36 protein-coding genes and 2 riboswitches are annotated in these 49,488 nt (G+C 68.4%); of the genes, 26 read left to right on the forward strand and 10 right to left on the reverse strand.

All coding sequences use genetic code 11. From position 1 onward, the window contains the following. Positions 1-174: 174 nt before the first annotated feature. The 9 genes from O7R11_RS14300 to O7R11_RS14340 all read right to left on the reverse strand — a co-directional run bounded on the left by O7R11_RS14300 (position 175) and on the right by O7R11_RS14340 (position 11,257). Positions 175-1,779, reverse strand: coding sequence for a gamma-glutamyltransferase family protein (locus tag O7R11_RS14300; RefSeq protein ID WP_337998215.1), 1,605 nt, complete (start codon positions 1,777-1,779; stop codon positions 175-177). Positions 1,780-1,836: 57 nt separating this feature from the next. After that, positions 1,837-3,102 (reverse strand): ArgE/DapE family deacylase, encoded by a 1,266-nt coding sequence (locus O7R11_RS14305; RefSeq protein ID WP_337998216.1) that lies wholly within the window; start codon positions 3,100-3,102, stop codon positions 1,837-1,839. A gap of 39 nt (positions 3,103-3,141) precedes the next feature. Continuing rightward, positions 3,142-4,110 carry an ABC transporter ATP-binding protein gene (locus O7R11_RS14310; protein WP_337998217.1) on the reverse strand — a complete coding sequence of 323 codons (969 nt, stop codon included), beginning with the start codon at positions 4,108-4,110 and terminating at the stop codon, positions 3,142-3,144. A gap of 3 nt (positions 4,111-4,113) precedes the next feature. Next, on the reverse strand, positions 4,114-5,103 hold the full coding sequence (locus O7R11_RS14315; protein ID WP_337998218.1) for an ABC transporter ATP-binding protein: 990 nt from the start codon (positions 5,101-5,103) through the stop codon (positions 4,114-4,116). Between the two features lie 5 nt (positions 5,104-5,108). Next, positions 5,109-5,924 carry an ABC transporter permease gene (locus O7R11_RS14320; protein WP_337998219.1) on the reverse strand — a complete coding sequence of 272 codons (816 nt, stop codon included), beginning with the start codon at positions 5,922-5,924 and terminating at the stop codon, positions 5,109-5,111. Between the two features lie 13 nt (positions 5,925-5,937). Beyond that, positions 5,938-6,879 (reverse strand): ABC transporter permease, encoded by a 942-nt coding sequence (locus O7R11_RS14325; protein ID WP_337998220.1) that lies wholly within the window; start codon positions 6,877-6,879, stop codon positions 5,938-5,940. 68 nt (positions 6,880-6,947) lie between these two features. Further along, on the reverse strand, positions 6,948-8,507 hold the full coding sequence (locus O7R11_RS14330) for an ABC transporter substrate-binding protein (protein WP_337998221.1): 1,560 nt from the start codon (positions 8,505-8,507) through the stop codon (positions 6,948-6,950). A gap of 153 nt (positions 8,508-8,660) precedes the next feature. Further along, positions 8,661-9,812 (reverse strand): M20/M25/M40 family metallo-hydrolase, encoded by a 1,152-nt coding sequence (locus O7R11_RS14335; RefSeq protein WP_337998222.1) that lies wholly within the window; start codon positions 9,810-9,812, stop codon positions 8,661-8,663. Then, on the reverse strand, positions 9,809-11,257 hold the full coding sequence (locus O7R11_RS14340) for an amidase (protein ID WP_337998223.1): 1,449 nt from the start codon (positions 11,255-11,257) through the stop codon (positions 9,809-9,811). Before O7R11_RS14340 ends, O7R11_RS14335 begins: the two co-directional genes overlap by 4 nt. 105 nt (positions 11,258-11,362) lie before the next feature. On the opposite strand from O7R11_RS14340, the gene O7R11_RS14345 reads away from it, so the two are divergent. From O7R11_RS14345 to O7R11_RS14465, 25 genes are all read left to right on the forward strand, one after another. After that, entirely contained in the window at positions 11,363-12,145 is a 783-nt protein-coding gene (locus O7R11_RS14345) for an IclR family transcriptional regulator (RefSeq protein ID WP_337998224.1), read from the forward strand. 118 nt (positions 12,146-12,263) lie between these two features. Next, entirely contained in the window at positions 12,264-12,944 is a 681-nt protein-coding gene (locus O7R11_RS14350; RefSeq protein WP_337998225.1) for a GntR family transcriptional regulator, read from the forward strand. Between the two features lie 14 nt (positions 12,945-12,958). Next, a complete protein-coding gene (locus tag O7R11_RS14355) occupies positions 12,959-14,044 on the forward strand; it encodes a phosphotransferase (RefSeq protein ID WP_337998226.1) in 1,086 nt (361 codons plus the stop codon). Then, on the forward strand, positions 14,041-15,399 hold the full coding sequence (locus O7R11_RS14360; RefSeq protein ID WP_337998227.1) for an aspartate aminotransferase family protein: 1,359 nt from the start codon (positions 14,041-14,043) through the stop codon (positions 15,397-15,399). Before O7R11_RS14355 ends, O7R11_RS14360 begins: the two co-directional genes overlap by 4 nt. Next, a complete protein-coding gene (locus tag O7R11_RS14365) occupies positions 15,396-16,328 on the forward strand; it encodes a 2-hydroxyacid dehydrogenase (RefSeq protein ID WP_337998228.1) in 933 nt (310 codons plus the stop codon). Before O7R11_RS14360 ends, O7R11_RS14365 begins: the two co-directional genes overlap by 4 nt. A 215-nt stretch (positions 16,329-16,543) precedes the next feature. Beyond that, on the forward strand, positions 16,544-20,359 hold the full coding sequence (gene cobN, locus O7R11_RS14370; RefSeq protein ID WP_337998229.1) for a cobaltochelatase subunit CobN: 3,816 nt from the start codon (positions 16,544-16,546) through the stop codon (positions 20,357-20,359). A 27-nt stretch (positions 20,360-20,386) separates the two neighbouring features. Further along, positions 20,387-24,001: a cobaltochelatase subunit CobN gene (locus tag O7R11_RS14375; protein WP_337998230.1), complete on the forward strand. Its 3,615-nt coding sequence runs from the start codon at positions 20,387-20,389 to the stop codon at positions 23,999-24,001. Next, on the forward strand, positions 23,982-25,958 hold the full coding sequence (locus tag O7R11_RS14380) for a VWA domain-containing protein (protein WP_337998231.1): 1,977 nt from the start codon (positions 23,982-23,984) through the stop codon (positions 25,956-25,958). Before O7R11_RS14375 ends, O7R11_RS14380 begins: the two co-directional genes overlap by 20 nt. Beyond that, positions 25,955-26,968: a magnesium chelatase ATPase subunit I gene (locus O7R11_RS14385; protein ID WP_337998232.1), complete on the forward strand. Its 1,014-nt coding sequence runs from the start codon at positions 25,955-25,957 to the stop codon at positions 26,966-26,968. The genes O7R11_RS14380 and O7R11_RS14385 overlap by 4 nt, the downstream gene beginning before the upstream one ends. A 22-nt stretch (positions 26,969-26,990) precedes the next feature. Next, complete coding sequence (locus O7R11_RS14390) at positions 26,991-28,112, forward strand: efflux RND transporter periplasmic adaptor subunit (RefSeq protein ID WP_337998233.1); 1,122 nt, start codon at positions 26,991-26,993, stop codon at positions 28,110-28,112. Then, positions 28,109-30,043: a MacB family efflux pump subunit gene (locus O7R11_RS14395; protein ID WP_337998234.1), complete on the forward strand. Its 1,935-nt coding sequence runs from the start codon at positions 28,109-28,111 to the stop codon at positions 30,041-30,043. Before O7R11_RS14390 ends, O7R11_RS14395 begins: the two co-directional genes overlap by 4 nt. Positions 30,044-30,309: 266 nt before the next feature. Next, entirely contained in the window at positions 30,310-31,563 is a 1,254-nt protein-coding gene (locus O7R11_RS14400; protein ID WP_337998235.1) for a serine hydrolase domain-containing protein, read from the forward strand. Positions 31,564-31,832: 269 nt separating this feature from the next. Next, positions 31,833-32,031: riboswitch (cobalamin riboswitch) on the forward strand. Positions 32,032-32,268: 237 nt separating this feature from the next. After that, complete coding sequence (locus O7R11_RS14405; RefSeq protein ID WP_337998236.1) at positions 32,269-34,371, forward strand: methylmalonyl-CoA mutase family protein; 2,103 nt, start codon at positions 32,269-32,271, stop codon at positions 34,369-34,371. After that, positions 34,368-36,581, forward strand: coding sequence for a methylmalonyl-CoA mutase (gene scpA / locus O7R11_RS14410; RefSeq protein ID WP_337998237.1), 2,214 nt, complete (start codon positions 34,368-34,370; stop codon positions 36,579-36,581). The genes O7R11_RS14405 and scpA overlap by 4 nt, the downstream gene beginning before the upstream one ends. Further along, positions 36,578-37,651 (forward strand): methylmalonyl Co-A mutase-associated GTPase MeaB, encoded by a 1,074-nt coding sequence (gene meaB / locus O7R11_RS14415; RefSeq protein WP_337998238.1) that lies wholly within the window; start codon positions 36,578-36,580, stop codon positions 37,649-37,651. Before scpA ends, meaB begins: the two co-directional genes overlap by 4 nt. A 46-nt stretch (positions 37,652-37,697) precedes the next feature. Further along, a riboswitch (cobalamin riboswitch) is annotated at positions 37,698-37,890 on the forward strand. A 78-nt stretch (positions 37,891-37,968) separates the two neighbouring features. Continuing rightward, positions 37,969-38,106: a hypothetical protein gene (locus O7R11_RS14420; protein ID WP_337998239.1), complete on the forward strand. Its 138-nt coding sequence runs from the start codon at positions 37,969-37,971 to the stop codon at positions 38,104-38,106. A 228-nt stretch (positions 38,107-38,334) separates the two neighbouring features. Next, positions 38,335-39,339, forward strand: coding sequence for a radical SAM protein (locus tag O7R11_RS14425; RefSeq protein ID WP_337998240.1), 1,005 nt, complete (start codon positions 38,335-38,337; stop codon positions 39,337-39,339). Between the two features lie 186 nt (positions 39,340-39,525). Then, positions 39,526-40,221 (forward strand): FadR/GntR family transcriptional regulator, encoded by a 696-nt coding sequence (locus tag O7R11_RS14430; protein WP_337998241.1) that lies wholly within the window; start codon positions 39,526-39,528, stop codon positions 40,219-40,221. Between the two features lie 26 nt (positions 40,222-40,247). Next, positions 40,248-41,075 carry an MBL fold metallo-hydrolase gene (locus O7R11_RS14435; protein WP_337998242.1) on the forward strand — a complete coding sequence of 276 codons (828 nt, stop codon included), beginning with the start codon at positions 40,248-40,250 and terminating at the stop codon, positions 41,073-41,075. Between the two features lie 79 nt (positions 41,076-41,154). Continuing rightward, a complete protein-coding gene (locus tag O7R11_RS14440; protein ID WP_337998243.1) occupies positions 41,155-42,201 on the forward strand; it encodes a TRAP transporter substrate-binding protein in 1,047 nt (348 codons plus the stop codon). A gap of 111 nt (positions 42,202-42,312) precedes the next feature. Continuing rightward, positions 42,313-42,771: a TRAP transporter small permease subunit gene (locus tag O7R11_RS14445; protein ID WP_337998244.1), complete on the forward strand. Its 459-nt coding sequence runs from the start codon at positions 42,313-42,315 to the stop codon at positions 42,769-42,771. Further along, on the forward strand, positions 42,764-44,110 hold the full coding sequence (locus O7R11_RS14450; RefSeq protein ID WP_337998245.1) for a TRAP transporter large permease: 1,347 nt from the start codon (positions 42,764-42,766) through the stop codon (positions 44,108-44,110). Before O7R11_RS14445 ends, O7R11_RS14450 begins: the two co-directional genes overlap by 8 nt. Before the next feature lie 457 nt (positions 44,111-44,567). After that, positions 44,568-45,773, forward strand: a complete 1,206-nt coding sequence (gene pcaF / locus O7R11_RS14455) for a 3-oxoadipyl-CoA thiolase (RefSeq protein WP_337998246.1) — start codon at positions 44,568-44,570, stop codon at positions 45,771-45,773. A gap of 33 nt (positions 45,774-45,806) precedes the next feature. After that, positions 45,807-46,517 carry a 3-oxoacid CoA-transferase subunit A gene (locus O7R11_RS14460; RefSeq protein ID WP_337998247.1) on the forward strand — a complete coding sequence of 237 codons (711 nt, stop codon included), beginning with the start codon at positions 45,807-45,809 and terminating at the stop codon, positions 46,515-46,517. After that, positions 46,514-47,194 carry a 3-oxoacid CoA-transferase subunit B gene (locus O7R11_RS14465; protein ID WP_337998248.1) on the forward strand — a complete coding sequence of 227 codons (681 nt, stop codon included), beginning with the start codon at positions 46,514-46,516 and terminating at the stop codon, positions 47,192-47,194. Before O7R11_RS14460 ends, O7R11_RS14465 begins: the two co-directional genes overlap by 4 nt. A 35-nt stretch (positions 47,195-47,229) precedes the next feature. Here the strand turns inward: O7R11_RS14465 and O7R11_RS14470 are convergent, their stop codons facing one another. Beyond that, positions 47,230-48,003, reverse strand: coding sequence for an IclR family transcriptional regulator domain-containing protein (locus O7R11_RS14470; protein WP_337998249.1), 774 nt, complete (start codon positions 48,001-48,003; stop codon positions 47,230-47,232). A gap of 183 nt (positions 48,004-48,186) precedes the next feature. On the opposite strand from O7R11_RS14470, the gene O7R11_RS14475 reads away from it, so the two are divergent. After that, positions 48,187-49,326, forward strand: coding sequence for a maleylacetate reductase (locus O7R11_RS14475; protein ID WP_337998250.1), 1,140 nt, complete (start codon positions 48,187-48,189; stop codon positions 49,324-49,326). Positions 49,327-49,488 lie beyond the last annotated feature (162 nt).

Below are 49,488 nucleotides of genomic sequence, written 5' to 3' on the forward strand. Positions count from 1 at the left end.
ACAAGGCCCTCGCCAAGTTCGCAAACCGACGCCGAGGAAAGCTCAAGCCCAATCCGTAGCCGTCAGACGACGCTTACCATCCGGTGGAGACTGGAGCCCGATGATGGCCGCCTTCGTTTTTTCCGCGCGCGCCTGACCGGGCGGAGCTTTCAGCCTTCCGGGGAGCGCGGTTTCCTAGCGCACGCCGACCGCCTCCGCCCAGGGGTGGATGGGGTCGGCCTTGCCGATGCGCGCCGCGCCGTGCGCCAGGGTGGCGCCGAGAACGGCGAAGTTGATCGGATAGGCGGCATGGTCGGCGATGATCACGTCGGCGGTGCGGGCGAGTTTCTCCAGGGTTTCGACGCCGAAGGCGGGATCGGCGATCACCCACGGCGTGCCGCTGGCGTCGATGCGCGGCGCGTTCATCGCCTCTTCGAGCGGCAACCCGAAGTCCGCCATGCGTGAGATCACCTGAAGCACCGCAGGGACGATTCTGCGCCCGCCCGCGCCGCCGATCGCCAGGGTGCCGAGGCCGCCGCGCACCACCGCGGGGCAGATGTTGCACAGCGGCCGTTTGCCCGGCGCGATGCTGTTGACGTGGCCGGGGCGCGGGTCGAACCAATACATGCCGTTGTTGAGGAGAATGCCCGAACGCGGCAGGACGAGGCGGGAACCGAAACCCGAGAGCAGGGTGTGGGTGAGGGCCACCTGGTTGCCGTGACGGTCGATGACGCTGAGGTGGGTGGTGCAGCCGAGGTCGCGCCCGCCGCCGGCGTCGCCCATGCGGGAGAAGCGGTCCTGCCACGCGGCGTTGAGGCTGTTGACATAGGCGGTCAGCACGTCGCCGCCGTCGGCGGCGCGCCCCGGGTCGAAGCGCCGTTCGAGTTCCAGCAGCGCCCGCCCCAGGGTCAGCCCGCCGTTGAGTTCGGGCAGCAGGGAGACGGCGCAGCCGCGGTAGGAGATGCGCGCCGGGGCGACCGCTTGCGCCCGATAGGCGGACAGGTCGTCGCAATCGAGGCTGCCGCCGAGGTCGCGCACGTCATCGGCGATGGAGGCCGCGAGCTCCCCTTCGTAGAAGCTGCGCGGTCCGTTCTCGGCCAGGTGCGACAAGGTCTCGACGAGGCGGGGATTGGCGAGGGTGCGCGGCGTCGGCCCCGCCGCGGCGGGGGTCGGCGCGGGGACCAGCCCGCCGGGCAGAAAGACCTCGCGGCTGGAGGGAAAGCGGCCGAGGTCCGCCGCGGCGGAGGCGACGATGACGCTGGTGTACCAGTCGATGTTCATGCCGCGCGCGGCCAGCGCCAGGGCGGGCTCGACGACGCGCCTCCACGGCAGGGTGCCGAACCTTTCGAGGGCGAGGCCGAGCCCGGCGCAGTCGCCCGGAACGATCGCCGCGGCCGCGCCGATGCGGTTGCGGTCGCCCTCCACCGCGGGCCAGCCGAACAGGTCGCTGTCGCGGCCTTCGGCGAGAGGCGGAAACGTGCGCGGGTCGAGGGCGCGGGGGGCGCGGCCCATGAAGTCGATGCCGACCACGTCGCCGGTCTCGGCGCGGTGGATCAGCATGCCGCCGACGCCGCCGATGCCGCTCATCCAGGGTTCGGCCACGCCCACGGCGAACGCCGTGGCGACCGCCGCATCGACCGCGTTGCCGCCGTCTTCCAGAATGCGCGCGCCGATTTCCGAGGCGGCGCGGTTGTGGCTGACCACGACCCCTCCGGGGCAGCGCACCGCCGCCTTGTGCGGTGCCGCCGCGCGGCTGAGATTGGGGCTGCACAGCGAGGGAATTCCGGTTGATTGCGGCATTTTCGACCTCATGCGTTCCCCGTCTCATGGGGCGAGGGTGGAAAGAACGGGATGGATTCAGGCGGCCTCCAGACCGCACCATTCGGCGATGAACAGGGCCATCGACTGCGTGACGCGGCGCAGGGATTCGAGGTCCAGGCGTTCGTCGAAGCCGTGGATCGCCGCGCCCTTCGGGCCGTAGACGAGGGACGGCATGCCGCCGTAGAGGCCGTAGAAGCGGGCGTCGGTGCAGGCGGTGGTGGGCACGGAGGCGAGCGGCGCATCGTTGACGGCGCGGTGCGCCCTCTCCAGCGCCCCGAGCGCGTCGTCCGCGCCGGTGAGCTCGTAGCCCTCGGCCATGAAGCCGTGGTAGGCGATGTCGAGCCCGCCGAGCCCGGCCCCGGCCTCGCGCAGGCAGGCCTCGATTTCCGCTTGCGCCTCGGCGAGGGGTTGCCCCGGATAGACCGCGACGCGCACCTCGAAGGTGCACCACGCGGGCACGCTGGAAGGCCAGTCGCCGCCTTTGATCCGCCCGACGTTGAAGTTGACCGGATGCGGCAGCGCGGCGAACGCCGGGTGGCGGCGTTCCGGCGCGTTCCAGGCGTCCTCCAGGCGGTGCAGCGCCTGCAGCAGCGGAAACACCGCCTCGATCGCGTTGGCGCCGATCTCGGCCTCGCGGACGTGGGCGGGGCGGCCGCGCACGGTGATGCGCAGCCACATCACCCCGAGCTGCGCCGAGGTGACCGCCTCGCCGCGCGGTTCGGGAATCAGCACCGCATCGGCGCGGTAGCCGCGCGCGACGCAGGCCAGAGCGCCGTTGCCGGTGCACTCCTCCTCGATCACCGACTGCACGCAGACCTCGGCGGCGGGGCTTCCCCCGGCGCTGCGCAGGGCTTCGAGGGCGTAGATCATGGCGGAGACGCCGCCCTTCATGTCGGCGGCGCCGCGCCCGTACATCCAGCCGTCTTCGACCCGCGCCGAGAACGGCGGCGACGTCCATTTGTCGAGAGGACCGGCGGGCACCACATCGACATGGCCGTTGAGGATCAGGCTGCGGCCCTTGCGGCGCTGCGGGCGGTGAACCCCGGCGATGTTGACGGCCTCCGCATAGGGCGTCTCCACCGGCGAGAAGCCGGGAAGGGCGCGGAGCCGGTCGGCATCCATCTCCCACCTGTCGATGGCGAGGCCGAGGCCGCCCATCGCTTCGGCCATCAGGTCCTGCGCCGATTGCTCCCGGCCGCGCAGCGACGGGCAGGCGACGAGAGCGGAGAGAAACGCGATCTGACGGTCGAAGTTCGCATCGACCGCCTTCATGATCCGTGTGGAGAGTTCAGAATCCATCATGCGTCCTTGCACAAAACCGATTGCCGGGAGACTCCGGCCTCAATCTTCGAGGGGATGGTGACAGGCGATCCAATGCCCGTCCGAAAGCCGGCGGAACGGCGGCGTCTCGGTGCGGCAGCGTTCGCGCGCGAACGGGCAGCGCGGGTGGAAGTGGCACCCGGACGGCGGATCGAGGGGGCTGGGCACCTCTCCGGTGAGGGGGATGCGTTCGCGCTTCACGCCGAACCGCGGGATCGGGATCGCGGAAATCAGGGTCTTGGTGTAGGGGTGGCGGGGGTGGCGGAAGATCGCGCGGCAATCGGCGAATTCGACCACCCGGCCGAGGTACATCACGACGATGCGGTCGCTGATGTGTTCGACCACGCCGAGGTCGTGGGAGATGAACAGGTACGACAGGCCGAGGTCGGAGCGCAGGCGCTCCAGCAGGTTGATCACCTGCGCCTGGATCGACACGTCGAGGGCGGAGACCGGCTCGTCGGCGACCACCAGCTTCGGCGTCATCACGATGGCGCGGGCGATGCCGATGCGCTGGCGCTGTCCGCCGGAAAATTCGTGCGGGTAGCGGTCGGCATGCTCGGGGCGCAGGCCGACGCGCTCCATCGCTTCGGCGATCCGCCCGGCGCGCGCCGCCGCGTCGATTTCGGGGAACAGGCGCAAGCCCTCGCCGATCAGGTCGCCGACCTTCATCCGCGGATCGAGGGAGGAATGCGGGTCCTGGAAGATCATCTGCATCTGCGCGCGCAGGGTCTTCAGGGGCCGCCCTCCCAGGCGGGTGATGTCGGCGCCGGCGAAACGGATGCTGCCCGCCGTGGCGTCGATCAGGCGCATCGCCAGACGGCCGGTGGTCGATTTGCCGCACCCGGATTCGCCCACTAGGCCGATGGTTTCGCCCTCGCGCACGGAAAAGCTGACCCCATCGACGGCGCGCACCAGCCTCGGCTTGCGCAGCAGCCCGCCGCCGTACTCGAAGTGCTTTTGCAGGTTTTCGACGGCCAGGATATCCGCCATGTCTCAGCCCTCCGTCCGGCGCAGCCAGCAGGCCGCGGCATGGGTTTCGCCCAGGGGGAAGGCGGGCGGCTTCTGCGCCGCGCAGAGATCGATCGCGGCGGAGCAGCGCGGGCAGAAGGCGCATCCCGGCGGCAGGTCGGTCAGGCTCGGCACCAGGCCGCCCATCTCGTAGAGCGGTTGCCGCGGCGCGTCGTCTTCCGCTGCGGTGGAAAGCGTGGGAATGGCGCGCAGCAGGCCCTGCGTGTAGGGATGGGCCGGGCGGGTGAAGATTTCCTCGGTGGTGCCCTGTTCGACCACGCGCCCGGCATACATCACCACCACGCGGTCGGCGATTTCGCTCACCACCGCGAGGTTGTGGGTGATCATCATCACCGCGGTGCCGGATTCCCGGGCGGCGCGCACCATCACGTCGAGCACCTGCGCCTGGACCGTGACGTCGAGGGCGGTGGTGGGCTCGTCGGCGAGCAGCAGCACCGGGTCGAGGAGCAGCGCCTCGGCGATCATCACGCGCTGGCGCATGCCGCCGGAAAGCTCGTGGGGGTAGGCGTTCATCCGGGCCTCGGGGGAGGGCAGATCGACCCGGCGCAGCATCTCGACCGAGCGCTCCCACGCCTCGGCGCGGGACGCCTTGCGGTGGACGCGCACCGCCTCGATCAGCTGGTTGCCGATGGTGAACGCCGGATTGAGCGAGACCATCGGCTCCTGGAAGATCATCGAGACGCGGTCGCCGCGCACTTCGCGCATCTCGCGTTCCGAGAACGCCATCAGGTTCTGTCCGTCGAGCCAGATTTCGCCGCCGACGATGCGCCCCGGATGCGGCACCAGGCGCAGGACCGAGAGCGCCGTCATGCTCTTGCCGCACCCGGACTCGCCGACCACGCAGACGATCTCGCCCTTGTCGATGTGGAAGCCGACGCCGTCGATCGCCTTGGCGATGCCGGTGCGGGTGAAGAAGTGGGTCTGCAGGTCGTCGATTTTCAGGACGGGAAACATGGCTGTCACTTGAGTCGCGGGTCGAGGATGTCGCGGAGCGCATCGCCGAGCAGGTTGAACCCCAGGACGGCGAAGGTGATCGCAAGTCCCGGATAGACCGTCATCATCGGGTTATCGAGCATGAAGTCCTTGGACTCGCTCAGGATATTTCCCCACGACGGCGCCGGTGGCGGCGCCCCGAGGCCGAGGAAGCTGAGCGAGGATTCCGCCAGGATGGCGTAGGCGAAACCCGCCGTCGCCTGGACGATCAGGGGGGCGAGGCAGTTGGGCAGGATGTGGCGGAAGATGATCGCGACGTCGCTCGCGCCGAGCGAGATCGCCGCCTCGACGAATTCCCGCGTCTTCAGCGAGATCACCGCGCCGCGGATGATCCGGGCGAAGCGCGGCACGTAGACGATGCCCAGCGCGATCACCACGTTGAACATGTTGCTGCCCATCGCGGCGACGATGGCGATGGCGAGCAGGATCGCGGGAAACGCCATGGTCGCATCCATCACCCGCATGATCGCGTTGTCGATGCCGCGGCCGTAGAACCCCGCCACCGCCCCGAGGACCACCCCGAGGCCGAGGGAGAAGATCACCGAGAACAGGCTGATGCCGAGCGAGATGCGCGCGCCGTAGATCACCCGGCTGAGGATGTCGCGGCCGAACTCGTCGTTGCCGAAGGGATAGGCTTCGGACGGCTCCATGCCCTGTAGCGAAATGTCGATGGCGAGCGGGTCGTGGGGGGCGAGCAACGGCGCGAAGATCGCGACGAGGATGCAGACCACGATGATCGCCAGCCCTGCGACGCCGGCCTTGTTGGCCCAGAAGCGTGCCATCGTGGAGATCCTCCTAGAACTTCACCCGCGGGTCGAAGACCTTGTAGAGGACATCGACGGCGAGGTTGACGAACATGTAGACCAGGGCGATGAACAGGATGCATCCCTGCACCGCCGGGTAATCGCGGCCGTAGATCGACTGCACCACGAAGCGCCCGAGGCCGGGCAGGCCGAACACCGTCTCGGTGACCACCGCGCCGCCGAGCAGCATGCCGTACTGGATGCCGATGGTGGTGAGAGTCGGGGCGAAGGCGTTCTTGAGCGCGTGCTTGAGCAGCACCGTCCACTCGGAGAGTCCCTTGGCGCGCGCGTGGGTGACGTATTCCAGGCGCATCACCTCGAGCATCGAGGAGCGCGTCATCCGGGCCACCACCGCCGCCATGAAGAAGCCGAGGGTGATCGACGGCAGGGTCATGTAGTTGAGCCCCTGCCAGAAGTCCTGCCAGACCGGCACGTATCCGGAGGAGGGGAACCAGCCGAGCTGCACCGAGAACACCAGGAGACCCATCAGGCCGAGCCAGAAGCCGGGCACCGAAACGCCGATCAGCGACACCAGCATGAACAGGTAGTCCTTGCCGGTGTTGCGGAACTTGGCGGCGAGCACGCCGGAGGGAATGGCGATGGCGACGGAGAACAGCATCGCCAGCGTGGTCAGCACCAAGGTGGTGGGGAAGCGCTCGAGAATGGTTTCCAGAACCGGAATGCCGGAGGTGATGGATTTGCCGAAATCGCCGGAGAGCAGCCGCCCGAACCAGTCGATGAACTGGATCGGCAGGGGCTGGTCGAGCCCGAGGGAGCGGCGGATGTTCTCGATCGCCGCGGGGTCGGCTTCCGCGCCCACCATGACGATCGCCGGATCGCCGGGGATCAGGTGGACGAGAAGAAACACCATCAGCGCGACGAGCAGCAGCGTCGGCACCATCAGGACGGTTCGTTTGAGAAAATAAGCCAGCATCGGTACGCGTCATCCTTGACCGGGGGGAGGATTTCCGCGGCGGCGCGCCGCGGAAATCCGCATGCGTCCTACTTGTCCAGCCAGACGCCCCACAGCACGGGCAGACCGATGCTCAGGGTCTCGTAGCCCTTCACGTAATCGCGATAGGCGTTGAGATAGTTGTAGTTGTAGAACTCGATCCACGGCACGGTATCGAGCGTCTTGAGGTGGATCTTGTCGAACAGATCCCGGCGCAGGGCGTCGTCGTCGGTGGAGTCCGCCTTGTCCACCAGGGCCTTGATCTCCGGGTAGACGTCGAAGGCGCTGCTGAGACGCAGATAGTTGTAGGCGGAGACCGGGTCGGGCTTGGGGCCGATGCCGAAGCTCAGCATCTGGAAGTCCTTGCCGTAGAGCCGTTTCAGCAGGACCGGCCATTCCAGGACGTTGACCTTGGCGTTGATCCCGGCGGCGGCCATCTGGCTTTGCATGGCGATCGCCTGCTTGTACATCGGGGCGTAGTTCTTGGTGGTGTCGATGACGACCTCCTCGCCCTTGTAGCCCGCCTTCTTCAGAAGCGCCTTGGCCTTCTTGAGGTCCTTGGAGACCCAGGTCTTCTGGGCCTTGGTGTAATAGCCGCTCTGGGCCGGGATCACCGAGGGATTGACCAGGGCGTGGCCCATGTAGGCGGCGCGGGTGATCTCGTCGAGGTCGAGCGCATAGGCGACGGCGCGGCGGAAGTCCGGGTTGTCGGTGACCGGCTTGTTGAGACCGAAGAACACCTGGTACCAGCTCATGCCGGGCACTTCGGAAAGCACCATGCCCTGCTTCGAGTACTGCTTGTTGTACTTTTCCACGTACTTCGCCGGGAAGTACTGGAGGACGTCGATCTCCTTGTTGAGGAGGGCCATGACGGCGACGTTCTCCTCGCTCACCGGCACCATCTTGAGGGTGTCGATGTAGGGGGTGCGGTCGCCGGAGAGGCCGTCCTTCGGCCCGGCCGGGGACTTGTAGGCGGCGTAGCGCTTGAGTTCGATGTACTGGGTCGGCTTCCATTCGACGAACTGGAAGGGGCCGGTGCCGATCAGCTTGGTGATGTTGCCGTCCGCATCGACCGTCTCCTTCGGCAGGATCGCCGGAATCGGATTGGCGTTGGCGAGAACGTGCAGGAACCCGGGTTGCGGCTTGGCGAGGTCGAAGCGCACGGTGTGGGCGTCGAGCGCGGTCACCTTGGCGATGTTCTCGAACAGGCTGCGCTTGGGGTTCTTGGTCTCGGGGTCGAGCAGACGCTTGAACGACCACACCACGTCGTCGGCGACCATCTCGCGGCCGTTATGGAAGGTCTTGCCCTTCGCCAGATTCATCGTGAGCGAGGTGTAGTCGGCGGAGAACTTCCAGCTGTCCGCCAGGAGCGGGCGGATTTCGAGCTTCTTGTTGTAGGTGACGAGCGGCTCGACCACGTGCATCAGGATGGTGGTATCGACGAAAGCCGAGCTTTTGTGCGGGTCGAGCTTGGTGAGGTCGGTGGGGAGACCGAAAGTCAGCGTGCCGCCGACTTTCGGCGCAGCCTGGGCCGAACCCAGGCCGGCGGTTGCAAGGAAGAGGCCCACGAGAACGCCGTGGGCGGCACGTGTAATCGCACGCGTGAACATAATGCCCCAGTCTCCTTGATTTGGTGACTCATGGTAGGAAACCTCCCGGGGAACCGCCTCGCCAGCATTATATTGGCATGCGATAATAATTATTGTTGTTTCAAGTGTACCAGCGTATTCGCCGGATGCAACGGAAATCTTGCCGCCGCTTCGTCAGGGAAGGGAGAGCTCCGTGGCGTCCGCGGCGATGGCGGCGATCAGGCGTTCGAACAGCCGGGCGCGCGCCGCCAGGGAATCGAGGTCGATGTGTTCGCCGTGGGTGTGGGGGCCTTCGCCCGCCGGGCCCAGGCCGTCGAGGGTGGGCACGCCCAGCGCGCCGGTGAAGTTGCCGTCGCTGCCGCCGCCGGAAACGCGGTGCTTGAGGGCGAGCCCGAGGTCCGCGGCGAGGCTTTCCGCCAGGCGGTAGAGCGCCATGGTGCCGGGTCCGGGCAGGAAGAGGGGGCGTTCCGGGCCGGGCTCGACGGAGAGCGTCACCTCGGGAATCGGCGAGCGCAGCTCCGCCATCCGGCGGTGGACCTCGGCGAGGTTTTCGGCGCTGTCGGCCACCGCCAGCACCTCCGCCCGGCAGGACGGCGGCACGACGTTGGAAAACTCGCCGCCGTGGACGACGCCGACGCTGTAGGAGATCAGCCGCGTCATGTCGGTTTGGCTCTCGATCTCCTCGATCAGGCGGGCCATGGCGCGAATCGCGCTTTTTCCGGCAAGGTTGTCGGCCCCGGCATGGGCCGGGCGGCCGTGGGTGACCAGGCCGTAGCGGGCGAAGGCGAAGCGTCCGGTCACGGTATAGCCGCTGCGCGCCGGTTCGGGCACCAGAACGCAGTCGTGGCGCTTCGCCTCCGCTTCGATCAGCGGGCGGGACACCGGGCTGCCGCGCTCTTCGTCCGGCACCAGCATCACGGTGATCGGCACGGACGGCAGGCGGCCCTCGGCGACGAGGGTCTTCAGCGCATGGTAGGCGAGATAGTTGCCGCCCTTCATGTCGAGCACGCCCGGGCCGTAGAGGCGGCCGTCCTCGACGCGGATCGGCAGCGGGCCGTCCTTGGCGCCGAGCGGATGCACGGTGTCGAGGTGGCCGAGGATCATGATGCGGCGGCCGGGCGCTCCGGCGTTGAAGCGCGCGATGACGATGCGCGCCGTCCCGGGGTCGGGGCGGGGGCACTCCATCGCGGCGCCGAGGGCGGCGAAGCGTTCCTGCACGTGGCGCATCAGCGCCTCGACGGCCTCGGGACGGTTCGACGGGGTTTCGAATTCGGCCCATGCGGCGATGCCTTCGATCAGCGCCCGGGTCTCGTCGGCGTCGGTCATCGGGCTTCCCGTTCCTCCGGGGGGAGGCGCGGCGCGGCGCGCCACGCGCCGACCGCGCGTTCCACCGCATAAGCGAGCCGCAGGACGCCGATCTCGTCGCGGTGGCGGCCGACGATCTGGATGCCGACGGGCAGCCCTTCGGGGGTGAACCCGAAGGGGACGGAAATCGCCGGATGGCCGGAGAGGGAGATGTAGAAGGCGGAGCGCATCCAGTCGATGTAGGTGGGCATGTCCACCCCCTCGATGTTGCGGATGTATTCCTCCTCCACCGGGAAGGGGGCGACCTGGCTCACCGGGGCGACGAGGAACTCATGGGTTTCCATGAAGCTGCGCATGCGCTGCACCAGGGCGGCGCGCGCCAGTCCGGCGGCGGCGACGTCGCTGCCGGTGAGGGTCTGCCCGTACTCGATGTTCCACACCACCGTGTCCTTGAGCACGCCGCGGCACCGGGGGAGCAGGCCGCCGTAGCCGGAGGCGAAGGCGAGGCCGCGCAGCGCCTGGAAGCTCTCCGCCGCGCCGCGGAAGTCCGGCGTCGCCGCCTCCACGATGCAGCCGATGTCCTCGAACACCGGCACGCAGGCGCGCGTCGCCGCGCGCACATCGGCGGCCACCGGCAGGCCGAGGTCCTCGCTGAAGGCGATGCGGCAGCCGCGGAAGCCGCGTTCCAGGGACTGGGCGAACGCGGCGCCGTCGCCCGGCAGCGAAACCGGGTCGCGCGGGTCCTCTCCGGCGAGCACCGAGAGGAGGAGCGCAACGTCGGTCACGGTCCGTCCCATCGGTCCGGCGACGGTGAGGCCGCCGAACGGGTCGGCTGCAGGCCATTGCGGCACGCGCCCGACCGCGGGGCGGAGCCCGACGACGTTGCAGAAGCTCGCAGGGTTGCGCAGGGAGCCGCCCATGTCGCTGCCGTCGGCGAGCGCCACCATGCCGCAGGCCAGCGCCGCCGCCGAGCCGCCGCTGCTGCCGCCCGGGGTCTTGCCCAGGTCGTAGGGGTTGCGCGTCGCCCCGAACAGCGCGTTGAAGGTCTGGGACCCCGCCCCGAATTCGGGGAGGTTGGTCTTGCCGACCGTCACCGCCCCGGCGCGGCGCTGCCGTTCGACCACGATGCTGTCGCAGGCGGGAACGTTGTCGGCGAACACGCGGGAGCCGAAGGTGGTGCGCAGCCCCTTGGTCGAGAAGGAATCCTTGTGCGCCACCGGCAGGCCGTGCAGCGGGCCGAGGGGCTCGCCGCGGGCCTGCGCCGCGTCGGCCGCGGCGGCGGCGCGCAGGGCGTCTTCCGCAACCAGGGTGACGATGGCGTTGACCGCGGGGTTCCACGCGGCGATGCAGGCGAGGTGCGCCTCCATGGTTTCGCGGGCGCTGACGCGCCCGGAGCGGATGTCGGCCAGGATCTCGGCGGCGGGGCGGCGGCAGAAAGCCTGGATGTCGGCGGAGAGAGCGGTCATGATAAATTATCGTATTGTGATAGTTTTTGTCATAATATAAAATACCGGGGTGACGGGATGGAGTCAAGACGCGGGCCCGCGCGTGCGGGATTCAGGGGAGGGGAAATGTCCGGTTCGCTGGAAACGGGTGACGGCAAAAAGGATTTCCTGTTCGTCAATTCGGTGGCCAAGGCGGTGCAGGTGCTGGAGGCGTTCCGCGGCGCGGGGGAGTCGGCCAGCCTGACCGAACTCACGCACAAGACCGGCCTGAGCCTGAGCGCGGTGCAACGCTTCACCCACACCTGGGAGGCCCTCGGCTACCTGCAAAAGGACCCGCAAAGCCGCCGCTACCGCCTGACCGTGGCGGCGCTGGAACTGGGCTACCTGTTCCTGTGCAGCAGTCCCCTGGTGGCGCGGGCGATGCCGCACATGGTGATGGCGCACGAGAAGCACGGCCTGCCGATGAACCTGAGCCTGCTCTCGGGCAGCGACGTGATCTATATCGTGCGGCTGCCGCACCGCAGCCTCAAGTTCGTGGAAACCCTTCCCGGGCGCCGGGTGCCGGCCTTCTGCAACAGCGCGGGGCGGGCCTTCCTGTCGCACCTGCCCGACGACCGCATCGGCGAGATTCTCGCCGAGCCGAAGATCGCCTTCACCGCCCATACCCTGACCGGACCGGCGGAGTTGCGCGCCGAGATCGAAAAGGCGCGGGCACAGGGCTACGCCTTCACCCGCGACCAGGTGCTGCCCGGGCAGCTCGGCATCGGCAAGGTGGTCTACGATTCGCGGCGTCAGCCGATCGCCGCGATCAATCTGGTGATGAGCAGCGACGAGTGGACGGAGGAGCGGGTGGTCGAAGAGCTGGTGCCGCAGTTGTTCCAGGTCGCCGCCGCGATTTCCGGGCTCTAGCCTCCCGCACCTGCGGCCAAGAATCGCGCCGCCGCGCGCGCCGGAATATTGTTGACAATCGCCAATGGTGCTAGCCTGCCGCGCGCAGCCCCGGAATCCTTCGGCCCAACGGTACGCCATGAAATCGATGCAGCCCAAGCCCGTCGTCCGCCAGTCCATCGAAAACCGCGCCGCCGACAGCCTGCGGGAGTTCATTCTGTCGGGCCGGGTCAGGCCGGGGACGCGCCTCACCGAAATCGCCCTGGCGGACCAGATCGGGGTGGCGCGCGCCACCCTGCGCACCGGCCTGCACCGCCTGGCGGGGGAGGGAATCGTCGTGCAGATTCCCTATACCGGCTGGCAGGTGACGGAATTGACGGAAACCGACGTCTGGGAACTGTGGACCCTGCGCGCCGGACTGGAAAGCCTTGCCGCGCGCCTTGCCGCGCAGTCGGGCGATGCGCCGTCGCGCGCCGCCGTCGCGCGGGCGTACGAGGCGCTGCTCGCGGCCTGCGCCAAGGAAAGACTGAAGCAGGTCAACGCCTGCGACTTCGCCCTGCACCGCAGCATCGTCGAGGCCGCCGGGCACGCCCGCCTCGCCGGCCAGTACCGCCTGGTCGAACAGCAGGTCCGGCTGTTCATCGCCACCAGCAACACCTGCGTCGCCGAGGGCATGGACGATATCGTCGCCCAGCACCGTGCGGTGGCCGAGGCGGTGCTTTCCGGCGACGCCGAGGCCGCGGCGCGGCAGGCCTGGCATCACAACGAGAGCGAGGGCATGCGCCTGGTCGCGTGGCTGCGCCGCAAGGCCGGTCATTGAGGGAGGCGTGCATCGTGCGTGACGGCGGAAACCGGGATTTTTCGGTGGTCGATGCGGGCGGCCTGGCCGCCGCCTATGCCGTCATGGGGGAAGAGGAAGCCGCGGAGGTGGCCGCCGCCCTCTTCGGCCTGAGCGGGCGGCCCAGCCGCCTGGCGACGGAGAAGGACGATACCTTCCGCATCGATGCGGAAGGGGGGCGGCGCTACATCCTCAAGGTCGCCAACCCGACCGAGGCTCCCGCGGAACTCGAACTGCAAGTTCTGCTGCTGCGGCACATCGCGCGGCAGGACCCGGAAATCCCGGTGCCGCGCCTGATCCCGGATGCGCGCGGCCGCGCCTGCCCGGCCTTCACCGACCGCGCGGGGCAGACGCGCCGGGTGCGGCTGATGACCTTTCTCGAAGGCGCGGTGCTCGACGCCACGGAGACCTCGCCCGCCGAGCGGGAACGCATCGGCGAGGTCCTGGCGCGCCTGCGCCTCGCCACCGCGTCGTTCGCCCACCCGGCGGAGAACCGCGTCCTCGCCTGGGACGTCAAGCATCTCGCCGGGTTGCATCCGTTGCTGGAGGCGGTGGAGTCTCCCCTCCGCAAATCCCTGCTGACGGAGGGAATGGAGCGCTTCCGCGCCCTCTCCGGCCGCATCGCGGCGTTGCGCACCCAGGTGCTGCACAACGATTTCAGCCGCTCCAACCTCGTCGTCGATCACGCCCGGCCGGAGTTCGTCACCGGCATCATCGATTTCGGCGATGCGGTGCGCACCGCCGTCGCCATCGACGTGTCCACCGCGCTGCTCAACCAGCTGCCGCGCGATGCGGCGCAACATCCGGCGGGCGACCTGTTCGCCGCCGGGCGCGACCTGCTGCGCGGCTACCTGCGCGTCGCCGGCCTCACGGAGGAGGAACTGCGCCTGATCCCGCACCTGGTGATGGGCCGCGCCGTGGCGCGCGCCCTCTTGTCCCTGTGGCGGGCCCGGCGCTTCCCCGGAAACGCCGCATACATCCTGCGCAACACCGAACAGGGGTGGGCGCAACTGGAATGGCTTCTGGCGCGCACGCCGGAAGCCCTGTCCGAACTCCTCTTGTCCGAAGGATCGTCCTCATGAGCACCCCGGGCCTGCCGCAGCGCGGCAAGATGGTCAATGCGTTCAACCCCGATGCGGCCGCGGCCCTGAACCCGCGCGACCGCGCCCTGGTGGAGCGGCGCACGCGCCTGCTCGGCCCGGCGTACCGCCTGTTCTACGACACGCCGGTGCAGATCAGCCGCGGCGAGGGCGTGCGCCTCTACGATGCGGACGGCAACGAATACCTCGACGCGTACAACAACGTCGTCGCCGTCGGCCACGCCAACCCGCGGGTGGCGGAGGCGGTGCACCGCCAGATGCGGACGCTCTGCACCCACACCCGCTATCTCCAGGACGGCATTCTCGACTATGCGGAGGAACTGCTCGCCACCTTCGACGGGCGCATCGGCGCTTCCGGGCATGCGATGTTCACCTGCACCGGGTCGGAGTCCAACGACCTCGCCATGCGCATCGCGCAGCACCACACCGGCAAGCGCGGCATCATCATCACCGCCGAGGCCTATCACGGAAACTCGTACCTCACCGCGGGCTTCTCGCCGTCTCTCGGCATCGCCTCGCCGCTCGGCGACTGGGTGCGCCAGGTGCCCGCGCCGGATTCCTATCGCCTGCCGCCGGAAGAAATCGGCCGCCGCATGGCTGCGGCGGTGGAGGCGCAGATCGCCGATCTGGAGCGCCACGGCGACGGCGTCGCCGCCTTCATCGCGGATTCGCTGTTCTCCTCCGACGGCATCTTCTCCCATCCCACCGACGTTCTCGCGCCGGTGGCGGAGGCGGTGCGCCGCGCGGGCGGGCTGTTCGTCGCCGACGAGGTGCAGGCCGGGTTCACCCGCAGCGGCGAGCGGTTCTGGGGATACCAGCGCCACGGCGTCGATCCCGACATCGTCACCATGGGCAAGCCCATGGGCAACGGTTTCCCGGTGGCGGGCATCGCCGTGGCACCGGAAGTGGTCGAACGCTTCGGCCGCGATACCCGCTATTTCAATACCTTCGGCGGCAACTCGGTGGCGATGGCGGCGGCGCGGGCGACGCTCGCGGTGATCCGCGAGGACAACCTGCTCGCCAACGCGGCGAAGGTGGGGGGGATCATCCGCGACGGCCTGAAGGAGATGATGACGCGCTACGAGGGCATCGGCGACGTGCGCGGCTCCGGCTTCTACATCGGCGTGGAAATCGTGGAGGACCGCACCGCCAAGACGCCCGCGCCCGCTCTTGCCGCGGCGGTCGTCAACGCCCTGCGGCAGCGCCGCGTGCTGATTTCGGCCACCGGGTTCCACGGCAACGTGCTGAAGATCCGCCCGCCGCTGGTGTTCTCCGCCGCGGATGCGGACCGCCTGCTCACCGAGATGGACGCGGTGCTGGCCGCGCTTGCGCCATGAGCGCGCCGCGCGTCGTCTGCGCCTGCACCGGCGGCCACGGCAGCGAGCGCTGGGCGGAAGACCTGGCCGCCGCCCTGCCGGAGGCGGAGGTCGCCGCCTGGGCTCCCGGCCGGCCCCCCGCCGATTATGCGGTGGTGTGGATGCCGCCCAAGGACTTTTTCGCCGCGCAGCCGCGGCTGCGCGCGGTGTTCAACGCCGCGGCCGGGGTGGACGGCGCACTCGCCGCCGGGGTGCCGCCCGGCGTGCCGCTGATCCGCCTGGAGGATGCGGGCATGGGGGCGCAGATGGCGGAATACGTCACCTGGGCGGCGCTGTCGCATCTGCGGGAATTCGATGTCTATGCGGCGCAGGCCCGCGCAGGCCTGTGGCGTCCGCGCCCGCCGCGCCGCCCCGCCGATTTTCCCGTCGGCATTCTCGGCCTCGGCGTGCTCGGCCGCCGGGTGGCGGAGGCCCTGCGCGGTTTCGGCTTTCCGCTGCGGGCGTGGACCCGTTCCCCCCGCGGCGATTCGGCTTTTCCGGTGTTCTGCGGCGAGGAGGGGCTGATGCCGTTTCTCGCCGGAACGCGGATTCTGGTCTGCATGCTGCCGTTGACGGACGATACGCGGGGGGTGATCCGCCGCGACACCCTGGCGGCGCTGCTGCCCGATGCCCTTTGCATCAACGTCGCGCGCGGCGCTCATGTGGTGGAAGAGGACCTGCTGGCGGCTCTCGGCGGCGGGCGGCTCGCCGGGGCGGTGCTGGACGTCTGCGCGGAGGAGCCCTTGCCGCCCGGTCATCCCTTCCGGACTCATCCGAAAATCGTGCTGACGCCGCATGTCGCCGCGGCGACCCTGCGCGGCGAGGCGGTGGCGCAGATCGCCGCGAAGATGCGTGCCTTCATGCGCGGCGAGGCGGTCAGCGGCACGGTCGATCCGGCCTGCGGCTACTGATCGCCTCCGGTCTGCATCGTTCCAAGATGTTATAGTATAACAAAAGCGTTGACGCCGGGGCGGCAACGGGCATACTGCCGCGTGCCGGTGGCGCGCCGGAATTATCCGGTGACATTATAACGAAACTGTTGACGGGTGGCGGCCCGCCGCGATAAGTCCAGACCCGGATCGGGTGGCGGCGTTGCGGGGGCAAGGCCGCCACACAGGGGGCATCCATGACGCACGCGTGCAAGACGCTGTTTTTCATCGACGCGACGGCGACCCATCTGCCGGTTCTGGGGCGCGCCGCCGCGTCGCTGCCGCCCGCGGCGGCGGAGCGCATCCGCGTGGCCGCGTGCTCCCGCGACGACCTGTTCGACGACAAGCGCATCGCCGCGGCGGCGGAGACGGCGCGGGCGGCGGACGGGCTGTTCCTGCTGCCGCACGGCGGCACGGAGTCGATCCCCGGCACGGCGGTTCTGGCGCAAGCCTCTACGGGCAAGCTGGTGCACGTGCAGGCCGGGGGGATGTCCTCGCCGGAGGAAGTCGAGATGGCGAAGGCGCTCGGCAGCGATTTCGGCTCCGAGGCGTACGTTTTGCGCCAGGCCTACATCCGGCGCGGCGGCGTGGAGAACCTGCGCAACCTCCTGATCGCCGCGGCGCGGCAGATCGGCGCGGACCTGCCGGAGCCGGAGGCCCCCAAGCCGGTGCCGACCGAGGGCATCTATCACCCGGAGTGGAGCGGCGCGCTCAAAGACCGCGACGGCTACCTCGCCTGGGCGCGCGCCCGCGCCGTTCCCGGCGCGCCGGTGATCGGCCTGTGGTTCGGCCAGTACGCCTGGATCAACGGCGACCTCGCGGTGATCGACGCCCTGATCGCCGAGGTCGAGGCGCAGGGCGGCGTGCCGCTGCCGGTGTTCCACTTGCGCTTCCGCGACATGGGCATCGGCAACATGCCGGTGGCGCAGTTGGCGGAGACCTTCTTCAAACAGGACGGCAAGACCCTCATCGAGGCGCTGCTGTCGCCGATGAGCTTCTCCCTCGGCATGGGCGGGCCGGGGGCGGAGGAGACCCTGCCCGGCCTCGACGTGCCGGTGCTGCAACTCATCCTCACCTTCAACCCGCGCGCCGAGTGGGAGGAAACCCTGCAGGGCGTCTCGCCGATGGACGTCTCGGTGAACGCCGCGCAGCCGGAGTTCGACGGCGCGATCATCGGCACCGTGGTCGGCACCCGCGACGAGGCGGGCATCGACCCCGCCACCGGGGCGCGGCTTCTGATGCGCAATCCGGTGCCGGACCGCTGCACCCATGTGGTGAAATGGGCGATGAACTGGGCGAAGCTGCGGCGCACCCCGCCCGCGGAACGCAAGGTGGCGATCGTCTTCCACCAGTATCCGCCGCGCAACGACCGCCTGGGCTGCGCCGTGGGCCTGGATTCCTTCGAGAGCGTGCAGGCGATCCTGGCGCGGCTGAAGGCGGAGGGCTACCGCATCGACCGCACCTTCAAGAGCGGCGAGGACCTCGCCTTCGCCATGATCGACCGCCTCACCGGCGACCGCCGCTACCTCTCCGGCAGGCAACTGGCGGAGCGCGCCGTGGGCGGCATCGACGACGCCACCGCCGAACGCTGGCACGCCGGGCGCAGCGCAAAGATGCGCCGCGAGATGGACGAAAAGTGGGGGCCGTGCCCCGGCGTCACCTTCCACTATGAAGGCAAGCTGCTGGTCGGCGGCCTGGTCAACGGCAACGTGTTCATCGGCGTGCAGCCGCCGCGCGCCCGCATGGAAGAGGCGGACGAACCGGCGCTCCAGCCCGACGGCCGGACCATCCACGACCCCTATCTGCCCGCGACGCACCACTACCTCGGCTATTACCGCTGGCTGCGCGAGGAATTCGGCGCGCAGGTGATCTTCCACATCGGCAAGCACGGCACCCTGGAGTGGCTGCCGGGCAAGAGCCTGGGCCTGTCGCAGGACTGCTATCCCGATGCGGCGATCGCCGACATCCCGCACCTCTACCCCTACATCGTCAACGATCCGGGCGAGGGCACCCAGGCGAAGCGGCGCTCCTATTGCGTCATCCTCGACCATATGATCCCGCCGCAGACCAACGCCGGAAAGACCGACGCCTTCACCCGCATCGAGGACCTGCTGGAGTCCGCCTACCACGCGCGCCAGGAGGACCCGGGCAAGGTGCCGCTGATCGCCGAGAAGCTGTGGGAGCTGGCGGCGGAGGCGCACCTCGACGCCGACCTCGGGATGACGCGGGAAGAGGCGGAGGCCGACCCCGAGGGCTTCATGGGCAAGCTGCACGGCTACATCGAGACGGTGGACTTCACCTCGATCAACGACGGCCTGCATGTGATGGGCCTGGTGCCGCCGCCCGCGCGCTTCAACGAGACGATGGTGCACCTCACCCGCCTCGCCAACGGCGATGTGCCCTCGCTGTGGGATGCGGTGGCGGCTGCCCGCGGCTTCGACGGCGAGGACCTGCGCGACCACCCGGGCGATCCGGTGGCGGCGCTCGGCAAGACCAAGGGGCAGGTGCTGTCGCAGATTCTACAGGACAGCCGCGCCGCCTTCGACGCGCTGGATGCGGGCGAATGGACCGACGCGGCGCTCGCGGCGGAGGCGGAGGCCCGCTTCGGCGGCTCGCAGCGGGTGCTCGAGGTGCTGACCTTCGTGCGCGACGTGGTGCGTCCCAAGCTCTTCGGCGTCACCGACGAGATCGAGTATGCGGCGCGCGGCGCCGCCGGGCGCTTCGTGCCGCCGGGCGGCTCCGGCAACCCGACGCGCGGGCGCATCGACATCCTGCCCACCGGGCGCAACTTCTATTCCGTGGACCCGTACAAGATTCCGACGCGGGAAGCCTGGGAGGTCGGGGTGAAGCAGGCCGAGGCGCTGATCGCACGCTACACCGCCGACGAGGGCAGGCCGCCGCAGCAGGTGGGCATGGTGCTGTGGGGCTGCCCGACGATGCGCAACCGCGGCGACGACGTTTCCGAAATCCTCTACCTGATGGGCGTCCGCCCGGTGTGGGAGCGCGACAGCGGCAAGGTCAAGGGGGTGGAGCCGATCCCGCTCGCGGAGTTGACGCATGCGCGCATCGACGTGACGGTGCGCGCCTCGGGTTTCTTCCGCGACGCCTTCCCCAACCTCATGGAGATGATCGACGGCGCGGCGCGCATGGTCGCGGCGCTGGACGAGCCGGAAGAGGTCAACCTGCTCGCCCGCAACGTCGCGGTGGACCGCGCCGAACTGCTCAAGGCGGGCGTCCCGGCGGAGGAAGCGGCGCGCCGCGCCGCCTTCCGCGTCTATTCCGACAAGCCGGGCTGCTACGGCGCGGGGGTGGACGGCCTGCTCGACAGCGGCCAATGGGAAAACGTCGATGACCTCGGCGACATCTACATCGGCTGGGCGGGCTACGCCTATGGCGAGGGGGTCTACGGCGAGGCGCGGCAGGACGACTTCCGCAAGCGCATGGGCAGGCTCGACCTGACGCTCAAGACCGAGGACTCCCGCGAATACGACCTCTTCAGTTGCACCGATTTCAACGCCTACCACGGCGGCATGAACGCGGCGGTGAAGGCGGCGGCGGGCAAGTATGCGCGCAGCTATTCCGGGGATTCCTCGGACCCGCGCAAGCCGCGCATCCGTTCCACCGATGAGGAGGGGCGCTTCGTCTTCCGCACCCGGGTGCTCAATCCGAAGTGGATCGAGGGGATGAAGCGCCACGGCTACAAGGGCGCGGGCGATCTTTCCCGGCTGGTGGACATCTGCTTCCACTGGGACGCCTCCTCGGGAATCCTCGAGGACTGGCAGTACGCCGAGATGGCGAAGACCTACGCCTTCGACCCGGCGATGCAGGACTTCTTCAAAAAGCACAACCCCTACGCCATGCAGAACATCGCCGAGCGCCTGCTCGAGGCGATCGCGCGCGGCATGTGGGAGAACCCGGGCGACGACAAGCAGCGCCTGGAAGCCCTGCTGCTGGAGGCGGAGGGCGCGATCGAGGACAGCCTCGTCCATGGCGCGGCGAGCGCGGCGGAATGACGCGCGGATGAAAGGCGGGAACGCAGCATGCTGAAGGCGACCTTCGTGTTCACCCACATTTCCCTGTCGCGGGTGTGGGACCGCGCGGCGGAGATGCTGCGCGCCCGCGGCGTGGAACTGCGCATCGCCGGGCAGTCCGCGCCGCTCGACTGGCAGGCCTTCGCCGAAGAGGCGGTGCGCGGCGCGGGTGCGGTCTACCTGGATGCGACCCGCCATTTCGGCAATTTCGACCTGCTCGTCGCGGCGGCGGCGGATGCGCCGCTCGCCATTCCCGGCGGCATCGAGGCGCAGGCGGCGCTGCCCGCGCACGACCGCGCCGCGGTTGCGGCGGTACAGGCCTATCTGCGCGTCGGCCGGGCGGAGGACTTCGCCCACGCCGCGTTGTGGATGCTGCACCGCGCCGGTCTGGTGGAGGAGGCCCCGCCGCCGCCCGGCGAGCCGGTGCTCTTCGGCGTGCACCACCCGGCGGCGGAGCGCATCCGGACCGATGCGGCGGACTACCTCACCTGGGCGGACGTGCGTACGCCCGAACGCCGCGGCGCGCCCGCGGTGGGGCTGATCTTCGACCGCTCGGGCTGGCTCAACGGCGATACCGCGGCGGTGGAGATGTGCGTTTCGCGGCTGGAGGCGGCGGGCCTGGTGCCGGTGCCGGTGTTCTGCGACTGGGAAACCGGCATCGCCTACGGCGCGCCGGAGCATCCGATCTCCCGCCTGCTGGCGCAGTGCGGTCCGCGCCTTGCGGCGATCTGGAACGCGGCGATCGTGCACGGGCGCGAAGACGGCGCGGCGGGCGGCCCGTTCGCCGCGCACGGCGTGCCGGTGTTCCAGCTGCTGCGCAACTGGCAGTCCACCGCCGCGGAATGGCGGGAAAGCGCCGAGGGCCTGAGCCCGATGACCGTGTCCTTCGGCCTCACCCGGCCGGAGATCATGGGCGCTTCCGACCCCACGCTGATCGCCTGTTCGCGCCCCGGCCCGGACGGCGGCATGGAGCGCAAGACGGCGGAGCCGGTGGCCGACCAGGTGGAGCGCCTGACCGGGCGCACCCGCGCCTGGGCGGCCCTGCAACGCAAGCCCAATGCGGCAAAGCGCCTGGCGATTTTGCTGCACAATCCGCCGTGCAAGGGGCTGGAGGCGACCATCGGCAATGCCGCTTCCCTCGATGCGCTGCAAAGCACGGTGGACCTGATGCGCCGCCTCGCGGCGGAGGGCTATGCGGTTTCGGACATTCCGGAAGATGGCGAGGCGCTGCTCAAGCTGATCCTCGCGCGCAAGGCGATCTCGGAATTCCGCTGGACCAATGTCGAGGAGATCGTCGCCAAGGGCGGCGCGCTGGCGGAAATCGGCGAGGCGGCCTACCGCGCCGACTTCGACCTGCAACCGCCCGCGGTGCGCCGGGCGGTGGATGACGCGTGGGGGCCGTTCCCGGCGAAATCCATGGTGCACAACCCGGACGGACCCAACCCGACCCTGGTGATCTCCGGCCTGCGTTTCGGCAACGTCCTGGTGATGACCGACCCGAAGCGCGGCTGCTGGGGTCCGAAGTGCGACGGCGAGGTCTGCCGCATCCTGCACGACCCGAAGATCGCGCCGCCGCACCATTGGCTCGCCACCTTCTGGTATCTGCAAAAGCAGGTGGACGCCCTGGTGATGATGGGGGCGGACGGCCCCACCGAGTTTCTGCCGGGCAAGCGCGCCGGACTTTCGGAAACCTGCTTCCCCAACATCTCGCTCGGCAACCTGCCGGTGATCTATCCCTACGCGATGAACAACACCGGCGAGGGCCTGATCGCCAAGCGGCGCGGCCGCGCGGTGCTGGTGGACCACCTGAGCGCCCCGGTGGCGCGCGCCGCGGCGCTCGGCAAGCGCTGGGACGACCTGGCGGAACTGCATCGCCAGTACCTGCACGCCACGGGCGCATCGCGGGCGCGCAAGCAGGAGCTTGCCGCCGCCCTGCGCGCCGAACTCGCATCCCTCGGCCTGCTGGCGGAGGAAGCGGACGCGGACGCCTTCGCCTTCGCCGTCGAGGCGCTGCCGCGGCGGCTGGCGGCGCTGCGCAGCCGCACCCTGCAGGCGGGCCTGCACACCCTGGGCCGCGCGCCGGACGAGGCGCGGGCGGCGATGTACGTGGCCGAGGCGCGCGGCATCGAGGACCGCGATATCGACGAGGCGCGGCTGCGCGCCGGGCTCGCCGCCGCGGGCGGCGAGATGGACGCGGTGGCCGCCGCGCTTTCCGGGCGCTTCGTCCCGCCCGGGCCTTCCGGCCACCTGTCGCGCGGAAAGGTGGATGTGCTGCCGACCGGGCGGAACTTCTACGGCATCGACACCAAGCTGCTGCCCACCGACGCCGCCTGCACGGTGGGTGCGCGCATGGGGGAAAAGATGCTCGCCGCCTACCTCGCCGACGAGGGGGATTTTCCGCAGACCATCGGCATCACCTTGTGGTCGAGCGATGCATTCCAGGCGGATGGCGAGCTGACCGCGCAGATTCTCTGGCTGATCGGCTGTGCGCCGCGCCGCGGCATGGGCGGCCGGGTGGACGGCGTTGCCGCGTTGCCGCTTGAGGAAATGACCCTGCGTCTGCCCGACGGCACGCTGCGCCCGCGTCCGCGCATCGACGTGGTGGTGCAGATGAGCAGCGTGGTGCGCGACGCGCTGCCCGGCATCTACGCCCTGTTCGATCAGGCGGTGAGCGCGGTGGCGGAGCTGGACGAACCGGCGGAGCGCAACTTCGTCCGCGCCCATGTGCAGGCGCGCATGGCGGAGCTGCGCGCCACCCTGAAGGAAACCGAGGAACCGGCGCTGCGCCGCCTCGCGAGCTACCGCTGCTTTTCCAGCAGCGACGGGGCTTACGGCTCGGGCGTCGGCCTGGCGCTCGACGCCGCGGCGTGGGAGGACGACGCCGACCTCGCCGAGGCGCTGGTCAATACCACCGGCCACGCCTTCGGCGCGGATGGGCGCGGTTCCGCCATGCCCGCCGCCGCCCTGATGCGGGAATACGCGGGCCTGATCGGCCGCATGGACATGAGCTACCAGCGCGCCGCCTCGTCGGCGGGGGACATGCTCGCCTGCGGCGGCTACGTCTGCACCCAGGGCGGTTCCGCCGCGGCGAAGCGCGGCCTCGGCGGCGGGTCGATGCGGCTCTACTGGGGCGACACCCAGTCCACCGCCGAGGGCGAGGTGCGTTCGGTCAAGGAGGAACTGACCCTCAGTCTCGCCGCCAGCCTGATCAACCGCGACTGGCTGGCGGAGATCAAGACCCGGGGCTATGCCGGGGCGACCGAGGTGGGCGCCCGCACCAACCACATGTTCGCCTGGTCGGCGACCACCCATGAGGTGGACAAGGCGCAGTTCGACGGCGTGCACGATCTCTACGTGGCGGATGCGGAAAACCGCGCCTGGCTGATGGAAACCAACGTCTATGCCCTGGAGGAACTGACCCGCCGCCTGCTGGAGGCGCACGGCCGCGGCCTGTGGGCGGCGGACGACAAGCGCCTGGCGCAGCTCCACAGCGTGGTGCTGGAGATCGAAGGCGATATCGAGGAGTCCATGGGCGCGGTGAAGGGCGAGTTCCAGGGCGCGAGCGTGGATGTGAAGACCCGCGCGGCGGTGAAAGAGTGGGCGTATGAATTTCGTGCGAAGTGACGCGGCGCGCGGCGCTGCGGCGCGGCGGGTCTATCCGTTCTCGGCGGTCCTGGCGCAGGAGGAGATGAAGCTCGCCCTGCTGCTCAACGCGGTCAACCCGGCGGTGGGCGGTGTGGTGGTGCGCGGCCAGAAGGGCACCGCCAAGTCCACCGCGGCGCGCGGCCTGCGCGACCTGCTGCCCGCTTTGCCGGACGGCGGACGCCCGGCCTTCGTCGATTTTCCCCTCGGCGCGACCGAGGACATGGTGATCGGCTCCATCGACTTCGAGGCGGCGGTGCGGGACGGCGCGGTGCGCTTCCAGCCCGGCCTGCTGGCGCGGGCGCACATGGGCGTGCTCTACATCGACGAGGTGAACCTGCTCGACGACCACCTGGTGGACAGCATTCTCGACGCCGCGGAATCCGGCGCGAACATCGTCGAGCGCGAGGGCCAGAGCCTGCGCCACGCCAGCCGCTTCATCCTGATCGGCACGATGAACCCGGAGGAGGGGGAACTCAGGCCCCAACTGCTCGACCGCTTCGGCCTCGCGGTGTCGATCGCGGGAGAGTCCGATCCGCAGGTGCGGGTGGAACTTCTGAAACGCCGCGAGGCGTTCGACGCCGACCCCGACGCCTTTCTCGCCGCTCACGCGGCGGCGGAGGCGGACCTCGCGCTGCGCCTCCGCGAGGCGCGCAAGCGCCTGGCGGAGGTGCGCATCCCTCCGCATCTCGTCGGTTTCATCGCGGAGATATGCCAACGCAACCACGTCGCCGGGCACCGCGCCGATATCGTCATGGAGCGCGCGGCGCGCGCCTTCGCCGCGTGGGCGGGGCGCACCGACGTCACCGCCGACGACATCCTGGCGGTGGCGCCGATGGCGCTGTTGCACCGCATGCGCGCGGGCACGCCGGAGATGCCGCCTCCGCCGCCTCCGCCGCCGCCCGAAACGGAGGAGCCGGAGGAACCGGAAGAGCGGGAGAACCCCGCTCCCGAGGAAGAGGACGACACCGCCGAGCCCACGCCGCCGCAGGGCGAGGAGGAAGGGGGCGATGCCGCGGACGCGCCGCCGCCGCCCGACCCCGGCGAGACCGGCCGCGCCGACGCGGCCGAGACGCAGGACGAGGTGCAGGAGGTCGGCGCGTCCTACGCGGTGCGCCGCCTGGAGCGCCAGAGCATGGACCAGACCCTGCGCACCGGCTCGGGGCGGCGCTCGCGCTCGCGCTCGGCGAGCAAGCAGGGGCGCTACGTCAAGAGCACCTCGCGCCGCGGCAGGAACGACCTCGCGCTCGACGCCACCATCCGCGCCGCCGCGCCCTACCAGAAGTCGCGGCGGGAGCAGGCGACCCAGGACCTCGCGGTGCACATCGCGCGGTCCGACATCCGCGAGAAGATCCGCGAGCGCCGCGTCGGCAACTTCCTGCTGTTCGTGGTGGACGGCTCCGGCTCGATGGGGGCGCAGCGCCGCATGGTGGAAACCAAGGCGGCGGTGATGAGCCTGCTGCTCGACGCCTACCAGAAGCGCGACAAGGTGGCGATGGTGGTGTTCCGCGGCCGCGCGGCGGAGGTGGTGCTGCCGCCGACCAACTCGGTGGACCGCGCGGCGAAGCTGCTCGCCGACCTGCCGGTGGGCGGGCGCACGCCGCTCACCGCCGGTCTCGCCGAGGCGGCGGGGGTGCTCCGCCGGGTGCTGCGCAAGGAACCGACGATCCTGCCGCTGGTGATCGTGATGACCGACGGCCGCGCCAACGCCGCCCTCGGCGAAAGGCCGCCGCACGAAGAGGCGCTCGCCGCCGCGGCGGTCCTGCACGAACGCTACCCGATGGCGCAGTTCGTCGTCGTCGATACCGAGACCAAGGGTGTGGTGCGCCTGGAACTGGCGCGCAAGCTCGCGACCGCCCTGGAGGCCGCGTATTTCAAGACCGAGGACCTGCGCGCCGAGGACCTGGTTTCCCTAGCAAAGGAGCATCAAGCGTGGTGAACCCCGATTCCCCGTCCGTCTATCCCTTCGTCGCCATCGTCGGACAGGAAAGCCTGAAGAAGAGCCTGATCCTCAACGTGATCAACCCCGGTCTTTCCGGCGTGCTGATCCGCGGCGAGAAGGGTACCGCCAAGTCCACCGCGGTGCGCGCGCTCGCCGACCTGCTGCCGGAGATCGCGGTGGTGGACGGCGACCCTTTCCAGAGCGATCCGGACGACCCCAAGACGATGTCGCCGGAGGTGCGCGCCCGCTTCGAGGCGGGGGAGGCGCTGCCGGTGCGTCGCCGCAAGGTGCGCGTCGTCGAGCTGCCGATCTCCGCCACCGAGGACCGCGTGGTCGGCACCCTCGACCTCGAACTCGCGCTCAAGGAAGGGCGCAAGCAGATCGAGCCGGGCCTGCTCGCCTCCGCCAACCGCGGCATCCTCTATGTGGACGAGGTCAACCTGCTGGACGACCACGTGGTGGACGTGCTGCTGGATTCCGCCGCCATGGGGGTCAACACCATCGAACGCGAGGGCATCAGTTTTTCGCATCCGGCGCGCTTCACCCTGGTCGGCACGATGAACCCGGAGGAGGGCGACCTCCGCCCGCAACTCCTCGACCGCTTCGGCCTGTGCGTGCACGTGGAAGGGCTGGACACGCCGCAGGAGCGCGTCGAGGTGGTGAAGCGCCGCGCCGAGTTCGAGGCCGACCCGGAGGCCTTTGCCGCGCGCTGGGCGGAGGAAACGCAAAAGCTGCGCGCCGCGGTGGCGGAGGCGATCAAGCTCTGCCCGCAGGTGACGGCGGCGGATGCGATCCTCTATTCCATCGCCGAGCGCTCGCTGCGCATGGGCGTGGACGGCCACCGCAGCGATATCGTCATGCTCAAGGCGGCCAAGGCGCTGGCCGCCTGGGCGGGCCGCGGCGAGGTGACGGAGGCCGACGTGGAGGAGGCCGCGGTCCTGGCGCTCGCCCACCGCATGCGGCGGCGGCCGTTCGAGGACATCCTGGGGCCGCATCCGGCGGCATGAGGCGGAGATGCGGGGGGGCGCAATGATGGGAAAACGCTGGCCCTGGTGGGCGGGGGTGGCGCTGCTGGCGGCCCTGGCGGCGGCAGGCGCACGCGGCGTGCGCGGCGGCGGCCGCTCGGCGGCGGCGGGGCTTTCCTTCGCCGCGGCGGAGCGGGGCGGCGTGGAGCAGGCGGTTTCCGCCACCGGCGCGCTCAAGCCCAAGACCTACGTCGATGTCGGCACCCAGGTTTCCGGCCAGTTGAAGGCGATCCACGTGGAGATCGGCGACCGCGTCGAGACCGGGCGACTGCTCGCCGAGATCGATCCCACGGTCTACCGCACGCGGGTGGCCGCCGGGCGCGCCCGCATCAAGGACTATGCGGCGCAGGTCGAGGAGCGCCGGGCGGAGCGCGACCTCGCGGCGCTGCGCTTCCGCCGTCAGGAGCGCCTCGCCGCCACCAACGTGGCGAGCCGCGAGGCGCTGGACGCGGCGCGCGCCGACCTGTTGATGGCGGAGGCGAAGATCGACGCCCTGGAGGCGCGGCAGGAGGAGACGCGGGCGACCCTCGACGGCGACGTCGCCAACCTCGGCTACACCCGCATCCTCGCGCCGATCTCCGGCACCGTGGTGGACATCTCCGCCACCGCCGGGCAGACGCTCAACGCCAGCCAGACCGCGCCCACCATCCTGCGCGTCGCCGACCTCGACACGATGACGGTGTGGGCCAAGGTGGCGGAGGCCGACGTGCCCAAGCTTTGCGTCGGCATGCCCGCCTATTTCACCACGCTCGGCGATGCGCGGCGCTGGCACGGCGCGGTGCGCCAGATTCTGCCGACCCCGGCGATCGAGAGCGACGTGGTGCTCTATTCGGTGCTGGTGGACGTGTCCAACCCCGACGGACGCCTGATGAGCGAGATGACCGCGCACGTGTTCTTCGTCGAGCGCCGCGCCGAGAACGTGGTGGTGGTGCCGCGCGGCGCGCTGGCCCCGACCGATAAGAAAGGCGTGTGGACGGTGCAGGTGAAGACCGCCTCCGGCGTCGAGCCGCGCACGGTGAAGACCGGGCTGGTGACGCGCACCCGCGCCGAGGTGACGGACGGCCTGAAGGAAGGCGAGGAGGTGGCGCGCGCCGCCGCCCGCTCCGCCCGCGGGAGCGGCATGTGACCGCCGCCCCGCTGATCGAACTCTCCGGCGTCGAAAAGGTGTTCCCGGCGGGGGAGGCGGGGGTGCGCGCGCTCGCCGGGGTGGACCTCGCCATCCGTGCCGGGGAATACGTGGCGATCATGGGGGCCTCGGGCTCCGGCAAGTCCACCCTGATGACCCTGATCGGCTGCCTCGACCGGCCGAGCGGCGGCACGTACCGCCTGCTGGGCCGCGACGTTTCTGCGCTTTCCGCCGACGATCTGGCGGCTCTACGGCGCGATACCTTCGGCTTCGTCTTCCAGCGCTACCACCTGCTGGCGGATGCGACCGCTCTCGAAAACGTCACCATCCCGGCGATCTATGCGGGGATGAAGCGGGAAGAGCGGGAGGCGCGGGGCCGCGCCCTGCTCGGCGCGCTCGGCCTCGGCGAGCGGGCGCACCACCGCCCGGGGCAGCTTTCCGGCGGCCAGCAACAGCGCGTCTCGATCGCCCGCGCCCTGGTCAACGATCCGCAGGTGATTCTCGCCGACGAACCCACCGGCGCGCTCGACAGCCAGAGCGGCGGCGAGCTGATGGACCGCCTGGCGGCCCTGCACGCCGAAGGCCGCACCGTCCTCGTGGTCACCCACGATGCGGCGGTGGCGGCGCGGGCGCAGCGCGTCATCCGCATCAGCGACGGGCGCATCGTTTCCGATTCCGCCGCCGCCGCGCCCGCCGCGCCCGCCCACGCCGCCACGCTGCGGGAAGGCGCGCACCCGGGCTGGCGCGACAACCTGGAGGAAGCGGTGCGCATGGCGGGCCGCTCGCTCAAGGCCAACCCCTTCCGCACCGCGCTCACCCTGCTCGGGGTGATCATCGGCGTCGCCGCGGTGGTGGCGATGCTGGCGATCGGCAGCGGCAGCCAGCGCGAGGTGATGGCGCGCATCCAGGCGATGGGCACCAACCTCCTGATGGTGCGCCCCGGCGCGCCGGGCACCCACCGCGCCGACATCATCACCCTCACCCGCGACGACGCGGGTGCCCTTGTCGATCTGCCCGGCGTGGACCTGGTGGTGCCGGAGCGCCACGCCTCTCAGACCATGCGTTACGGCAACATCGACCACAAGGCGGATGTCTACGGCGTCACCGCGGGCTTTCCGCAGGCGCGCGACTGGGGGCTCTCCGTCGGCATCTTCTTCGATGCGGCGGACGTGGAGAGCCACGCCGCGGTGGCGGTGCTGGGCAAGACCGTGGCCGACCACCTGTTCGGCGAGGGGGAGGGGGTGGGCGCGTACATCGTCATCCACAACGTGCCGTTCCTGGTGATCGGCATTCTCGAACCCAAGGGCGCTTCCACCTACGGCAGCGACCTCGACGACATGGTCCTGGTGCCGCTCACCACCGGGCTCACCCGCCTGTTCGGCGGCGGCCACGTCAGCAGCATGATGATCTGGGTGTCCGACGCGGCGCGCATCGGCGCGGCGCAGCGCCGGGTGCGCGCCGCCCTGCTCGCCCGCCACAACGGCATCGAGGACTTCCAGATCCGCAACACCACCGCGGTGCTGCAGGCGGCGGAGAAGGCACGCAACAGCCTGACCGTGCTGCTCGGCACGGTGGCGGCGATCTCGCTGCTCGTCGGCGGCATCGGGGTGATGAACATCATGCTGGTGTCGGTGAGCGAGCGCACCGGCGAGATCGGTATCCGCATGGCTACCGGGGCGCGCCGTCTCGACGTGCAGTTGCAGTTCAACGCCGAGGCGGTGGTGGTGTGCGGCCTCGGCGGCCTCTTCGGCATCGTCATCGGGCTTTTCGCCGCGTGGCTGTGCCGCGCCGCGGGCATGCCGGTGGTGTTCTCGCCGTGGCCCTCGGCGATGGCCTTCGCCTGCGCCTTCGCCACCGGCCTGGTGTTCGGCTATCTTCCGGCGCGCAAGGCGTCTCGCCTCGACCCGGTGACGGCGCTCGCCTCGGAGTGACCGCCGCTGCCTGCGGCGGCAGCCGGAAAATCATTGCAGAACGAAAAGACAAAAGACAGCGCTGGTGCGGATGTCTTCCCTCCACGTATGCGACCGTGTGGAACCGGTAGTAAAGACGGCAATCATCGAGTTTTTGAATAGAGGTATAGGTGATTTCAATTTCCATACATGACAGGAAGCGTCATAAAATTTATCAGTTACGTAGTTGTATTAGAATTCTACCCTGAGTAGAGAATAAATCCATAGCTTACGGGAGAAACAGAAAAATGAAGACCGACAGAAAGGTTTCCAGGGGGACACGCCTTGGAAAGATTTTTGCCTTGTCCTGCGTAATTGCAGGCTCTTTGGTCGCCAATCCGGCCCTGTCCAACGACAATATCGCAACCCCGAAGTACCATCTGCCGGCTGGAGAAGATTTTTTACTTTGGTCTCCGACGGTTCAGCCATACGGCTACTCGATCGTCGATAAGATATTCGCCACGAGGACGATCAAACATGGCAAGAACGTCCTCGCTTTGCCGCGGGGCAAAGAACTGTCGGTCACCTATCAACTGAATGGCAAGACCTACAGCGCTGAAGACTACATCGACCACAACAATGTGGCTGGCCTTCTGGTTCTCAAAAACGGCAAGATTGTTCTTGAGCGCTATGCCCTTGGCTTTAACGAGAAGGGGCACTGGAGTTCGATGTCGATGGTCAAGTCGATGACCTCGACCCTGGTCGGCGCCGCCATTCAGGATGGCTACATCAAAAGCCTGGACGACAAGGTCTCGACCTATCTGCCGACACTGAAGGGCTCGGCCTACGACGCCGTCAGCATCCGCAACCTGATTACCATGTCGTCGGGTGTGAAATGGCGCGAAGTCTACACGGACAAGGACTCCGACGTTAACCACTACAGCAAGTCGCTGGCCGACAAAGTGCCGGGTGGCGTGCTGGCCCTGATGAAGTCGATGCCCAAGGAAACGGAACCGGGATCGGCTTTCCACTACAATTCGGGCGACACCTATCTGTTGGGCGCCCTGGTCTCGGCCGCCACCAAGAAGCGGCTGGCCGACTACATGTCGGAAAAGGTGTGGGCCAATTTCGGCATGGAGGCCGATGGCTTCTACACTCTTGAATCCGACAATGGGCAGGAGATCGGCGGCAGTCGCGCCGGTATGGTCCTCAGGGACTTCGGGCGCTTCGGCCTCTTCGTGGCCAATGGCGGCGTCGCCAACGGCAAGCGCGTGCTGCCTGCCAACTGGGTCGATGACGCCGGCAAGGTCGCCTTCCCGCTCGATGCGAACGCCAACAGCTACGGCGCTTCCGGTTACGGTTATAGCTGGTGGCTGGACCCCGACGGCTCGATGGTCGCGCTCGGTTTCGCCGGCCAGACGATCTACATCAACCGCAAGGAAAATCTCGTTATCGTCACCCTGGGCTGCTGGCCGCAGCCGCCCTACAACAGCGCCTATGGCCGCGACTTCAAGGGCGCTCGTCGCGCCTTCCAGAAGGCGGTCGTCGACGCTCTGCACTGATGCCTGGACCACCCCACCAGCATGAAACGAAGAAGCCTGCCATCGACGATGGCAGGCTTTCTTTTGCCGTCGTCGCGCCCGCTAGCCGACGAATGGCGCGGTAGCAGGCCCGGCCACCCGTTGGTCGAAGCCGAAGAAAGAGAAACTCGCCATATACAGAACCCTGCCGTTGCCTCTGGGAAAGGGCGGGTACCGGGGATGCCGGTTCCCCCTGCCATTGTGATGAAGCCATGCGCCGAGCGCGGTTGACACCCCAAGAAAAGTGATGTTATTACATCCGGCGTGATGGCCCCCGGCGGCATGCCGGGGCAAGAGGGAAGCCGGTGGAAATCCGGCGCTGTCCCCGCAACTGTCAGCGCGGAGCTGCTGCCCGGAGGCCACTGGCCCGTCCCCATCGGGGAGGGCCGGGAAGGCGGGCGGACGCACGGAGGCGCGAGCCAGGAGACCTGCCGTCGCAAAGTTCCGATCCGAAGGGCGGGGAGGCCCGAAGGATCGGGAACTCCGGTGGTGGTGCCGCTGGACCGTCTTGCCGATGCCGCGGGATAGGACGCGGCGGCAGGCGGGGCATCGCCCGCAAGGGGAGTCCGCAGGGGGCTGGGGATATGGTTGCGGCGGGCGCACGGCCTGCATGCGCAACGATGTAACGTAGCTTTCCCGCTGGAGGACCGCCGGGGCGCATCAGCCCTGCATGGAGTGGGAAGAACCATGGACCACGAAGACTTGAAGCTCGCAGCGGACTTTCCCGCCGTCAGTTATGACGGCTGGCGGAAGATCGTTGAAGAAAAAGAACTCAAGGGGGCGCCATTCGACAAGAAAATGGTGACCAAGACCCCGGAAGGCATCGGCATCCGGCCGCTTTACGTTGCGGAGAACTGGCCGTGGGAGGGCGATCCCTCCGGTTTCCCCGGGTTCTTCCCGTATACGCGCGGCACCCAGGCGATCGTCCGGGCGAAGAACGGCTGGGACAAGCGCCAGGAATTCAAGGAGCCGGAGCCCAAAGCGGCGAACCGGGAAATCCGTCACGACCTCGCGCGCGGCGTCACCTCGGCGGCGCTGCGTCTCGACCGCGCGGCGCGCGGCGGCCTCGACCCGGCCAAGGCGCCGGGCGCGAACGGCGCGGACGGCGTGATGGCGCACGACGCGGCGGCGCTCGCCGCGGCGCTGGAGGGCGTGGACCTCGCCCGCGTCGCGGTGCAGATCGAACCCGGCGCGGCCTTTCTGCCCGCGGCGATGGCGTTCTCCGGCCTGCTGGCGAAGCAGGAGGTGGACGCTGCGGCGGCGCGCGGCAATTTCGGCGCCGACCCGCTCGGCACCCTCGCCGAACTCGGCCGTTTGCCCTATGCGGTGGAGACCGGCCTCGCGCAGTTGGGCGCGCTCGCCGCCTGGACCGCCGAGACCTGGCCCGGCATCCGTGCCGCGCAGGTGGACACTTCGGCCTATCACCACGCGGGGGCGAGCGAGGCGCACGACCTCGGCATCGCTCTGGCCACCGGCGTCGCCTACCTCAAGGCGATGGAGGCCGCGGGCATGGGCATCGACGACGCCTGCCGCCAGATCGGCTTCACCCTGTGCACCGACCAGAAGCAGTACGTGCAGATCGCCAAGATGCGGGCGGCGCGCAAGCTGTGGGGCGCGGTGGCGACCTCCTGCGGCGCTTCCGACGAAGCCGCGGCGATGCAGTTGCGCGCCAAGTCGGCGCAGCGGATGTTCACCCGCACCGATCCCTGGGTGAACATGCTGCGCGCCACCGTCTCCACCTTCGCCGCGGCGGTGGGCGGGGCGGACATCGTCACCTGCCTGCCGTTCGACGATGCGATCGGCCTGCCGGACTCCATGGGACGGCGCATCGCGCGCAACACCCAGATCATCCTGATGGAGGAGTCCAACCTCTTCCGCGTGCTCGACCAGGCGGGCGGCGCGTGGTCGATGGAAAGCCTGACCGATGAGATGGCGGAAAATGCCTGGGCCTTCTTCCGCGAGATCGAGGCCAAGGGCGGCATCGTCGAAGTGCTGCGCTCCGGCTTCCTCAAGGACACCATCGCCGCCACCATGGCGGCGCGCGACAAGGAGATCGCCAAGCGCAAGACTCCGATCACCGGCGTGTCCGAATTCCCCAACATTACCGAAAAGGTGGTGGAGCGCCCCAGGCCCGACCTCTCCGCCGCCGCCGCCGCCGATGCGGCCCGCCGCGCCAAGGGCGACGCCGCGTCGGCGGCGCATCTCGCCGCGCTCGCCAAGGCCGAGGACCTCGTGTCCGCCGTCTGCGAGGCGGTGGGGGCCGGAGCCTCCTTCGCCGCGGTGGTCGCCGCGCTCGCCGACGGCGAGGTTGCGGTGCCCGCAATGCCGAAGCGCCACCTGGCGGATTCCTTCGAGCGGCTGCGCGACGCCGCCACCGCCTACGGGAAGACCACCGGCAAGCTGCCGCAGGTCTTCCTCGCCAACCTCGGGCCGGTGTCCAAGCACACCGGGCGCGCCACCTTCGCCAAGAACTTCTTCGAGGCGGGCGGCATCCAGGCGCCGGGCAACGGCGGCTTCTCCGATGTCGAGGCCTGCGTCGCCGCGTTCAAGCAAAGCGGCGCGCGGATCGCGATCATCTGCTCGGCGGATGCGCTCTACGAGGAGATGGTGCCCACCTTCGCCCCGGCGCTCAAGGCCGCGGGCGCGGAGACCCTCTACCTCGCGGGCGTGCCCGGCGACAAGAAGGACGCCTACGATGCCGCGGGCATCGACGCTTACATTTTCATGGGCTGCGAAGTCCTCGGCATGCTGACCGAGCAACTCGTCCGCCTGGGAGTGATCGAGAAATGATTCCGAACTTCGCCGATATCGACCTTTCGCAGGTCAAGAGCGCCGCATCCTACAAGGATTGGGAAGCCAAGGCCGCCGCCGAGGCGGGCCGCAAGCTCGACGACATGCTGTGGGATACCCCGGAAAAGATCGGCGTGAAGCCGTTCTATTCCGCCGCCGACCTCGCAGGCATGGACCATCTGCACACCATGCCGGGGCTTCCGCCCTACAAGCGCGGGCCGTACACCACGATGTACGTGATGAAGCCCTGGACGGTGCGCCAGTACGCGGGCTTCTCCACCGCCGAGGAATCCAACGCCTTCTACCGCCGCAACCTCGCGGCCGGGCAGAAGGGCCTGTCCATCGCCTTCGACCTCGCCACCCACCGCGGCTACGATTCCGACCATCCGCGCGTCGTCGGCGACGTCGGCATGGCGGGCGTGGCGGTGGATTCCATCCTCGACATGGAGGTTCTGTTCTCCGGCATTCCGCTCGACCAGATGTCGGTGTCGATGACGATGAACGGCGCGGTGCTGCCGGTGCTGGCGCTCTACATCCTCGCCGCCGAGGAACAGGGGGTGTCGCGCGAGAAACTCGCCGGGACCATCCAGAACGACATCCTCAAGGAGTTCATGGTCCGCAACACCTATATCTTCCCGCCGCTGCCTTCGATGCGGATCATCTCCGACATCTTCGAGTACACCTCGCAGAACATGCCGAAGTTCAACTCGATCTCGATCTCCGGCTACCACATGCAGGAAGCCGGGGCGACCGCGGACATCGAGATGGCCTACACCCTGGCCGACGGCATGGAGTACATCCGCGCCGGCATCGGCGCGGGCCTGAGCGTGGACGACTTCGCGCCGCGGCTGTCGTTCTTCTGGGCGATCGGCATGAACTTCTTCATGGAAGTGGCGAAGATGCGGGCGGCGCGCCTGCTCTGGGCCAAGATCGTCAAGAGCTTCGACCCGAAGAACGCGAAGTCGATGTCGCTGCGCACCCACTCCCAGACCTCGGGGTGGTCGCTCACCGCGCAGGACGTGTTCAACAACGTGGTGCGCACCCAGATCGAGGCGATGGCCGCGGCCCAGGGGCATACCCAGTCGCTGCACACCAACGCGCTCGACGAGGCGCTCGCCCTGCCGACCGATTTCTCGGCCCGCATTGCGCGCAACACCCAGCTGTTCATCCAGCAGGAAACCGGCATCTGCAACATCATCGACCCGTGGGCCGGGTCCTACTACGTGGAGTCCCTTACCGACCAGTTGGCGCGCCGCGCCTGGGCGCATATCGAGGAGGTGGAAGCCTCCGGCGGCATGGCCAAGGCGATCGAGGCGGGCATCCCGAAGATGCGCATCGAGGAGGCGGCGGCCCGCACCCAGGCGCGCATCGACGCGGGGCGGCAGACCGTGCTCGGCGTCAACAAGTACAAGCTCGACGAAGAGGAGTCGGTGGACGTGCTGAAGGTGGACAACACCGAGGTGCGCAAGACCCAGATCGAGAAGCTGCACAAGCTCCGCGCCAACCGCGATCAGGCCGAGGTCGATAAGTGGCTGGCCCGCATCACTGAGGCGGCGGGCGCGAAGCGCGGCGAGGCGAACTATGGCAACCTTCTCGAAATCGCGGTGAACGCGGTGCGGGCGCGCGCCTCGCTCGGCGAGATCTGCGACGCCTGCGAGAAGGTGTTCGGTCGTCACAAGGCGGTGATCCGGGCGATTTCCGGCGTCTACACCGCCGAAGTCGGTAAGGATTCCAAGCAGATGAAGGACGTTGCCGAACTCATTCAACGCTTCGAGGAGAAGGAAGGCCGCCGTCCCCGCATCTTCCTGGCGAAGATGGGCCAGGACGGCCACGACCGCGGCCAGAAGGTGATCGCCACCGGCTTCGCCGACATGGGCTTCGACGTCGATATCGGCTCGCTGTTCCAGACCCCGGAGGAAGCCGCCCGCCAGGCGGTGGAAAACGACGCCCACGCCGTCGGCGTGTCCTCGCTCGCCGCCGGGCACCTCACCCTGGTTCCGGCGCTGCGCGACGAACTGAAGAAACTGGGGCGCGAGGACATCCTCATCGTCGTCGGCGGCGTCATCCCGCCGCAGGACTTCGAGGCGCTCTACGCTTTCGGCGCTGCCGCGATCTTCCCGCCCGGCACGGTGATCTCGGAGTCCGCCAAGGAAGTGTTGCAGAAGCTGATGGCCAATCTCGGCTTCGACGGTACGGCGGCGGCCGAATGACCGCGCTCTTCGTCGATACCGGGAAGGTTTCGGTCAATCCGCCGAACGACCGGCAGGTGTGGCGCGCTCAGCGCGCCACACTCTCCCTCGACGACTACGTGGAGGGGGTGCTCTCCCGCGACCGCATGCGGCTGGCCCGCGCCATCTCCCTGGTGGAAAGCAGCAACCCGGACCATCAGCGCCTGGCGCAGGAGCTGCTGGTCCGCCTTGCGCCGCATTGCGGCGCGGCGCACCGCATCGGCATCACCGGGGTGCCGGGGGTGGGCAAGTCCACCTTCATCGAGAGCTTCGGCAACCGCCTCACCGAATGGGGACACCGCGTCGCGGTGCTGGCGGTGGACCCCAGTTCCAGCCGTTCCGGCGGCAGCATCCTCGGCGACAAGACCCGCATGGAGACGCTGGCCAACAACCCCGACGCCTACATCCGCCCTTCGCCGTCTTCCGGCCGCCTCGGCGGCGTCACCCGCACCACCCGCGAAACCATGATGGTGATGGACGCGGCGGGCTACGACGTGATCCTGGTGGAAACGGTGGGCGCGGGGCAGAACGAGACGGTGGTCGCCGACATGACCGACTTCTTCCTCGTGCTGATGCTGCCCGGCGCGGGCGACGAGTTGCAGGGGATCAAGAAGGGGGTGCTGGAACTCGCCGACCTCATCGCGGTCAACAAATGCGAGGACGACAACGAACAGAAGGCGGAGGCGGCGCGCCAGCACTACGCCAACGCCCTGCACATCATGACCCCGGCCTCCGCCAACTGGCGGCCGCCGGTGTTGAAGATTTCCGGCCTCGCGGGCCTCGGTCTCGACGACCTGTGGGAGCGGATCGAGGAGCACCGCGGCCTGCTCACCGAAAGCGGCGAGCTGGAGGCGACGCGCCGCCGCCAGCGCATCAAGTGGATGTGGAGCATGATCGAGGACAAGCTGATGGACGCGATGAAGGCGCATCCGCAGGTGAAGACCCGCCTGCCCGCGATTTCCGCGGCGGTAGAGGAGGGCGCGACGACGGTGCCGGTGGCGGTGCTGGAGTTGCTGCGCGCCTTCGGCCTTTCGGTCGATCTCAACGGCTGACCGCAAGCCCGAAAGGGCTTGACGGCCAAAATGTAATACTATAACAAATAGCTACCGACGCGATGGTTCCCCCGCCGTTTGGGGGTGAAAAGGGAAGCCGGTGTCAATCCGGCGCTGTCCCCGCAACTGTGAGCGGCGAGCCGATTTCCACTCTTGCCACTGGTCCCCCAGGACTGGGAAGGCGGAAACCCCGGCCCAGACCCGCAAGCCAGGAGACCTGCCACCGCGCGCGTCACGACCGCAGACCGGGGGGTGTGCGCGGTGCGGACTCCCGTTTGTGACGCGATTGTAGGGAAGTCACGAAGGGGCGTTTCGCGATGCAGCGTGAAAACGATTTCCTGTCCATCCTCGTCTCCCGGATTCCGGGCGCATCCGCGCGCGGCAGGGCCTATCCGCCTGCCCGCGTCCCCGGTTTTCCTGTTGCCGATGGCGTGCTGACTTCCGGTTCTGCGTGACCCGAAAGGGAGGCTGCTTTCGGCCTGCGGCCTCCGCCCCTGGTTGACGGTCACGAACGTCCCGGTCCGTATCGAGCAACGGATCGGAAGACTTTACGGCGGCGCTCCGGATGCGGAGCCGCCGCCGTTTTTTTGGGGGCGCAGCGGCTGTCCGCCGGAACCTGGCCGCTTCCATCGGAGGTGGATAGGTTCTAGCATAACAAAATATGAGGGCGAAAAGGGAGCGCGATGCACGAGGAAGCCGCCGCCGCACCGGGGTTGCTGAAGCTGTTGGTGGTGTGGGTGACGACGCGCTGCCAGCTGCGCTGCCGCTATTGCTATATGGAGGGCGGCGAGGTTGCGGCGGAGGACCTGGACCCGCGGCTGTTTTCGCGGGTGGCGCAGACCGTGGGTTTCGCGCCGGGGGCGGAGGTGCAGATCGCGGGCGGCGAGCCCGGCCTGGTTCCCGAGGTGATGGCGGAGGTGGCGCGCCTCGCCCGCGGCCTGGGGGTGGCGCGGGTCAACGTGCAGACCAACGGGCTTTGCATCGGCGATCGCTTCCTCGATACGGTGCGGCGCTACCGCCTCGGCGTCGGGGTCAGTCTCGACGGGCCGCCCGCGGTCAACGACCGGGTGCGCGGCCGCAGCGGCGAGGTGTTCGCCGGTCTTGCGCGCCTGGAGGCGGCGGGGATTCCCTTCGGCGTCACCGCGGTGGTGTGCCGCGGCACCGTCGCCACCCTGCCGGACCTCGCCCTGCTGCTCGCCGGGTTTTCCCGGGCGCGCTCCATCGGCCTCGACGTGCTGCGTCCCGCCGGGCGCGCCGCGGAGGCCGACCTGCCCGCCGCGGCGGAGGTGGCCGCCGCCTATGCGGCGCTGGCCGACCGCCTGGACTGGGTCAACCGCCGCCGAAGCGCGCCGATTCGCCTGCGCGAGGCGGCGCTTGCCGCCTGCGGCGCGCGCGATGCCTTCTGCGCCGCGGAGGAGGGCAGCGGCGCGGCGCTCACCCCCGGCGGGCGGCTCTATGCCTGCGCCGGTCTGGTCGGCCTGGCCGAGCACGATTGCGGCACCGCCGATGCGCCCGACCTGGCGCGCCTGCGGCGCGGTCTGCACCCGCCGAAGGGCTGCGCCGCCTGCGCGCTGGGCGGTTGCGGCGGGCGCTGCCCGGCACGCGCCGTACTGTCGCCGCGCGCCGCCGCGCTCGATTGCGTGATGCGGCATGCCGCGGCGGTGCAGGCCGGTGTCATGGATTTATAACAGTTCTAATCCATAGGTTGAATTGATCCCGCCGGGAATGACTCATCGATTGACGGGGCGGCGGCAATATGGAAAGCTCACTTGTCTGATGAGTGAATGAGTTATTGCAGGCGGCGCATCCGATGCGCCGGGACGTTCCATGCGGGGCCGCGCGGGGGCGGGACTCGCAGGAACCGGGGAGGGGCCGTGGGACCGATCAAGAAGGTCAGACTCTCCGAAAGCGTAGTGGACGCGATCAAACAGATGATCGTCGATGGCGGATTCGCGCCGGGCGACAAATTCCATTCGGAAAACGAACTCACCTCCCAGCTCAAGGTCAGCCGTTCCTCGGTGCGCGAGGCGGTGCGCATCCTCGAGGTGGTCGGCCGGCTTTCGGTGAAGCACGGCAAGGGCATCTTCATCGCCGGCGCCGACGCCCACCCCTTCGAGGCCTTCGTCGATTGGCTGAAGAGCAACGACCAGTCGCTGCAGGAGCATTTCGAGGTGCGCCTGATCATCGAGCCGCAGACCGCCCGCCTCGCCGCGCTCAACGCCACGCCGGAAGAGGTCGCCCTGCTCGATACGGTGCATGCGGGCTTCGTGCACAATGCCGGGCTGGGCCTTTCGGCGGAGACCATCCGCTGCGACCGCGAGTTCCACAAACTCCTGGCCAAGGCCACCCATAACAAAATTCTCTACGCGCTCACCAAGTCGATGACCACGGCGCTGCTCGACGGCTGGATCTCCAGCTTCCACACGCCGGGGCGCATGGGCAAGACGGTGTACGAGCACGGCCTGGTGCTCGCCGCGGTCAAGACCGGGGATGCGGATGCGGCCATGGAGCGGATGGCCGCCCACCTGCGCAACGCCATTCGGGACATCAAGGAATCGTCCATGCACTGACGATTCCCAACCGCCACGGAGAGACCATGCTGCAGATCACCACCCTCGTCGAGAATTCCCCTGGAGAGCACAAGGGGCTCGTGCACGAGCATGGCCTGTGCTTCCACATCGAGAAGGACGGCGAATCCCTGCTCTTCGACGTCGGGCAGAGCGACGCCGCAGTGCGCAATGCGGCGATGCTGCGCATCGACCTTTCCCGTGTCCGCCGCATCGTGCTGAGCCACGGCCACTACGACCACTCCGGCGGCCTGCGGGCCCTGGCGGCGGTGATTCCGCGCCTTCGCCTGTTCACCGGCGCGGGGTTCTTCGACGACAAGTACGGCGACGTGGGCGCCGCCTACGAGTTCCTCGGCAACGATTTCGACGCCGCCTGGCTCGTCGAGGCGGGCATCGCCCACACCACCCTCGATGCGCCGGTCGCCGAGATCGTGCCCGGCGTCTTCGCGCTCACCGATTTCCCCCGCGTCCATGGCGACGAGGTGGTCAATCCCCGCTTCAAGGTGCGGGTGGGGGGCGCCTTCGTCCCCGATGCCTTCTCCGACGAGGTGATGCTCGCCGTGGACACCCCCGAGGGGCTGGTCGCCCTGCTGGGGTGTTCGCATCCGGGGGTGAAGAACATGCTGGACGCGGCGGCCCAGCGGCTGGACCGCCCGATCCATGCGGTGATCGGGGGCACGCACCTCGTCGAGGCTTCTCCCGAAAGCCTCGCCCTGACGGTCGAATACCTTCGGCAGAAGGACATTCGCGTCATCGGGGTCTCCCACTGTACCGGGGCCGTCGCCATGGGCAGCCTCGCTGTCTTCGGCGACAGGTACTACCACAACAGGACTGGAACCGCCCTCATCCTCGACTAGGGCGGAAAGGCGCGTACTCGCCCGGGGGTTCCCTTCCCAGGCGGAGAAAACACGTAAAACAGCCACAGGAGGGTTGCAAATGCTGAGGAAGACGTCTTTAGGCTTCATCGCCTTGTCGCTTGCGGCGATGCTGACCGTGCCGTTCGCCGCCCCGGCGAACGCCGCCGACAAACCCATCATCTGGAGGTCTTCGGGGCACGGCCCGGCGTCCGACCCGTCGCAGATCTATCACGACAAGCTGTGCAACGCGATCACCAAGGCCTCCGGCGGCCGTCTGGTGGTCAAGCCCTTCGTCGGCGGCTCCATCGTGCCCGCCTACAAGGAACTGGACGCGGTCGATCAGAACGTCCTGCAAATGGCCTACACCTGCCCGATGTACAACCTCGACAAGTGGTCGGCCGCGGGCCTGATCAGCTCGCGCCCCGGCGCGCTGGCGGGTGAGGCGATGCGCACCTGGTTCGACTTCGGCGGCGGCGCCGACCTGATGAACAAGATGATGGAAGGCTACAACGTCATGACCTTCCCGGGCGCGCTTTCGCCGCTGCCGCAGGAAGTGTTCTTCCATTCCAAGGTCAAGCTGAACAGCCTCGCCGACATCAAGGGGCTGAAGGCCCGCTGCATGGGCGACGGCGGCGAGATCCTGAAGCACATGGGCGCCGCCACCGTGATCATCCCCGGCGGCGAGCTCTACGAGGCGATGCAGCGCGGCACCATCGACGCCTTCGAATACTCCACCATGGCGTCGAACTGGAACATGCACTTCAACGAAGTGGCGAAGTACGTCTATGTCTCTCCGGCCCGCGCGCCGTCCGATCCGCAGGTGTTCTTCGTCAGCAAGAAGGCCTGGGAAAAGCTGCCGGAGGACCTGAAGGAAATCGTCCAGGCCGAGGTCTCCAAGATCACCCAGGAGCAGCATGAGTACCTGGTCGCCGAATCGATCAAGGCGATGGACAAGTTCCGCGCCGCGGGCAACGAGGTTCTGCATGTGCCGAAGGACATCGAGGATGCCCTGATGGCCGAGGCGGACAAGTTCTATGCGCAGAAGTCCAAGACCGAGAAGCCGATCTTCGGCGAGATCTACAACTCGATGAAGGCCTTCGGCGTGGCGTACAACGCCTCCAAGTAACGTTGTGCATTAAGAAACGGGTATAGCGCTTGGAACGGCAAGGAGAAAGGCATGTCCGTAATACTGAAACTGCCAAGATACATAGACCGCCTCAGCGAAGGCGCGGGAGCTTTGGGAAAATGGTTTGCCTTTCTTCTTGTCCTTATCGGCACGTATGAAACCGTGGCGCGGCATTTCTTCGATGCTCCGACGATCTGGTCCTACGATGCGCTGTGCATGTCGGGCGGCGTGGTCTACCTGCTCGGTGCGTCGTATACCCACCTCAAGGATTCCCACACCCGGGTGGACATCCTCTACAGCCATCTCTCCCCCAGGCGGAAGGCGGCCTTCGACGTCGTCTGCTCGCTGATCTTCTTCTTCCCGCTGATGGGAGTGATGTTCGACAAGGCGGTCTACTGGGCGGTGCGCGCCTGGCGGATCAAGGAGGTGATGTTCAACAGCTTCTGGTACCCGCCGGCGGCGCCCTACCGCACCCTCTTCGCGATCGGCCTGTTCCTGCTGCTGCTGCAGGGGCTGGCGAAGCTGATCCGAGACGTCTACTTCTTGGCAAAGGGGGAAAACCTTGATTGATTTCAGCCCGGAAACCGTAGCCGTCCTGATGCTCGGCGGCGTCTTCGTCCTGGTGCTCACCGGCTTTCCCATCGCCTTCGTGATCGGCAGCGTCGCCTTTTTCGTCGGTATCGTGGAGTTCGGCCCCCACACCACGTTCCACATTCTCTACGAGCGGTTCTACGACCTGTCGCTCAACTATCCCTATCTCGCGGTGCCTCTGTTCACCTTCATGGGGGTGGTGCTGCAACACTCGGGAATCACCCGTGACCTCTACCAGAGCCTCTACGAGGCGCTGGGGCGGCTCAAGGGCGGCCTGCTGCTGGTGACCATCATCTTCGGCACCATTCTCGCCGCCTGCCTCGGCGTGATCGCCGCCTCGGTGACGATTCTCTCGCTCATCGCGCTCGGCCCGATGATCCAGCGCGGCTACGACAAGTCGCTGGCCGCGGGCACCATCGTCGCCACCGGCACGCTGGGCATCCTGATTCCGCCCAGCATCATGCTGGTGGTCTACGGGCCGCAGGCGGGCATCTCGATCGGCCAGATGTTCATGGGCGCGGTGTTCCCCGGCCTGATCCTGTCGGGGCTCTACATCACCTACGTGGTGGTGCGCTGCCGCCTCAACCCGGCGCTCGGGCCGTCCATTCCGGCGGACCAGATCACGCCGTTCAGCCTCGGCAAGCTGCTCGGCCTGCTCAAGTCGCTGGTGCCGCCGATCGCGCTGATGGCGGCGGTGCTGGGCACCATCTTCGCGGGCATCGCGCCGCCCACCGAGGCGGCGGCGGTGGGCTGCTTCGCCTCCATCCTGCTCGCGGTGTTCTATCGCAAGTTCAGCTGGGGGCTGATCAAGCACGCTTCCATCGAGACCCTGCGCGTCAGTTCGTTCGTGGTGCTGATCGCGGCGCTCTGCTACGCCTTCGTCGGCATCTTCATGAACTCCGGCTCCGGCGACGTGGTGGCGGAGATGATCATGTCGGTGCCGGGCGGCCGCTGGGCCTCGTTCTTCATGATCATGCTGATCGTGTTCATGCTCGGGCTGTTCATCGAGTGGATCGGCATCGTCTTCATCATCGTGCCGATCTTCACGCCGATCCTCAGCGACCTCGGGTTCAATCCTCTGTGGGCGGGCATGATGATCTGCATCAACCTGCAGATGGCCTTCCAGACGCCGCCGATGGCGATGTCGATCTTCGTGCTCAAGGGCACCGCGCCGAAGGAACTGGGCCTGACCATGGCGGAGATCATCCGCGGCGTCGTTCCCTTCGTCTGCATCATCATGTTCACCCTGCTGCTGTGCACCATCTTCCCGGAGATCATCACCTGGCTGCCGGAGAAGATGATCGGTCCGTCGGTCTAGACCGACGTCGGATACAAGGGGGGGGGAAGCCGCCGCTGCGCCTTCGGGTGCGGCGGCGGTTTCGCGTTTCGGGGCCGTTCGCCCGTGTGCGGACGGCAGGGCGAGTCGAACGGAGTCGCATCCTGAAAAACGCGGCGGCGCGGCGGCGGCGCGGCGCAGCGCCGCGTCCCCCAGTGTGCGCTATGCGAACCTAATTTCCGCAATACGTTTACGGATATGTGGCGGATCAGGGACTTACCACCCGTATGGGGAGGTCTCCAGATTCGGGGCGCGCATCTGGATGGGCCAAATACGTTCGCATAAAGAACAAAAATTTGATAAACGCACAAATCTATTGACGGTTTATCCATCCGCCACATACTGAACACGATCCGCCGCACCAGATATGCCGCATTAGGATGCGCGCATTTCATGTAAAGAAGCGGCAGAAACACCAAATAAGAGAACAGGTGTTCATATGAAAGAGGCCTTCATTTGCGATTATATCCGCACGCCTGTCGGTAGATTCGGCGGTGTTCTTGCCGGTGTCAGGGCGGATGATCTTGCTGCCGTTCCGATTAAGGCGCTATCTGAGCGTTATACTTCGTTGGACTGGTCCTGTCTCGACGATGTTTTCATGGGCTGCGCCAATCAGTCCGGCGAAGACAACCGCAACGTGGCGCGCATGGGGCTTCTGCTCGCGGGCCTACCCAGCAGTGTGCCCGGCACCACGATCAACCGCCTGTGCGGTTCGGGCATGGATGCCATCGGTTCCGCCGCCCGCGCGATCGCCTGCGGCGAAATGGAACTGGCGATTGCTGGCGGCGTGGAATCGATGACCCGCGCGCCCTTCGTCATGGCGAAGCCGGAAAAGGCGTTCGCCCGCAGCGCCAGGCTCGAGGACACCACCATCGGCTGGCGCCTGATCAATCCGAAGATGAAAGAGATGTACGGCGTCGATCCGCTGATCGAGACCGCCGAGAACGTCGCCGACGAATACAAGATCAACCGCGAGGACCAGGATGCCTTCGCGCTGCGCAGCCAGCAGCGCGCCGCCGCGGCGATGGCCTCGGGCTTCCTCGCCGAGGAGATCACCCCGGTGCTGGTGCCGCAGGGCAGGAAGGGCACGGCGACCGTGACCGAGGACGAGCATCCGCGCCCCGAGACCACCCTGGAGATTCTCTCCGCGCTGAAGCCGGTGGTGCGCGCGAACGGCACGGTGACCGCGGGCAACTCTTCGGGCGTCAACGACGGCGCTGCGGCGCTGCTCATCGCCTCGGAAGCCGCGGTGAAGGCGCACGGCCTGAAGCCGAAGGCGCGCATCGTCGGCATGGCGACGGCGGGCGTGCCGCCGCGGGTCATGGGTATCGGCCCGATCTATTCGACCCGCAAGCTTCTGGCGCGCCTGGGCCGCAAGATCGAGGACTTCGACATGATCGAGCTCAACGAGGCGTTCGCCAGCCAGTCGCTCGCCACCCTGCGCGAACTCGGCCTGCCGGACGACGCGGCGCACGTCAATCCGCACGGCGGGGCGATCGCGCTGGGCCATCCGCTCGGCATGTCGGGCGCGCGCCTGGTGCTGACCCTGGTGCACGCGCTGGAGAAGAGCGGCAAGACCCGCGGTCTCGCGGCGATGTGCATCGGCGTCGGGCAGGGCGTGTCCCTGTCCGTGGAGATGGTCTGAAGCCGCTAAGGCAAGCTGCTGGGAGGAAGTCCAATGATCGACAAGCAAGTCAGGAGCCCCGCCGAAGCGGTCGCCGACATCGCGGACGGCTCGACCGTCCTGATCGGCGGGTTCGGCGAGGCCGGAAGTCCGATCGAGCTGATCCATGCGCTGATCGACCACGGCGCGAAGGATCTCACCGTGATCAGCAACAACACCGGCAACGGCCGCGTCGGCCTCGCCGCGCTGATCGCCGCGGGCCAGGTGCGCAAGATGGTGTGCTCCTATCCGCGCTCCTCGAACTCCAAGGTGTTCCCCGAGCTCTACCGCGCGGGAAAGATCGAACTGGAGCTGGTGCCGCAGGGCACGCTGGCGGAGCGCATCCGCGCCGGCGGCGCGGGCGTTCCCGCCTTCTACACCCCCACCACGGTGGGCACGGTGCTGGCGGAAGGCAAGGAGCACAAGGTCTTCGAAGGCCGCGAATACGTGATGGAGCGGGGCATCAAGGCCGATTACGCCTTGGTCAAGGCGGAGCTGGGCGACCGCTTCGGCAACCTCACCTACAACAAGGCGGCCCGCAACTTCGGCCCGATCATGTGCTCCGCGGCGCGGGTTGCGATCGTGCAGGTGACCCGCTTCGTGGAGCCGGGCGGCATCGACCCCGAGGCGGTGGTGACGCCGGGCATCTTCGTGTCCCGGGTGGTCGAGGTGCCGAACGCGGCCCATGAGTCCGTCCTCGTCGCGCAGGGAGTAACCTATCCATGACCGTTTCGACAGCAATCGTAGGGCTTTCCCGGGAACAGATGGCCAGGCGCGCGGCGCAGGACATTCCGGACGGCGCGTACGTCAACCTCGGCATCGGCATCCCCGAACTGGTGGCGGGCTTCATCCCCGCCGGGCGGGAGGTGATCTACCACACCGAGAACGGCATCCTCGGCTTCGGTCCGCCGCCGCCTCCCGGCGAGGAGGATCCGGAACTGATCAACGCCGGCAAGAAGCCGGTGACGATCAAGCCGGGTTCCGCCTTCTTCCACCATGCCGACAGCTTCGCGATGATCCGCGGCGGCCACATCGACTTCTGCATCCTCGGCGCGATGCAGGTGGCGCAGAACGGCGATCTCGCCAACTGGCTGACCAACGCGCCGGACGCCATCCCCGCCGTCGGCGGCGCGATGGACCTGGTGATGGGCGCGGGCAACATCGTGGTGGTCACCGAGCACGTCACCCGCGAGGGTGCGCCCAAGCTGGTGGAGAAATGCACCTATCCGCTCACCGGCCTCGGCGTGGTGACCCGCATCTTCACCAATCTCGCGGTGATCGACGTGACCAAGGCGGGTTTCGTGCTGCGGGAGATCGCGCCCGGCGTGGACGTGGAGACGTTGAAGTCGCTCACCGGCGCGCCTCTGGCGGTGGCGGACGACCTGAAGACGGTTTCGGTCTGAAACGGGGCAGGGGGCGGGTCCGCCCGCCCCCTCGGTCAGCGGAGCTTCTGGGTTTTTTCGAACTCGGCGGCGGCTTCCTGCAGAACCGGCAGGTAGTCCTGCTTCAGGGCCTCGACGGAGACCCGGGTCGCCTGGCCGCTGACGTTCATCGCAAGCGTGACGTTGCCGTGGCGGTCGTGCAGCGGCACCGCCATCGAGCGAAGCCCGATTTCGAGTTCCTGGTTGCAGAGCGCCCAGCCCTGCTCCCGCACTTCCTTGAGGCGGAGGGCAAGAAGCGCCGGGTCGGTGATGGTGTTGTCGGTATAGCGTTCCAACCGTGCGGTCCGTAGGAAATGAGCCAGACGCGAAGGTTCCAGTTGCGCGAGAAGGACCTGCCCCATGGACGAGCAGTGGGCGGGCAGGCGTGCGCCGATCGACAGCGAGATCGCCATCACCCGGTGGCGGGCCGCCGAGCGCGCGACGTAGACGACGCTCTCGCCGTCGAGAACCGCCGCGGAGGAGGATTCCTGCAACTGCTCGGTCACCTGCATCAGGAAGGGATGGATCGTCTCGGTGATGCTCAGGGATTGCAGGTAGGTGTAGCCGATTTCCATTACCTGCGGCGCGAGTTCGTAGTGTTTGCCGTCGCTGTGGGCATAGCCCAGCGAGCACAGGGTGAGCAGGAAGCGGCGCGCCGCCGCGCGGGTCATGCCGGTGCGCTCCGCCACCTCGGTGAGGGTCTGGCGCGGCGCCTCGCTGCCGAAGGAGCGGATGACCGCCAGACCGCGGGCGAAGGAAGCGACGAAATCGGGCGAGTCCGGATCGATCATTTTTGCCTGCCGTTGCGGAGAAACGCGGAACACGTTCGCAGAACGAACAAGCGGAACGTAGCAGAACGCACTTCCCTCAGGCAAGGCCTATGACGAAAGAAAAAAATTCAGTTTGTTCAGTGGGTTGATGGAAAAACGGTGACTGGGGCGCGTCCCGGTCCGGAAAAACGGCGGAGACCGAAGATGGCCGAGAAGAGGCCGGCACAGATCGCGGAAGAGACGGCGGGGGACTTGCGTTTCCTGCACCAGTCCTGGCCGTGCCGCGTGCGCTTCGGCCGGGGGAGCCTGGCGGAAGCGCCGTGCGAGATCGGGCGTCTCGACCCGAAGAGCGTTCTCCTCATCGGCACGCCGGGCCGCGCCGCGGTTCTCGACGGCCTGGCGCGCGCGCTTGGAGACCTGGTCGCCGGGGCGGTCGGCGATGCGCGCTCCCACGTCGGCCAGGAGCAGGCGGATGCGGCCTGCCGCACCGCCCTGCACACCCGCGCCGACATGCTGGTCGCGGTCGGCGGCGGCGCGGCGACGGGGTTGGGCAAGGCGGTGGCGCTGTCCCTCGGCCTGCCGCTCGCCTGCATCCCCACCACCTATTCCGGCTCGGAGATGACGCCGATCTGGGGCATCACCCGCAACGGCGAAAAGCTCAACGGCCGCGACGAGCGGGTGCGGCCGCGCCTGGTGATCTACGATCCGGATCTGTTCGCCGGGCTGCCGCGCGCCACCGCCGCGGCCAGCGCGATGAACGCCATGGCCCACTGCGTCGAGGCGCTCTATGCGGCGGATGCGAGCCCCCTGGTGGCGATGTCCGCCGAGGAGGGCGCGCGCGCCCTGGGCGAGGGACTGCGCCGCCTCGCCGCCGGGGACGAGGCCGCCGACCTGCTGCTCTACGGCGCGTGGCTCGGCGGGTCCGCCCTCGGGGCCGCGTCCATGGGCCTGCACCACAAGCTCTGCCATGTCCTCGGCGGCATGCTCGGCCTGCCGCATGCGGAGATGCATGCCATCCTGCTGCCGCATGTCCTGGCGTTCAACGCGCCTGCCGCGCCCGCCGCGATGGCGCGCCTTTGCCGCGCCCTGGCGCTGCCGGATGCGGCGGCCTGCGCGCGTGCCCTGGCATCCCTGGCGGCGGCGGGGGGCGTGCCCGCCTCGCTGGCGGAGATCGGCATGCGCGAGGAGCACGTCGCGCCCGCGGCGGCGGCGGTGATGGCTTCCTCCTATCCGAATCCCCGACCGATCGCCGCAGAGGCGGTGCGGGCTCTGTTGCGCGATGCGCTCTGCGGCGGGGCGCCGCGGGTCTGTGGGGTGTGCGAAGCGCCGCAGAAGTTTATGTGAAGCGTTAAGTTGGTTGTATATCTATTTGTAATATTGTGGAAAGTCGTGTGGTCTAGCGCCTTTCCCGTGCCTCTGGGATGACACGGATGAACATACACGAGTATCAGGCGAAGCAGTTATTGAAGGGTTACGGGGTCGATGTTCTGGACGGCGGGATCGCGC

The sequence above is a fragment of the Oleispirillum naphthae genome, assembly GCA_027864655.1.
Taxonomy (GTDB): Bacteria; Pseudomonadota; Alphaproteobacteria; order Rhodospirillales; family Rhodospirillaceae; genus Oleispirillum; species Oleispirillum naphthae.

What these genes read in the sequence shown, in the direction of transcription:
- O7R11_RS14440 (WP_337998243.1), top strand. Translation starts at nt 41,155, where the DNA reads ATGCTGAGGAAGACGTCTTTAGGCTTCATCGCCTTGTCGCTTGCGGCG.
- O7R11_RS14465 (WP_337998248.1), top strand. Translation starts at nt 46,514, where the DNA reads ATGACCGTTTCGACAGCAATCGTAGGGCTTTCCCGGGAACAGATGGCC.
- O7R11_RS14380 (WP_337998231.1), top strand. Translation starts at nt 23,982, where the DNA reads ATGAATTTCGTGCGAAGTGACGCGGCGCGCGGCGCTGCGGCGCGGCGG.
- O7R11_RS14425 (WP_337998240.1), top strand. Translation starts at nt 38,335, where the DNA reads ATGCACGAGGAAGCCGCCGCCGCACCGGGGTTGCTGAAGCTGTTGGTG.
- O7R11_RS14310 (WP_337998217.1), bottom strand. Translation starts at nt 4,110, where the DNA reads ATGGCGGATATCCTGGCCGTCGAAAACCTGCAAAAGCACTTCGAGTAC.
- O7R11_RS14300 (WP_337998215.1), bottom strand. Translation starts at nt 1,779, where the DNA reads ATGCCGCAATCAACCGGAATTCCCTCGCTGTGCAGCCCCAATCTCAGC.
- meaB (WP_337998238.1), top strand. Translation starts at nt 36,578, where the DNA reads ATGACCGCGCTCTTCGTCGATACCGGGAAGGTTTCGGTCAATCCGCCG.
- O7R11_RS14315 (WP_337998218.1), bottom strand. Translation starts at nt 5,103, where the DNA reads ATGTTTCCCGTCCTGAAAATCGACGACCTGCAGACCCACTTCTTCACC.
- O7R11_RS14375 (WP_337998230.1), top strand. Translation starts at nt 20,387, where the DNA reads ATGCTGAAGGCGACCTTCGTGTTCACCCACATTTCCCTGTCGCGGGTG.
- O7R11_RS14400 (WP_337998235.1), top strand. Translation starts at nt 30,310, where the DNA reads ATGAAGACCGACAGAAAGGTTTCCAGGGGGACACGCCTTGGAAAGATT.
- O7R11_RS14330 (WP_337998221.1), bottom strand. Translation starts at nt 8,507, where the DNA reads ATGTTCACGCGTGCGATTACACGTGCCGCCCACGGCGTTCTCGTGGGC.
- O7R11_RS14390 (WP_337998233.1), top strand. Translation starts at nt 26,991, where the DNA reads ATGATGGGAAAACGCTGGCCCTGGTGGGCGGGGGTGGCGCTGCTGGCG.
- pcaF (WP_337998246.1), top strand. Translation starts at nt 44,568, where the DNA reads ATGAAAGAGGCCTTCATTTGCGATTATATCCGCACGCCTGTCGGTAGA.
- O7R11_RS14335 (WP_337998222.1), bottom strand. Translation starts at nt 9,812, where the DNA reads ATGACCGACGCCGACGAGACCCGGGCGCTGATCGAAGGCATCGCCGCA.
- O7R11_RS14320 (WP_337998219.1), bottom strand. Translation starts at nt 5,924, where the DNA reads ATGGCACGCTTCTGGGCCAACAAGGCCGGCGTCGCAGGGCTGGCGATC.
- O7R11_RS14435 (WP_337998242.1), top strand. Translation starts at nt 40,248, where the DNA reads ATGCTGCAGATCACCACCCTCGTCGAGAATTCCCCTGGAGAGCACAAG.
- O7R11_RS14365 (WP_337998228.1), top strand. Translation starts at nt 15,396, where the DNA reads ATGAGCGCGCCGCGCGTCGTCTGCGCCTGCACCGGCGGCCACGGCAGC.
- O7R11_RS14420 (WP_337998239.1), top strand. Translation starts at nt 37,969, where the DNA reads ATGCAGCGTGAAAACGATTTCCTGTCCATCCTCGTCTCCCGGATTCCG.
- scpA (WP_337998237.1), top strand. Translation starts at nt 34,368, where the DNA reads ATGATTCCGAACTTCGCCGATATCGACCTTTCGCAGGTCAAGAGCGCC.
- cobN (WP_337998229.1), top strand. Translation starts at nt 16,544, where the DNA reads ATGACGCACGCGTGCAAGACGCTGTTTTTCATCGACGCGACGGCGACC.
- O7R11_RS14470 (WP_337998249.1), bottom strand. Translation starts at nt 48,003, where the DNA reads ATGATCGATCCGGACTCGCCCGATTTCGTCGCTTCCTTCGCCCGCGGT.
- O7R11_RS14350 (WP_337998225.1), top strand. Translation starts at nt 12,264, where the DNA reads ATGAAATCGATGCAGCCCAAGCCCGTCGTCCGCCAGTCCATCGAAAAC.
- O7R11_RS14475 (WP_337998250.1), top strand. Translation starts at nt 48,187, where the DNA reads ATGGCCGAGAAGAGGCCGGCACAGATCGCGGAAGAGACGGCGGGGGAC.
- O7R11_RS14325 (WP_337998220.1), bottom strand. Translation starts at nt 6,879, where the DNA reads ATGCTGGCTTATTTTCTCAAACGAACCGTCCTGATGGTGCCGACGCTG.
- O7R11_RS14305 (WP_337998216.1), bottom strand. Translation starts at nt 3,102, where the DNA reads ATGATGGATTCTGAACTCTCCACACGGATCATGAAGGCGGTCGATGCG.
- O7R11_RS14340 (WP_337998223.1), bottom strand. Translation starts at nt 11,257, where the DNA reads ATGACCGCTCTCTCCGCCGACATCCAGGCTTTCTGCCGCCGCCCCGCC.
- O7R11_RS14460 (WP_337998247.1), top strand. Translation starts at nt 45,807, where the DNA reads ATGATCGACAAGCAAGTCAGGAGCCCCGCCGAAGCGGTCGCCGACATC.
- O7R11_RS14360 (WP_337998227.1), top strand. Translation starts at nt 14,041, where the DNA reads ATGAGCACCCCGGGCCTGCCGCAGCGCGGCAAGATGGTCAATGCGTTC.
- O7R11_RS14405 (WP_337998236.1), top strand. Translation starts at nt 32,269, where the DNA reads ATGGACCACGAAGACTTGAAGCTCGCAGCGGACTTTCCCGCCGTCAGT.
- O7R11_RS14345 (WP_337998224.1), top strand. Translation starts at nt 11,363, where the DNA reads ATGTCCGGTTCGCTGGAAACGGGTGACGGCAAAAAGGATTTCCTGTTC.